Annotated in this window: 57 protein-coding genes (1 of these 57 running past the window's edge); 43 read left to right on the top strand and 14 right to left on the bottom strand. The window is 26.4% G+C overall.

Annotated features, from left to right (window positions below):
* Positions 1–763 carry the 3' end of a C4-dicarboxylic acid transporter DauA gene (dauA, locus tag B0175_RS03180; protein ID WP_108527254.1) on the top strand. The gene continues 863 nt to the left of window position 1, outside the view, so only the last 763 of its 1,626 coding nucleotides appear in the window; its start codon lies beyond the left edge, outside the window; it ends in the stop codon at positions 761–763.
* Here dauA and B0175_RS03175 read toward each other — a convergent pair.
* From B0175_RS03175 to nfo, 3 genes are all read right to left on the bottom strand, one after another.
* Positions 760–1,959 (bottom strand): multidrug effflux MFS transporter, encoded by a 1,200-nt coding sequence (locus B0175_RS03175; RefSeq protein ID WP_108527253.1) that lies wholly within the window; start codon positions 1,957–1,959, stop codon positions 760–762. The two genes, dauA and B0175_RS03175, sit on opposite strands and share 4 nt — an antisense overlap.
* A 74-nt stretch (positions 1,960–2,033) precedes the next feature.
* Positions 2,034–2,573: a TetR/AcrR family transcriptional regulator gene (locus B0175_RS03170; protein WP_108527252.1), complete on the bottom strand. Its 540-nt coding sequence runs from the start codon at positions 2,571–2,573 to the stop codon at positions 2,034–2,036.
* Between the two features lie 25 nt (positions 2,574–2,598).
* Entirely contained in the window at positions 2,599–3,441 is an 843-nt protein-coding gene (nfo, locus tag B0175_RS03165; RefSeq protein WP_108527251.1) for a deoxyribonuclease IV, read from the bottom strand.
* Positions 3,442–3,647: 206 nt separating this feature from the next.
* Here nfo and B0175_RS03160 point away from each other — a divergent pair, with 206 nt between their 5' ends.
* A complete protein-coding gene (locus B0175_RS03160; RefSeq protein ID WP_108527250.1) occupies positions 3,648–4,850 on the top strand; it encodes an NAD(P)/FAD-dependent oxidoreductase in 1,203 nt (400 codons plus the stop codon).
* Between the two features lie 8 nt (positions 4,851–4,858).
* Here B0175_RS03160 and B0175_RS03155 read toward each other — a convergent pair whose 3' ends face one another.
* Complete coding sequence (locus B0175_RS03155) at positions 4,859–5,134, bottom strand: hypothetical protein (RefSeq protein ID WP_108527249.1); 276 nt, start codon at positions 5,132–5,134, stop codon at positions 4,859–4,861.
* 184 nt (positions 5,135–5,318) lie between these two features.
* On the opposite strand from B0175_RS03155, the gene B0175_RS03150 reads away from it, so the two are divergent.
* The 7 genes from B0175_RS03150 to mreC all read left to right on the top strand — a co-directional run bounded on the left by B0175_RS03150 (position 5,319) and on the right by mreC (position 11,853).
* Positions 5,319–6,392 (top strand): epoxyqueuosine reductase QueH, encoded by a 1,074-nt coding sequence (locus B0175_RS03150; protein WP_108527248.1) that lies wholly within the window; start codon positions 5,319–5,321, stop codon positions 6,390–6,392.
* Positions 6,389–7,432, top strand: coding sequence for a lipid-A-disaccharide synthase (lpxB, locus tag B0175_RS03145; RefSeq protein ID WP_108527247.1), 1,044 nt, complete (start codon positions 6,389–6,391; stop codon positions 7,430–7,432). The genes B0175_RS03150 and lpxB overlap by 4 nt, the downstream gene beginning before the upstream one ends.
* A 96-nt stretch (positions 7,433–7,528) precedes the next feature.
* Entirely contained in the window at positions 7,529–7,972 is a 444-nt protein-coding gene (gene fabZ / locus B0175_RS03140) for a 3-hydroxyacyl-ACP dehydratase FabZ (RefSeq protein WP_004511103.1), read from the top strand.
* A gap of 9 nt (positions 7,973–7,981) precedes the next feature.
* A complete protein-coding gene (lpxA, locus tag B0175_RS03135) occupies positions 7,982–8,764 on the top strand; it encodes an acyl-ACP--UDP-N-acetylglucosamine O-acyltransferase (RefSeq protein WP_108527246.1) in 783 nt (260 codons plus the stop codon).
* A gap of 10 nt (positions 8,765–8,774) precedes the next feature.
* Positions 8,775–9,995, top strand: coding sequence for an ATP-dependent Clp protease ATP-binding subunit ClpX (gene clpX, locus B0175_RS03130; protein ID WP_108527245.1), 1,221 nt, complete (start codon positions 8,775–8,777; stop codon positions 9,993–9,995).
* A 3-nt stretch (positions 9,996–9,998) separates the two neighbouring features.
* A complete protein-coding gene (locus tag B0175_RS03125) occupies positions 9,999–11,042 on the top strand; it encodes a rod shape-determining protein (RefSeq protein WP_108527244.1) in 1,044 nt (347 codons plus the stop codon).
* 4 nt (positions 11,043–11,046) lie between these two features.
* Positions 11,047–11,853 carry a rod shape-determining protein MreC gene (gene mreC, locus B0175_RS03120; protein ID WP_108527243.1) on the top strand — a complete coding sequence of 269 codons (807 nt, stop codon included), beginning with the start codon at positions 11,047–11,049 and terminating at the stop codon, positions 11,851–11,853.
* Here the strand turns inward: mreC and ribE are convergent.
* A complete protein-coding gene (ribE, locus tag B0175_RS03115; protein WP_108527242.1) occupies positions 11,847–12,458 on the bottom strand; it encodes a riboflavin synthase in 612 nt (203 codons plus the stop codon). The genes mreC and ribE overlap by 7 nt on opposite strands.
* 144 nt (positions 12,459–12,602) lie before the next feature.
* Between ribE and mnmG the strand changes: the two genes are divergently transcribed.
* Positions 12,603–14,480, top strand: a complete 1,878-nt coding sequence (mnmG, locus tag B0175_RS03110; RefSeq protein WP_108527241.1) for a tRNA uridine-5-carboxymethylaminomethyl(34) synthesis enzyme MnmG — start codon at positions 12,603–12,605, stop codon at positions 14,478–14,480.
* Positions 14,481–14,544: 64 nt separating this feature from the next.
* Entirely contained in the window at positions 14,545–16,251 is a 1,707-nt protein-coding gene (locus tag B0175_RS03105; RefSeq protein WP_108527240.1) for a hypothetical protein, read from the top strand.
* A gap of 91 nt (positions 16,252–16,342) precedes the next feature.
* Here the strand turns inward: B0175_RS03105 and B0175_RS03100 are convergent, their stop codons facing one another.
* Positions 16,343–16,696, bottom strand: a complete 354-nt coding sequence (locus tag B0175_RS03100) for a transposase (RefSeq protein ID WP_108527239.1) — start codon at positions 16,694–16,696, stop codon at positions 16,343–16,345.
* Between the two features lie 198 nt (positions 16,697–16,894).
* On the opposite strand from B0175_RS03100, the gene B0175_RS03095 reads away from it, so the two are divergent.
* Entirely contained in the window at positions 16,895–17,623 is a 729-nt protein-coding gene (locus B0175_RS03095; protein WP_108527238.1) for a DUF5131 family protein, read from the top strand.
* Positions 17,616–18,863 (top strand): three-Cys-motif partner protein TcmP, encoded by a 1,248-nt coding sequence (locus tag B0175_RS03090; protein ID WP_108527237.1) that lies wholly within the window; start codon positions 17,616–17,618, stop codon positions 18,861–18,863. Before B0175_RS03095 ends, B0175_RS03090 begins: the two co-directional genes overlap by 8 nt.
* Here the strand turns inward: B0175_RS03090 and tcmP are convergent.
* Genes tcmP through B0175_RS03065 form a run of 5 tightly spaced genes read right to left on the bottom strand, consistent with a single transcriptional unit; the run spans position 18,855 to position 24,623 of the window.
* Positions 18,855–19,985, bottom strand: coding sequence for a three-Cys-motif partner protein TcmP (gene tcmP, locus B0175_RS03085; RefSeq protein WP_108527236.1), 1,131 nt, complete (start codon positions 19,983–19,985; stop codon positions 18,855–18,857). The genes B0175_RS03090 and tcmP overlap by 9 nt on opposite strands.
* A 40-nt stretch (positions 19,986–20,025) precedes the next feature.
* A complete protein-coding gene (locus B0175_RS03080; protein ID WP_108527235.1) occupies positions 20,026–21,201 on the bottom strand; it encodes a TniQ family protein in 1,176 nt (391 codons plus the stop codon).
* 1 nt (position 21,202) lies between these two features.
* Positions 21,203–22,072 carry a TniB family NTP-binding protein gene (locus B0175_RS03075; RefSeq protein ID WP_108527234.1) on the bottom strand — a complete coding sequence of 290 codons (870 nt, stop codon included), beginning with the start codon at positions 22,070–22,072 and terminating at the stop codon, positions 21,203–21,205.
* Between the two features lie 3 nt (positions 22,073–22,075).
* Entirely contained in the window at positions 22,076–23,962 is a 1,887-nt protein-coding gene (locus B0175_RS03070; protein WP_108527233.1) for a Mu transposase C-terminal domain-containing protein, read from the bottom strand.
* Positions 23,955–24,623, bottom strand: coding sequence for a TnsA endonuclease N-terminal domain-containing protein (locus tag B0175_RS03065; RefSeq protein ID WP_108527232.1), 669 nt, complete (start codon positions 24,621–24,623; stop codon positions 23,955–23,957). The genes B0175_RS03070 and B0175_RS03065 overlap by 8 nt, the downstream gene beginning before the upstream one ends.
* A 239-nt stretch (positions 24,624–24,862) precedes the next feature.
* Between B0175_RS03065 and B0175_RS03060 the strand changes: the two genes are divergently transcribed.
* From B0175_RS03060 to B0175_RS03045, 4 genes are all read left to right on the top strand, one after another.
* Entirely contained in the window at positions 24,863–26,422 is a 1,560-nt protein-coding gene (locus tag B0175_RS03060; RefSeq protein ID WP_108527231.1) for a hypothetical protein, read from the top strand.
* Entirely contained in the window at positions 26,419–27,228 is an 810-nt protein-coding gene (locus B0175_RS03055) for a radical SAM protein (protein ID WP_108527230.1), read from the top strand. Before B0175_RS03060 ends, B0175_RS03055 begins: the two co-directional genes overlap by 4 nt.
* The gene (locus B0175_RS03050; RefSeq protein WP_108527229.1) at positions 27,225–27,827 is read left to right on the top strand and encodes a DUF1643 domain-containing protein; all 603 of its coding nucleotides are present in this window, start codon (positions 27,225–27,227) and stop codon (positions 27,825–27,827) included. The genes B0175_RS03055 and B0175_RS03050 overlap by 4 nt, the downstream gene beginning before the upstream one ends.
* A gap of 182 nt (positions 27,828–28,009) precedes the next feature.
* Entirely contained in the window at positions 28,010–28,597 is a 588-nt protein-coding gene (locus tag B0175_RS03045) for an NUDIX hydrolase (protein ID WP_108527228.1), read from the top strand.
* A 4-nt stretch (positions 28,598–28,601) separates the two neighbouring features.
* Here the strand turns inward: B0175_RS03045 and trmA are convergent, their stop codons facing one another.
* Positions 28,602–29,729 carry a tRNA (uridine(54)-C5)-methyltransferase TrmA gene (gene trmA, locus B0175_RS03040; protein ID WP_108527227.1) on the bottom strand — a complete coding sequence of 376 codons (1,128 nt, stop codon included), beginning with the start codon at positions 29,727–29,729 and terminating at the stop codon, positions 28,602–28,604.
* Positions 29,730–29,794: 65 nt separating this feature from the next.
* On the opposite strand from trmA, the gene B0175_RS03035 reads away from it, so the two are divergent.
* The 14 genes from B0175_RS03035 (at position 29,795) to mltA (ending at position 45,159) form a co-directional block, all read left to right on the top strand.
* Complete coding sequence (locus tag B0175_RS03035; protein ID WP_108527226.1) at positions 29,795–31,387, top strand: helicase-related protein; 1,593 nt, start codon at positions 29,795–29,797, stop codon at positions 31,385–31,387.
* A 41-nt stretch (positions 31,388–31,428) separates the two neighbouring features.
* On the top strand, positions 31,429–33,366 hold the full coding sequence (locus tag B0175_RS03030) for an ankyrin repeat domain-containing protein (RefSeq protein ID WP_108527225.1): 1,938 nt from the start codon (positions 31,429–31,431) through the stop codon (positions 33,364–33,366).
* A gap of 2 nt (positions 33,367–33,368) precedes the next feature.
* Entirely contained in the window at positions 33,369–34,667 is a 1,299-nt protein-coding gene (gene glmU, locus B0175_RS03025; protein WP_108527224.1) for a bifunctional UDP-N-acetylglucosamine diphosphorylase/glucosamine-1-phosphate N-acetyltransferase GlmU, read from the top strand.
* A 2-nt stretch (positions 34,668–34,669) separates the two neighbouring features.
* On the top strand, positions 34,670–35,893 hold the full coding sequence (gene coaBC, locus B0175_RS03020; RefSeq protein WP_108527223.1) for a bifunctional phosphopantothenoylcysteine decarboxylase/phosphopantothenate--cysteine ligase CoaBC: 1,224 nt from the start codon (positions 34,670–34,672) through the stop codon (positions 35,891–35,893).
* Positions 35,880–36,584: a di-trans,poly-cis-decaprenylcistransferase gene (locus B0175_RS03015; RefSeq protein WP_108527222.1), complete on the top strand. Its 705-nt coding sequence runs from the start codon at positions 35,880–35,882 to the stop codon at positions 36,582–36,584. Before coaBC ends, B0175_RS03015 begins: the two co-directional genes overlap by 14 nt.
* Complete coding sequence (locus tag B0175_RS03010; protein ID WP_228156055.1) at positions 36,574–37,140, top strand: prepilin peptidase; 567 nt, start codon at positions 36,574–36,576, stop codon at positions 37,138–37,140. Before B0175_RS03015 ends, B0175_RS03010 begins: the two co-directional genes overlap by 11 nt.
* Positions 37,137–38,153, top strand: a complete 1,017-nt coding sequence (locus B0175_RS03005) for an LptF/LptG family permease (RefSeq protein WP_108527220.1) — start codon at positions 37,137–37,139, stop codon at positions 38,151–38,153. The genes B0175_RS03010 and B0175_RS03005 overlap by 4 nt, the downstream gene beginning before the upstream one ends.
* Before the next feature lie 6 nt (positions 38,154–38,159).
* A complete protein-coding gene (truA, locus tag B0175_RS03000; protein ID WP_108527219.1) occupies positions 38,160–38,882 on the top strand; it encodes a tRNA pseudouridine(38-40) synthase TruA in 723 nt (240 codons plus the stop codon).
* An 18-nt stretch (positions 38,883–38,900) separates the two neighbouring features.
* A complete protein-coding gene (locus tag B0175_RS02995; RefSeq protein ID WP_108527218.1) occupies positions 38,901–39,794 on the top strand; it encodes an alpha/beta hydrolase in 894 nt (297 codons plus the stop codon).
* Positions 39,795–39,816: 22 nt separating this feature from the next.
* Positions 39,817–40,458, top strand: coding sequence for a transglutaminase-like cysteine peptidase (locus B0175_RS02990; protein WP_108527217.1), 642 nt, complete (start codon positions 39,817–39,819; stop codon positions 40,456–40,458).
* An 88-nt stretch (positions 40,459–40,546) separates the two neighbouring features.
* Complete coding sequence (locus tag B0175_RS02985) at positions 40,547–41,365, top strand: heat-shock protein (protein WP_228156054.1); 819 nt, start codon at positions 40,547–40,549, stop codon at positions 41,363–41,365.
* Positions 41,366–41,374: 9 nt separating this feature from the next.
* On the top strand, positions 41,375–41,932 hold the full coding sequence (gene grpE / locus B0175_RS02980; RefSeq protein ID WP_108527215.1) for a nucleotide exchange factor GrpE: 558 nt from the start codon (positions 41,375–41,377) through the stop codon (positions 41,930–41,932).
* A 188-nt stretch (positions 41,933–42,120) separates the two neighbouring features.
* Entirely contained in the window at positions 42,121–44,004 is a 1,884-nt protein-coding gene (gene dnaK, locus B0175_RS02975) for a molecular chaperone DnaK (RefSeq protein WP_108527214.1), read from the top strand.
* 63 nt (positions 44,005–44,067) lie between these two features.
* Positions 44,068–45,159 carry a murein transglycosylase A gene (gene mltA / locus B0175_RS02970; RefSeq protein WP_108527213.1) on the top strand — a complete coding sequence of 364 codons (1,092 nt, stop codon included), beginning with the start codon at positions 44,068–44,070 and terminating at the stop codon, positions 45,157–45,159.
* A gap of 10 nt (positions 45,160–45,169) precedes the next feature.
* Here mltA and B0175_RS02965 read toward each other — a convergent pair whose 3' ends face one another.
* Positions 45,170–45,412: a hypothetical protein gene (locus B0175_RS02965; RefSeq protein ID WP_108527212.1), complete on the bottom strand. Its 243-nt coding sequence runs from the start codon at positions 45,410–45,412 to the stop codon at positions 45,170–45,172.
* 105 nt (positions 45,413–45,517) lie between these two features.
* On the opposite strand from B0175_RS02965, the gene B0175_RS02960 reads away from it, so the two are divergent.
* The 7 genes from B0175_RS02960 to B0175_RS02930 all read left to right on the top strand — a co-directional run bounded on the left by B0175_RS02960 (position 45,518) and on the right by B0175_RS02930 (position 51,876).
* The gene (locus B0175_RS02960) at positions 45,518–46,321 is read left to right on the top strand and encodes a phosphatidylserine decarboxylase (protein ID WP_108527211.1); all 804 of its coding nucleotides are present in this window, start codon (positions 45,518–45,520) and stop codon (positions 46,319–46,321) included.
* Positions 46,308–47,666 carry an EAL domain-containing protein gene (locus B0175_RS02955; RefSeq protein ID WP_210004247.1) on the top strand — a complete coding sequence of 453 codons (1,359 nt, stop codon included), beginning with the start codon at positions 46,308–46,310 and terminating at the stop codon, positions 47,664–47,666. Before B0175_RS02960 ends, B0175_RS02955 begins: the two co-directional genes overlap by 14 nt.
* Positions 47,667–47,727: 61 nt before the next feature.
* A complete protein-coding gene (locus tag B0175_RS02950) occupies positions 47,728–47,952 on the top strand; it encodes a hypothetical protein (RefSeq protein WP_108527209.1) in 225 nt (74 codons plus the stop codon).
* Between the two features lie 49 nt (positions 47,953–48,001).
* Positions 48,002–48,424 (top strand): ATP-dependent zinc protease family protein, encoded by a 423-nt coding sequence (locus tag B0175_RS02945; protein WP_108527208.1) that lies wholly within the window; start codon positions 48,002–48,004, stop codon positions 48,422–48,424.
* A gap of 11 nt (positions 48,425–48,435) precedes the next feature.
* A complete protein-coding gene (rimK, locus tag B0175_RS02940) occupies positions 48,436–49,365 on the top strand; it encodes a 30S ribosomal protein S6--L-glutamate ligase (RefSeq protein ID WP_108527207.1) in 930 nt (309 codons plus the stop codon).
* Positions 49,365–51,086: a protein-disulfide reductase DsbD gene (gene dsbD / locus B0175_RS02935; protein WP_108527206.1), complete on the top strand. Its 1,722-nt coding sequence runs from the start codon at positions 49,365–49,367 to the stop codon at positions 51,084–51,086. The genes rimK and dsbD overlap by 1 nt, the downstream gene beginning before the upstream one ends.
* A gap of 43 nt (positions 51,087–51,129) precedes the next feature.
* Complete coding sequence (locus tag B0175_RS02930) at positions 51,130–51,876, top strand: sulfite exporter TauE/SafE family protein (protein ID WP_004511071.1); 747 nt, start codon at positions 51,130–51,132, stop codon at positions 51,874–51,876.
* Positions 51,877–51,905: 29 nt separating this feature from the next.
* Here B0175_RS02930 and B0175_RS02925 read toward each other — a convergent pair whose 3' ends face one another.
* Entirely contained in the window at positions 51,906–53,312 is a 1,407-nt protein-coding gene (locus B0175_RS02925) for an anion permease (protein WP_108527205.1), read from the bottom strand.
* A 139-nt stretch (positions 53,313–53,451) separates the two neighbouring features.
* On the opposite strand from B0175_RS02925, the gene cobT reads away from it, so the two are divergent.
* From cobT to B0175_RS11305, 5 genes are all read left to right on the top strand, one after another.
* Entirely contained in the window at positions 53,452–54,519 is a 1,068-nt protein-coding gene (cobT, locus tag B0175_RS02920) for a nicotinate mononucleotide-dependent phosphoribosyltransferase CobT (RefSeq protein WP_108527204.1), read from the top strand.
* 1 nt (position 54,520) lies between these two features.
* Positions 54,521–55,186: a GDSL-type esterase/lipase family protein gene (locus B0175_RS02915; RefSeq protein ID WP_108527203.1), complete on the top strand. Its 666-nt coding sequence runs from the start codon at positions 54,521–54,523 to the stop codon at positions 55,184–55,186.
* A gap of 1 nt (position 55,187) precedes the next feature.
* Positions 55,188–55,934, top strand: coding sequence for an adenosylcobinamide-GDP ribazoletransferase (locus B0175_RS02910; RefSeq protein ID WP_108527202.1), 747 nt, complete (start codon positions 55,188–55,190; stop codon positions 55,932–55,934).
* On the top strand, positions 55,934–56,539 hold the full coding sequence (locus tag B0175_RS02905; protein WP_108527201.1) for a transglutaminase domain-containing protein: 606 nt from the start codon (positions 55,934–55,936) through the stop codon (positions 56,537–56,539). The genes B0175_RS02910 and B0175_RS02905 overlap by 1 nt, the downstream gene beginning before the upstream one ends.
* 98 nt (positions 56,540–56,637) lie before the next feature.
* On the top strand, positions 56,638–57,671 hold a 1,034-nt coding region (locus tag B0175_RS11305), incomplete at its 3' end, for an immunoglobulin-like domain-containing protein (protein WP_322873861.1).

Below are 57,671 nucleotides of genomic sequence, written 5' to 3'. Positions count from 1 at the left end.
AGGAATTGCAAACATAGTTGTTCCATTTTTTGGAGGAATTCCTGCAACTGCCGCAATTGCAAGAACAGTTGTAAATATAAAATCAGGTGGAACTTCAAAGTTATCTTCAATTGTTCACTCTTTGTTTATTTTAGTTTCAATTACATTTTTAGCAAAATATCTTTCATATTTGCCTATGGCTTCACTTTCTGCCCTTTTGCTTATGGTTGCTTGGAATATGTCAGAAGTTAAACATTTTATAAATATTTTAAAAGTTGCGCCAAAAGACGATATATATGTATTGTTAACTTGCTTTTTTTTAACAGTTTTAATAGATATGCAAATAGCAGTTGCTGTGGGAATTGGACTTGCTTCTATACTATTTATAAAAAGAACAATTGATTTGTATTCAATTGAATTGGTAAATAGTGATTTATCAGTTCATCCAGATATTCCAGAGACTATTTCTATTTATGATATTAATGGTCCAATGTTTTTTGGTGCTGCCCAAAATGCTTTAAAAACTCTTTTAAATACAAATGAAAAAACAACAGTAGTAATTTTAAATATGAAAAATGTATCTATGATTGATATGACTGCTATAGTTGCACTTAAGTCAATTATTGAGAATTTTGAAAATAAAAATAAGAAGTTGATTTTTAGTGGTTTAAATTCAAGGATTTTAAAAAAACTTGAAAGAACAAAATTAAGTTATGTAACAAGTTTTTCAAATCTTGAAGATGCTATAAAATATTCAAAACAACTTGGAAAAATAAAACCTTAATTGCTTAAAGTTTTTTTATTATTAAAAACTATATAAGTAAATAAGAAAGATAAAATTCCTAAAAAAAGAATAATTCCTAACCAATAAATAATCGATATTTCTACTAAATATCCCGCTACCAAAGTTGCACTTGCTGGAAGTAAAAGTTGTAATGAACCTAAAAGTGCAGCAGTTGCTCCTACTGATTTTTCTTGAGAAGACATAGCCATAGAAAATAGACTTGCTTCACAAAGTCCTAAACCAAAAAATGAGATAAAAAATCCTGCAACTATTCCATCAAAACCAATAAAAGTAATATTTGCACTAAAAAAACTAATAATTGAGCCAATAACTAAAATAAAAGCTCCCGAAATAGATAGTTGTTTCATATTAAATACTTTTAATAGCCTAGTAGAAAGTAGTGCTCCAAACAAAAGTGCACTTCCTGTTGCTCCAAATATCAAACCAAATGTTTTTGAATCAAGTTTATAAATTTCTTGATAAGCAAAACTAGCTCCTGCAATATATGCAAATACAAACATATACATCAAACAAGCTGTAATAGCAGGAGTTAAAAATTTTCTGTCTTTTATAATTTTGAAATAGATAATAAAAATATTTTTAAAATTTATTTTTACTTTCTTTTCCTCTTTTAAAGTCTCTTGTAGTGTAAAAAAAGACATTATTGATAAAAGGATTGCTAATGAAAACAGTGTATAAAATACAGTTTTCCATCCAAACTCTTGTTCTATATATCCTCCAAAAGTTGGAGCTAAAATAGGAGTTATTGCTCCAATAGTAATTAATATTGCAAAGATATTTGCTGCAACTCTTCCTTTTGATACATCTCTTACCATACTTATAATAGAAACATATATTAAAGCAACACTTAAACCTTGAATAATTCTAAAAAGTAAAAATAGTTCAATATTTGTTGAAAATGTAATTAAAATCGAACATAAAGAGTAGAGTAGAACTCCTAATATCAAAGGTATTTTTCTTCCAAAATAATCTATTATTGGACCAAAAAATAGTTGACCAATTCCCATTGAAAATAGATAAAAAGTAAGGGTTAATTGTACTTTAGAATAAGAAGTTCCAAAATATGATGCAATATTTGGCATAGATGCTAAATACATATCAATTGCCATATAACAAAGTACTTCTATTAGAGCAATAGTAAGAATAAATTTAAAATTAATTAATCTTTTTTTCATAAAATTCTTTCAAAATATATTTCAATACAAGTGTATTGAAATTGAACTTTATCAAAAAATAAATTAAGATAGCTTTATAGTAGGAAAGTTTTTAAATCTTCAAAAATCTCTTTTTGTTCTTTGTCTGATAGGTTTATATATTTTAAAGATAAGAGAGAAAATAAACCTTCTGACAATAGAAATGCTAATCTTAATTTTTTACCTTCCTGTGTATTTGTATCAATAGATTTTAAAGAGTCACTATACCATTCTTGAAATTCTTTTAAAATAACTTCATTTTGCAAAAGTATATTTATCATTTTTGACATTTTATTAAATTCTTCTGTACTATTGTAATTTGAGATATATTGAATATGTGCTTTTAATTTAGCATAATTAGAACTGTCATTTTTTGATAAAAGCTCTATTTGTTGATTATAATCATCTTCATTTTTATGTGCAACTGCTTTTATCATTCCATCTTTATTTCCAAAAATATATTGAACACCACCTATTGAAATATTTGCTTTTGTAGCAACCTTTCTAATACTTAAACCAGAGATTCCTTCATCTAGAATTATTTCTTCAATAACTTTTATTAAATGATTTTTATCAATCTTATTTTTTGTACTCAATTTATAACTCCTAAATAATTGTATATTATTTAATAAAATTATATAAAGTTTTTATCTCTTCTGCCCAAATAGATTCATCAATTGTTTCTAAAACTAGAGGAATATCATCCATTCTTTTATCATTCATTATAAATTCAAAAGCATCCCAACCAATTTTTCCACAGCCTAAACTATCATGTCTATCAACACGACTACCAAGTTCTGGTTTTGAGTCATTTATATGCATTCCACTTAAGTATTTAAATCCTACGATTTTTTCAAATTCATTCCAAGTTTTATCATAAGCTTCACGTGTTCTAATATCATAACCAGCAGTGAACATATGACAGGTATCAATACATACTCCAACTCTGGCTTTATCTTCAATTTTATCTATAATATAAGCTAAATGTTCAAATTTATATCCAAGATTACTTCCTTGACCTGCTGTATTTTCAATCACAAGTTTTACAGCACTTGTTTTATCTATTACTCTATTCATTGACTCGGCAATATTATCTAAACACTCTTCTTCACTTATTTTTCGTAAGTGACTTCCTGGATGAAAATTTAGTCTATCTAAAGCTAAAATTTCACATCTTTGTACTTCATCTAAAAAACTTTCAATAGATTTTTCTCTTGCATCACTATCTGGATGCCCTAAGTTTATCAAATATGAGTCATGAGGTAAAATATGTTTTGGTTCTATTTTTGATTTTTCTAATTCTTTAAACCACAAATCTATTGTTTTATTATCAAGTGCTTTTGCACTCCATTGTCTTTGGTTTTTTGTAAAAAGAGCAAAAGCTTTTGCTCCTATTTGAGTAGCATTTATTGGAGCATTAAAAACTCCACCACTTGCACTTACATGAGCTCCTACATATTTCATTATATTTCCTATTATTTGTGAGTTTATTTTTATAAATTTTTATTATCTTATTTAAAAGTAACATTTATAAACATTTGTAGATTTTTTCTTACATATTTTTGAAATTTTTATATTATCCTAAAATGGCTAAGTATAGAATTACTATTTAAAACAATACATAAAATTTTATTGTAAAAAATATATATATTTACAAAAGGTCAACTTTGATGGAAAAAGTAGTAATTATTGGTGGTGGATATGCGGGAATTTACGCATTAAGAGAATTAATAAAAAATAAAAATATTAAAATAACTTTGATTGATAAACATACTTATCATAACTTACAACCAGAAGTTTATGATTTAATAGCAAATAAATCTACGTTTGCTGATGTAACTATCGATTTAACAACTTTATGTAGAGGATTTAATCATAATTATTTAGAGTTTAAAAATCTAAAAGTGAGAAAAATAGACCAACGTGCAAAAAAGATTTACACAGAAGAACAAGAAATAGTTGAATTTGATTATTTGATTATGGCAGCAGGAACAAGAACTTTTTTCCCTCCAACTATTCCAGGACTTAATAACGCAGATGATATAAAAAAGCTTCATAGAGCAATCACTTTTAAACAAAGTTTTGAAAGACAACTTTTTGAAAAAATAAAAAATGAAGCAAAAGAGTGTGCAGATACACATATTGTAGTTGTAGGAGCTGGACTTTCAGGAGTTGAAATAGCAGCTGAAATGGCATATTATTCAAATAAATTTTTCAAAAGAGGAAATTTCAGTTGTGATAATCTAAAAATTTCTTTAATTAGTAGTTCAGTTTCTATTCTTCCTGGTTTAAAACAAGATCTAATAAATATTTCTCAACAAAGATTGAAGGATTTAGGAATAAATATTATTACAAATACAAAACTTCAAAAAGTTGAAGATGGGTATTGCTATTTTTCAAATGGAACAAAAGTAAGCCACTCTTTTGTAATTTTTACAGGAGGAGTTGAAGCCTCAACAATAACTTCAGAATTAGAAGATGTTTCGAAAAATGCAAAAGGTCAAATTGTAGTAAATGAATTTATGCAAACTGATAAATATGAAAATATTTTTGCTATTGGTGATATGGCTGAGGTTAAAAATTTAAAAGGTGAGATTATGCCTCCAAATGTAACAATTGCAAGAATTAGCGGTACAAATGCTGGAAGAAATGTTTTAAATATGATTGCAAATAAATCTTTAGAAAAATGTGATCCAAAACTTGATGGAATTTTAATTGCTCTTGGTGGACAATATGCTGCTGGTGATATTTATGGGATATTAACAGTTAAAGGAAGATTGGCTTATGAGATTAAAAAATATGTATTTAGTTCTTATAGAGCACCACTTATAAAATTGATTAAAAAAGGTTATGCAAAACTTAGAAGACTCTAGGTTTTACATCAATCCCTTAATATTTTTATTAAAATATCATTTGCTTTATCTCTAAAAACAACCTCTTTTTCATTTCTTTCAAATAACTCTTTTAAGAAATTATCAGGATAAGTAGCTGATAAATTTTCTTTATTAAATGTTTTTAAATCTTGACATTTAAAAGTACTTCTACAAACTTTATCATCATATATTTTCATATCTAAAATAGCAGTTCCTGCACTAAAAACTTGAACTTGTGTGTAATCATTGTATTTAAAAATAAACCCTTTATCATAAAACTTCATTTGTGGAGTTTTAAATAAAATAGTAGCACTTGAAGTGAGTTGTGGCTCATTTGTACTAAAACAACCTGTAAATAAAAATATAGAAATAATTGTAATATATAAACTTTTGATAGCTAATCCTTTGTTTTAAAACTTTTGACTATAATTATAACTAAAATAAAAATATATTTAAAAGGAAAAATTTTTGTTAGTACATATTTGTTGTGCAGTTGATAGTCACTATTTTTTAGAAAAAATACAAGAAGAATTTCCCAATGAAGAATTAGTTGGTTACTTTTATGACCCTAATATTCATCCTTATAGTGAATATAGACTTAGATATTTAGATGTAGAATACTCATGTAAAAAGTTAGGAATTCCATTACTTGAAGGTCCATATAACCTTGAAGAGTGGTTAAAAAAAGTAAAAGGAATGGAACATCTTCCTGAAAAAGGTGATAGATGTACTGTTTGTTATGATGATAGACTTGATGTTAGCGTTCAAAAAGCAATAGAACTTGGACATGATAAATTTACAACTTCGCTTTTAATTTCTCCAAAAAAATCTCAAGAAAAATTAGAAAAAATTGGTGAGAAATTGACACAAGAAACGGGTGTAAATTTTATATTTAGAGATTATAGAAGTGGAAATGGTGGAGTCGTTCAAGGAGAACGTGTAAAGGAAAACTCTTTATATAGACAAAATTATTGTGGTTGTTTGTTTGGTTTAAGTGCTCAAAGAGAGATTCAAAAAAAGATTATGGATGAGATGTTCAATCCAATTTCAAATCAAATAATGCCAGAATCAATAGAAGAAAGACTTGAACTTTATCAAAGAAGAAATGATTTAGAAGATGCAGGAGAAAAGTATAAACTTATAAAACAAAGATTTTTAAACTATAGACTTTTAAGTGCTAAAGTAAGTGTTGCAAAAAAAGTTGTTCCTTCATATATTATGTGTTATTCAACTTTAAGTAAAAAAGCTACAAATGGAAGAGTAGAATATGAAAAAGATGGAATAAATTATCTAAATCGTGATGAAGTAAAAATAATCAATATTCAAACTTTTAATTCACTTTCAAATAGCAATTTTAAAAATGTTTTAGAACTTTTATACAAACCTTTAAGTTTTGAAAAAGAGTTAGAAATTAGAAATAAAATAGTTAAAAATTCATACGATTTGAGTACTGTAATAGTTCTTGATGAAATAATTGATGAAAAATATGAAATAGAAATAGATTCACAAACTTACGAAGATATAAAGGAAGAAATCATATGAAACTATTAGTTTGTGCTATGGAAGCTTCATCAAATATTCATTTAAAAGAGCTAAAAAAATATTTAGATGATGATATTGAACTTGTTGGAGTTTTTGATAAAGAACTTGGAAATCCACTTTATGATTTGACAACTTTGGCAATTATGGGATTTGTTGATGCTTTAAAGAAATTAAGATTTTTTTTCCGTCTTCGTGATGAGTTAGTTGAACTTGCTCGTGATTGTGATAAAGTCTTATTGATGGATAGTTCAGGGTTTAATCTACCCTTAGCTAAAAAATTAAGAGAAACTTATCCAAATAAAGAGATTATCTACTACATCTTACCTCAAGCTTGGGCTTGGAAAAAAGGAAGAGTAAAAAAACTTGAAGCTTATTGTTCAAAACTTTGCTCAATCATCCCTTTTGAGAGTGAAATTTATAATGATAAAAATAAAATCACTTATGTAGGACATCCGCTTTTAGATGAAATAAAAGAGTTCAAAACAACATTTATAGAAACAAATAAAATAGCCTTTATGCCAGGAAGTAGAAAAACAGAAATTACAAATTTACTTCCTATTTTCAAAGAACTAATCAAAAAAATCCCAAATAAAGAGTATATTTTGATAATTCCATCAAAATTTGATGATGAATATATCAAAAGGATTTATGGAGATATTAGTGAATTTTCAATTTCAAGAAATGCACATAAAAGTTTATTAGAAGCGGAATATGCTTTTATTTGTAGTGGAACAGCAACTTTAGAAGCTGCACTTATTGGAACACCATTTACTCTTTCATATATTGCAAAAAGATTTGATTTTTTTATAGGTAAATTATTTGTAAAACTAAATTTTGTTGGACTTGCAAATATATTTTTTGAAAAAATGGGTAAAGAGCCACTACATAGTGAATTTTTGCAAGAAAACGTTACTGTAGAGAATCTATTTAATGATTATAATACTCTCAATAAAGAACAATTTTTCAACAATTCTAAACTTTTAAGAGAGTATTTAAAAAATGGAAGCTCACAAAATATGGCGCAGATTATAAAAAACTAATACTTTTTTAGATATAATAACTACCATTTTAATAAAATATAGTTAAATAATAATATAGTTCTTTTTAGTAAGAACAATTGAAAAAGGAATTATTGTATGTTAGATATTATGCAAATTCAAGAGATTCTACCTCATAGATACCCGTTACTACTTGTGGATAGAATTACAGATATGGAAGTAAAAAAATCTATTAAAGGTTTTAAAAATATTTCTATTTCAGAACCAGCTTTTCAAGGACATTTTCCTGGACATCCAATTTATCCTGGTGTTTTAATTTTAGAAGGAATGGCTCAATGTGGTGGTGTTTTAGCTCTAAAAAGTTCTGATTTAACAGACGAAGAGATGAAAAATAAAGTAATCTATTTTATGAGCATAGATAATGCAAAATTTAGAAATCCAGTTCGTCCAGGAGATAGATTAGATTATGAATTAACAGCGGTTAAAATGAAAAGTACATTGATGGTACTTGAAGGAAAAGCTTATGTTGATGGGAAACTTACAGCAGAAGCCGAATTTAAAGCTATGATAGTAGATAAATAGGCTAAATAAATGAACAATATTCACAAAACAGCAATAATTGAAGAAGGTGCAATTTTAGGTGATAATATCACTATTGGTGCATTTACGATTATTGGTAAAAATGTAAAAATTGGTGACGGAACAGTAATTGATTCTCATACACTAATTGATGGAAAAACAACTATTGGTAAAAATAATCACATTTTTTCTCATGCAAGTATCGGAACAATTCCTCAAGATTTAAAATTTGATGGCGAAGATGTTGAATTAATCATTGGAGATAATAATAAAATTAGAGAATATACTTTATTTAATCCAGGAACAATCGGTGGGGGAAGTGTAACAAAAATTGGAAGTAATAACTTATTTATGGGTTATGTTCATGTTGCACACGATTGTATAATTGGAGATAATTGTATTTTTGCAAATGGTGCAACTTTAGCTGGTCATGTTGAGTGCGATGATTTTGTAGTTGTTGGTGGATTAACTCCTATTCATCAATTTTGTAAAATTGGAACGCAAGTAATGATTGGAGGAGCAAGTGCTGTTGCTCAAGATATACCACCATTTTGTTTAGCAGAAGGAAATAAAGCAGTTCTTAGAGGCTTAAATTTGACAGGGCTTAGAAGAAGATTTGATAATAGAGAAGATATTGATGCTATAAAACATGCCTATAGAGAACTTTTTGAAGTAGGAAAACCTTTACAAGATGTAGCACGTGAACTACTTGATAATGATAAAAATAAATATGTAAAAGAATTAGCTAGTTTTGTATTAAATACAAAAAGAGGAATTCCTTTTAATAGAAAGTAGATAATAAAAAATGAGTAAATTAATATGTGATTTTTGTGGAGCAACAGATACAAAAGATAATCCAGTAATTACTGGTGATAATGCTTGTATATGTAAATCTTGCGTAAATGCAGCTCACGATATAATGAATGGTAATATTATTACTGAGAATGATAAAAAAGACGAAGAGTTAAAAGAGATAAAAATAAAAACTCCACAAGAACTAAAAAATATTTTAGATGAATATGTAATTGGTCAAGAAAGAGCAAAAAAAGTTTTATCTGTTGCTGTTTATAATCATTATAAAAGAATTTTTAGACAAAATGAAATTAATGATGATATTGAATTAAATAAATCAAATGTTTTATTAATAGGACCAACAGGTTCTGGAAAAACTCTTTTAGCACAAACTATTTCAAAATATTTAGATGTTCCTTTAGCAATTGCAGATGCTACAAGTTTAACAGAAGCTGGTTATGTTGGTGATGATGTTGAAAATGTAGTAACAAGACTTGTTCAAGCTGCAAATGGTGATATAAAAAAAGCTGAACGAGGAATAATTTTTATCGATGAAGTTGATAAAATTGCTAGAATGAGTGAAAATAGAAGTATTACTAGAGATGTTTCAGGAGAAGGTGTTCAGCAAGCACTTCTTAAAATAGTTGAAGGTTCAGTTGTAAATGTACCACCAAAAGGTGGAAGAAAACATCCAGGACAAGATGCTCTTCAAGTTGATACAACAAATATTTTATTTATTTGTGGTGGAGCATTTGATGGACTTGAAGATATTATTAAGAAAAAACAAGGTTCAAATGTTCTTGGATTTAATCAAGATAAAAAATCAAAAAATACTGAAGATAAACTAATTTCAAAAGTAGAAACAGATGATTTAGTAAAATATGGTCTAATTCCAGAATTAATTGGAAGATTACATATGATTGCTACTTTAAATGAAATAACTGAAGATGACATGGTTCATATTTTAACTGAACCAAAAAATGCTTTAATTAAACAATATATAAAGCTTTTTGAATTAGATAATGTTGTTTTAGAATTCGAAAAAGATGCTTTAAAAGAGTTAGCAAGACTTGCAATTGTTAGAAAAACAGGTGCAAGAGGATTGAGATCAATTTTAGAAGATATTATGCTTGATATTATGTTTAATCTTCCAAAATATAAAAATAAAAAAGTAATAATCACAAAAGAGGTTGTTGAAAAAACTCAAGAACCAAAAATAGTAAACAAAGGATAGAAAATGATTTTAGATAAAATAATAGGTCTTTTTTCAAATGATATGGCAATAGATTTAGGAACGGCAAATACGATAGTTTCAATAAAAGGAAAAGGTATCATTATAAATGAACCATCGGTAGTTGCAGTACAAACTGATAGACAAGGTAAAGATAGAATTTTAGCAGTTGGTCAAGAAGCAAAACAAATGATTGGTAAAACTCCTTTAAATATCCAAGCAGTTCGTCCTATGCAAGATGGGGTTATTGCAGATTTTGAAATGACTGAAAGAATGATTAGATATTTTATTGAAAAAGCACACTCTAGAAAATCTTTTGTTAGACCAAGAGTAATTATTTGTATTCCTTATGGAATTACTCAAGTTGAGAAAAAAGCTGTTGAAGAATCAGCTATGAGTGCAGGAGCAAGAGAAGTATTTTTAGTTGAAGAACCAATGGCAGCAGCAATTGGTGCAGGAATTCCTGTTTCTGATCCTGCTGGTTATGTAGTTGTTGACATCGGTGGAGGAACAACTGAGATTGGAGTTACTTCTTTAGGTGGACTTGTTTTATGTAAATCAATAAAAGTTGCTGGAGATAAAATAGATAGATCAATAGTTGAATATGTAAGACAAAATTATAATCTATTTATTGGAGAAAGAGCAGCTGAAACTATAAAAATTGAAATTGGAACAGCGGTTAAACTTGATACTGAATTAAAAATGAAAGTAAAAGGAAGAGATCACTCTGGATTCTTATCAACTATTGAACTTGGAAGTGAAGGTGTTAGAATCGCTATAAAAGAGCCTTTAAAAGAGATAGCTTCAGCTATTAGAAGTGTTTTAGAAAATATGCCACCAGATTTAGCAGGAGATATTGTTGACAATGGAATTATTATAACTGGTGGTGGAGCATTAATTAGAGGAATTGATACATATTTAGCAGAAATTGTAAAAATTCCAGTAAAAATTGCAGATGAGCCTTTATTATCAGTAGCTTATGGAACAAGTCAAGTTCTTGATGAACCAGAGTTATTGAAAGTAATTAATGATATGAAAAATTCTCAATAATTAAATGAAACATCTTCTATTCGTTATTCTTTTTGTAGCTTTAAGTTTATCTTACCTTTTTAGGGTAGATGAGCTTTTGGTTAAACATTTTACATTTTTTTCAAATTTAAAAAGCATGTATGTTGAAAAATATATCGAAGCTTCTGAATTTTTTAAAAAGCATTTTGAGCATGAAAAAAAGATTAAAGAATTAGAGACAGAAAATTTAGAACTAAAAGAATACAAAATCCTTTACAACACTGTAGAAACACAATTAAATACTTTAAAAGATTTTTTAATTCATGTGGAAATTCCAGAAATTAAACCACAAATAGAACTAGTGAAAGTTCTTTCTTATGTAGATTATAATGATTTTACAAGAGTTTGGTTGGATAAAACACCTCAAAATGAAAAAATTTTAGGATTAATTTCTGAAAATTTTGCAGCAGGAATAGCTGTAAATAAAAATGGAAAATCTGTTGGATTATTAAATGGAAATAAAGATTGTACTTATGCAGTTTTTATAGGAGAAAGTAAAAGTCCAGGAATTGTTACTAGTGCTGGAGAAAATACTGATGAATTAGAAGTTAAATTTATCCCAATTTGGTCAGATATCAATAAAGGTGATGAAGTTGTAACTTCTGGAATGGATAATATCTTTTTTGAAGGTTTAAAAGTTGGAAAAGTATTGGAAGTATCTGAGCAAGCTAGTATGAAAATAGCAACAATAAAACCATATGTAAATGCACTAAAAAAGAAATACTTTTATATATACAATGATAATTATCAAGAAGAGCAATTAATGATGGAAAATCATCAAAAAATTCAATAGCTAGCCATTATTCTATCAACATCTCCCCAAGAAAGATTATCTTTTTTATTTTTAAACATATTATAAATATATCTAGCGAACATGTCAGTTTCAAGATTTACTTTTGTTCCTATTTTATAGTTTTTAAAAAGTGTATTTTGTATTGTATGTGGAATAATTGTAAGTCTAAATTCATCTTTTAAAACTTCATTTACTGTAAGTGAAACTCCATCAATAGTAATACTACCTTTTGGAATAATGTATTTTGAATATTCATTTGGTAAACTAACAAAAAAATCTGTTGAATTTCCATTTTGTTTGATTGATTTAATTGTTCCTAAGCAATCAACGTGACCTTGTACGATATGTCCTTCAAATCTATCACCCATCATCATAGCTGGTTCCATATGAACTTCATTCTTATAATTTTCCATTGCTAAAATCTTTTGAGATTCAGGTGAAAGTTCAACAGTAAAAGTATCATTTGTAATTTTTACAACTGTTAAACAAGCTCCATTTATTGCAATAGAATCTCCAATTTTTGGATGATATTTTGCTTTTAAAGTTAAAAAATTGTTTTTAAAACTAACAACTTTTGCCATTTCTCTTATAAGTCCAGTAAACACTTAAAAAACCTTTTTTCAAATTTTGGATATAATATCCAAAAATTGTTAAGAAGCTAATTTTAACTTACTTAAATAAAATCTTATAAAGAAACAGTTGATTTATAAAAAATTCAAACAAATTTTCTCTTATTCAAAAGGAATAAAATGAATTACGATGTAATTGTTGTTGGTGGTGGTCATGCAGGTATTGAAGCATCATTAGCAAGTGCAAGAATGGGTAAAAAAACTCTATTAATTACGATGTTAGTAGAGCAAATAGGAGCAGCAAGTTGCAACCCTGCAATTGGAGGTTTAGCAAAAGGGCATTTAGTTAGAGAACTTGATGCTATCGGTGGAGAAATGGGACTTTGTACTGATAATGCAGGTATTCAATTTAGAATATTAAATGCTTCTAAGGGTGCTGCTGTTCAAGGTAGTCGTGCTCAAATTGATATGGATAGATATAGAGAGTATATGAGAAAAGTTTGTCATAATACTCCTAATTTAGAAGTTTATCAAGATGAAGTAACAGCACTTTTAGTAAAAAATGGTAATGAAGTTTGTGGAGTAAAAACAAAATTAACTGAAGAATTTATTGCAAAAAAAGTTATTTTAACAACAGGTACATTTATGAGAGGGCTTGTTCATATTGGTGAAAATAAATATGAAGCTGGTCGTGCTTGGGAATTACCATCAACTACTTTATCAACTCAACTAAAAGAGTTAGGTTTAAGAGTTGGAAGATTAAAAACAGGAACACCTTCTCGTCTTGATGCTAACTCTATTGATTTTTCAGTAATGGATATGCACGGAGGTGATGTAAATCCTGCTCCATTTTCATTTAGAACAGATAAATCAACATTCTCACCAACTCAATACCCTTGTTATATAACTTACACAAATGAAAAAACTCACGAAATAATCTCTTCAAACTTTTATAGAGCGCCACTTTTTACTGGTCAAATTGAAGGATTGGGACCAAGATATTGTCCAAGTATTGAAGATAAAGTAAATAGATTTGCTGAACGAGATAGACATCAATTATTCTTAGAACCACAAACTGCAATGTGTACAGAATACTATATAAATGGTATGTCAAGCTCTCTTCCAATTGATGTTCAAAAACAAATGATTCATTCTGTAAAAGGTTTGGAAAATGCAAGAATAATCAGATATGGATATGCTATTGAATATGACTATGTTGATCCAACTGAATTAAAACATACACTTGAAACAAAAAAAGTAAAAAATCTATATCATGCTGGACAAATCAATGCTACAACAGGTTATGAAGAAGCAGCATCTCAAGGATTAATAGCAGGAATTAATGCTGCACTTGCAATTGATGAAAAAGAACCATTTATTCTTAGACGTGATGAAGCTTATCTAGGAGTTTTAATTGATGATTTAGTAACAAAAGGTACAAATGAACCATATAGAATGTTTACTAGTAGGGCTGAATATAGACTTCTTTTAAGAGAAGAAAATGCTGATTTAAGATTATCTCAATATGGATATAATCTTGGATTAATAGATGATGAAACTATAAAAAAAGTTGAAAACAAAAGAAAAACATTGGAAGAAGCTATTGAATTTATGGCAAATGAATGGATGACTTCTAAAAAAGAAACATTGGAACTTCTTGAAAGTATTGGTGAAGAAAAAATCAATGATAGAGTTTTACTTGTAGATTTGATTGGAAGAAATAGTATTGATATTTTCAAATTTGAAAAACTTGTTCCAAGCTTTGCACATCTTGATAATTATTTGAAAGAACAGATAATTATTGAAGCAAAATATTATAGATATATACAAAAACAGCAAAAACAAATAGAAAAAATGAAAAAAATGTTAAAAGCAACTATTCCAGAAGATTTTAGTTATAAAGGACTTCCTGGTCTTTCAAATGAAGTTGTAGAAAAGCTTGAAAAACATAGACCGCCTACAATTTTCAATGCTAGTCTCATATCTGGTATTACACCTGCAGCTTTGGATATCATACATTTGAACTTAAATATATTTGTCAAAAGCAATAAAGATTGATAATGGTTCAATATAAATTGATAATATGTAAAATAAAAAATGATAATGAGAGATTAATCTAGCTATGTCAACTAAGAAAAATATCATTCCAGAGTTTATGAAAGATAATCCTGATGATATTTTTCAGTTCTTATTTCCCCTTAAAATAGTACTTGATGAAGATAAATTTAGTAATAGCCACTATGAAATCGTTATAGAAAATATATCTAAAAAACAACTATTTAAATATAATGTATCACCTGAATTATTGTTTTCGCATTATCAATTTTTAGAGTATTATCAAAATGGTAAAAAAGTAGATAAATACAAGAATGAATCTGTTGAAGAAAAAAGTTTTAAAATTGATACAAAATTTATTAATAGAAATAATGAAAAGAAACTAAAAGATATTTTAGATGATAAAAGTATTGGAACTTTATTAGGTTGGAGTTATAAATATTTATCAGATGCAAAGAATATTAATTGTTATGTAGTAGAACAAGACGATATTAAGATAATTATTCCTCAATTTGCAATTGGAATATACTATTATTTTAGATTTTCAGAATTAAGAGAAGCCGTTTTTGATTCTACATTAGAAGAATTATATGTCTTGTGTGATAATAATAAAACTGATGCAAAAATAGTTTTACCAAAATATAAAACTGATGAAGATGCAGCTTTTATACATAGATATGCTTGTCAAGAGATTGCAAAAAGAGAGTTTGATAATGTATCTAACTATATACATAATTATCTAAAATATATGCAAGAAAATAATTTAGATGATGATATATATAAAATGCATTTGAAGTTTAATTTCCCAACAAAAGAAGAGTTCCAAATTGATACAAGAAGTTCTCTTGTTACAAATAAAAAAACAAATGAAAAGTATTACTTTATTCATGAAATCATAAATGATTATTCAGATATAGGTTTTGAAAAACTAACAAAAATTATAGAAAAGAATAAAGTCATTTTAAATTTAGGAGATTTAGATAATCTTCCAAAAGTTGAAAAAGATATTCCTAATGAAACATCTGAAGTATTAAAAATAACGCATGCAAGCAAAAAGAATACAAAAACTAGTCATCAAAAGAATAGAAAAAAAAGTTGTGGTAGTTTAAAAGATATTCCAATAGATGAAGAATCTTCAACTAGAAATATTATAGAAGATTTACTAAAAATTTATAAAGAGCAACAAACGGATGATATAACTGATCAAAGTTTAACTGAGTCATCTTCTAAAGGGAATAAAACTATTAGAAAAGTTGTTATTTCAAGTGAGTTTGTAAAAGAATCTTCATCTAAGCCTTTAACCGAAATAGATAATTTTGTAGTTTTCAATCAATATATAAATTTTTTGCAAGAACGTCCTGACATAAAAGATTTTCATTTAAATGAGAAAAAAGAATTACCTCAATATATACTTGAAAATGATGATGGTGAAGAAAAAGTAAATCCGAAATGTAAAATTAAAAAAAGACCTAGACAATACTTAACAACAACATTTAAATATGAAAATTCTTATGTGGGATTATTAGAATTAGAAAATAATCCATCTTCTGGAAATTCTACATGGGTGATAATTTCTAATAAACCAATTGAAACTGAGCATTTTGAATTTTTTATGAATCTATATTTTAAAAAAGATATAGGAATAGATAATATATTAAAAAAACATTCTAAAACTAATCCTAAATTTACTAAAAAGAACCATGAGAGAAATGAAAATTTAAATGAAATCCAGCTTGCTAATTGGTATACTGGGTTATTAGAAAAAATTGTTTAATTGCTTTTTTAAAATAATATTAAATTTATATCTTTTATAATGGATTTAGTTTCCCTAACAACTACTTTTTTATAATATTATTTAATTCTAGTTAGATCACGCTATTTGTATATAAGTAGTATTTCTGTTCCCAGAAATTGTTATATAAATTAAATTTTCTTCTTATAAGTCTACTTGAAACTGTTTTGAAATTATTAATAAGCCTTGATAATAGAATATTAGGTGTTGATTCAAAAGATATTATTAAAGTAGAATTATCTTTAATATGTATATTTCTTACAACACAACTATTATAATTTTCAAAAATATTATAAATGATTTTTGTGAGTTCAATTTCTATATCTTTTGAAATAGTTTCTTCATTCATTAGAGTTGAAATAAGTAATGTAAAAACTAAATTGTAATTTGAGTGTTTAAATATCTTATAATCTATATCTTTAGGCATTTTATTCTTTTTTACTAATTTGACAACTAATTGATTTTTTGATAGAATTATAATAGATAATTTTGTAAAAGTCAAATAAATAACTATAATAGAATTTACACTTTTGTAATTAATTGATTGACAGTAATTTAGGAAAAAAAGATAAATTTGTATGGTTAATTTAGAAAAGATATAATCATCACTAGATAAGGGACTACTATGAGTAAATCAAAAATTGAATGGACTGGTTCTACTTGGAATCCAATAACTGGGTGTACTAAGTACAGTGATGGTTGTACAAATTGTTATGCTGAAAAAATGGCTAACAGATTAAAAAATATGGGTTTAAAAAAATATGAAAATGCATTTAATTTAACATTGCATTATAAAAATATTGAAGACCCACTATTTATGAAAAAACCTCAAACAATATTTGTATGTTCTATGAGTGATATATTTCATAAAGATGTACCTGATGAATTTATTCTAAAGTTATTTGAAGTTATGAATAAAGCTCATTGGCACACTTTTCAAGTTTTAACTAAACGAGCAGAAAGAATTAAAGAACTTAATGATTTAATTACTTGGACTAAAAATATATGGTTAGGTACAACAGTTGAAAGTCAAAAAGTTACACATAGAATAAATTATTTGAGAGAATCAGGTGCTTATATCAAGTTTCTTTCTATAGAACCACTATTAACTCCAATAAATAATTTAAATTTAAAAAATATTGACTGGGTAATTGTTGGTGGTGAAAGTGGAGCAAAGGCTAGGCCTATGTTAAAAGAGTGGGTAGTAGATATAAAAAATCAATGTAATACTCAAGATGTTCCTTTCTTTTTTAAACAATGGGGTGGTAAAAATAAGAAGAAAGCAGGAAGACTTTTAGATAATAATACATATGATGAAATGCCTAAAAAAATAACAGAGGGTATATTTGGCTAAAGTTAATAAATATAATTGGTGTATAGGAGAAGAGTTACCAACTATTGAAGACCATAGTAAGGTAAAGCTAGATATTATTGAAAATTATTTAGAAATATATTTAAGATATTTGACTAAAGGTTTTAAAGTAAGTTCATTAAAACTTGATATTATTGATGGCTTTTGCGGTGGTGGAATTTATAGTGATGGAACAACTGGAAGCCCAATAAGAATAAAAGAAACTATTGAAAAAACAAAAAAAATCATTAATTTTGAAAAAGAAGCAAGTAATTGCAAAACGGTAATTTTTGATATTAAGTATACCTTTATTGAGAAGAATAAAAATACATTTTTATTCTTAAAAAAAACATTAAATGATTATAGTTATTTATCTGAAGACACAAATTGTTTAAATGGCAAATTTATTTCTTATTTAGATGCAATTATAGAAAATATAAAAAATCGAAGCCGAGCTAATAGATGTATTTTTATTCTTGACCAATATGGTTATGCTGATGCACCTATCCCTGTTATAAAAAAGATTTTTGAACAATTACCAAAAGCAGAAGTTATATTAACTTTTTCTGTTGACAGTTTAATTGATTATCTTTCAAGTGAAAAACCTCAAGTTCTTTATAATATGGGATTATCAAAAGAAGATTGTGAACAAATTTATGATGTAAAAGAAGATAATGATTTTTCAAGAACAAAGATTCAACCTTTATTATATAAAACAATAGTAAATACAGTAAATGCACCATTTTATACGCCATTTTTTATAAAAAGTGATGTTTCTTCTCGTGCTTATTGGCTATTTCATTTTTCTACTCATGCTATTGCAAGAGATGAAATGATGAAAATTCATTGGAAAAATCAAAATACTTTTATTCATCATGCAGGTGCAGGATTAAACATGTTTCTAGGATATAATTCTAACTGTAAAGATAATTTATTTAATCATTCTAATTATACTTTTGATGACTTATCTAAACAAAAAAGTATTCAGCTATTGAGTTGTGAATTACCAAAGATAATACAAGAAAGAGAATGTTTAGATTTCAATGCTTTAAACAATTTAATAGCAAATGAAACTCCAGTTACAAGAGATATAATAAGAGAATCATTGGCAAATTCTATAGAATCAGGTGAAATAAAAATTATTTCAAAAGATAATAGTCAAATTAGAAGAAAATATACTACTATTCAAGATAAAGATATTATAAAATGGACAAAGCAAAGGCAAATAAGCTTTTTATTCTAGTATAATCTCTCTCATGTATTTATTTCTTGAATAAGCTTTCTTATGAATAGTTTTATTTTTTTTAATTAGAAATTCATCTGGAATATTTACTATTTTAATTCGCTTACTTTTAAGTAAATCATTAATAGAACGGTGTATATTATCAGATGTAGGTATATTGTTTTTTTCTGCATATTTCCAAGAGTTGGTATTTGTATATAATTCTTGTATTATATTATTTAAAGAAATCGTTTTTTTATGTTTTATTATTTTGATAATATCATCACCAATATTATCAAATAAGCTTGTTATAAAATTCTCTTTATACTCTTCTAAAGATTCAAAATAAGAATTTAGAAAGGCATCTGATACCCCAATACTATTAGTTCCTAATAATAGTTGAAAGTTGTCTTTTTCAACTATTTTCCCTTCTCTAGTTGTTGGAATAGAGATATTTATAATGTAATCTTTTGATATTGCTGAGAACCTAGTTCTAATACATTCATTAATTAAATCATTTGATAGTAATAAATTTTTCAATTCTTTTTTTTCAATTCCTAAAAATTTTGCTGTATTTTCATGTTCGGGATATCTTCCAATAATTCTTTTTAATGATTGAAAATTTATAAAAATCATAAAATCTTGTAATTTTGCATATTTTTGTAATAATTCAATTAAATTGTTTAAATTAACTTCATTTGAAAATGGATCAACAAAAATAAATCCCCATTTTGAAAATTTTAAAAGATTCTCTATATCATCGTTTTTTTCGTGCCAATTTCCATTATGTAAGTGTGTTGACACTTTAGGATTTAATTTTTTACTTGATTTTAAATAAGATATATTTTTTTCTAATTCAGAATAACTAGTTTTATCAATTTCTGAAAAAAAACATTTCAATTGATGAAAAGAATTTATTACTTCAGATTCTAATATTGTATTTAAAGCAAGCATAGGTGATCCAAAACTATCATCATTAAATTTTCCTTGTCCTGCATATAAATCAAGATAAGTAAAGCTATTATTTTTGGAAAACTTTGCAGAAATACCTAATATGGACCTAAATGTATCATGAAAAATTTTATGTTTAATTTCAGTATGTTGTTTTTTATTTGTTAAAAAATGTTCTTGACTTTCTATCATTCTATGAATTCCTTAGATTATTAATATAATTAAATAATAATTATAGTATTTTATTTAGTTTTTTATAAATTTTATTAAATTCTTTATGAATACTAGGGTGGCAACCAACAATTTCTGCAACATTTATAATATTTACTCGTTCACCAATACTTTCTAAATATTTTATAGATCCAATAACTTCATTTTCATTTATTTCTCTACCTATTTTATTTTCTATTGGAATAAGTTTATCAATCATTTTTTTATACCAAAAAGGTATATCTTTAAACCCATGGATAAAATCTCTATGTGTTAATTTATTTTCAACAATAAATTTTTGAAAATTATCTGGAAATTTTTCAAAAAGATAAAAAACTAAAGAAGTTAATAAAAACTCTTTTTGAATAGATAAGGCTTTTTTTGAATTGTATTTTTCAAGTTTTTTACAAATAGTTTTATACTCTTCAATTAATGGAAAATCTTTTAAATTTAAGTCATTTTTTCTATCAACTAAACTTCTTAATGCGGTAAAACTTTCAAATACAAAAAGTGAATTTATTTTTTCACCATCAATAATAAAATAGCCATCATTAAGACCATTCTCAAACCAAGTAATTGCATTTAATCCATATTCAAAGTTTGAATTTATTTTTATAACAAGATTTTCTCTAAAATCTTTCTCACACTTATGACAAATACAAATTTCTTTAAAATGTTTTATTTTTGAAAAATTAATTTTTTCATAACATCTCCAACATCTATCAGTTAAAAAAACTTTATGTTTAGGGCAAGCATTATAAAATTCATATCTCCATTTTTTTCTAAAATATGGAATTTTATCTTCAACTAAACATTTTGGACAATACATCAAACCATTATGTGTTCTTTTATCAGTCAATTTTCTAATTTGTAGAGGTGGATATAAACAATTATTGCAAGAAAATAGGTATCCTTCTTCACTTCGCAAGGACATTTTAAAAATATCTTCTTTAGTCAAGTTACTTTTATTTGATAAAGATTCAAATAATTTTTCATCATATAAAAAATCTATATCTATCCTTGAAATTTGATTTCCTTCTTTTTTTACAAAAAGAGTTAAAAAAATTGGAAGCTGTCTCTTATGTTCAATAGCAACTCTTGTAAGCCAAGAGCTTAAAAGTTCATCTTTAAAAGGTTGTGGCACTATTAAAAAGAAATAGTCTTGAACCCAAGCATTATTTCTTTTTTTCTTTGCCATATTACAACTTTGGTAAATATTCTATATCATCAACAGTGATATATTCTCTTTTAGATTTAATTGCTTTTATAGAAGCCTTTTTTAATAAATTTACAGTTTTCCCAATTAAGCCTTCAGAATTATAAAATAACTTATTAATGAGTTCATGATTTTCAGCCATATTTGAAGCTTTTTTTAGAGGTAAACATCTCTCATAAGTTGCCACAAATGATCTAAATTTTTTATCATTATTCCATCTAGGAAGCTCAAGTGCAGGAAATCTTGTACTTGTTTCATTTCCTATTGATAAAGCTGAATATGCTTCTCTTGTACCTGCTAAAACAATTGTTAGAGATAAACTATTACTTAACTGTTTTAAATCATCTATAAAAGTTCTTTGTTTATTTAAATTTCCTCTTAATGAACTATGTATTTCATCAATTAAAATCATTCTTGTGCCTAGTTTATTTAAATAGTGTTTTGCAAGATTTGCTTTTACGGCAACTTTTTCAATCCTATTTTGAGGTACACATAACTCATCTAAAATAAGACTATATAATCTACTTTCATCAGGAACTGTTGGTGCTTGGAAATAAATTATTGGTATTTCATAAATTGCTTCACCATCTTTTGTGACATAATCAAGTTTTGTTTTATGTAAATCATACATTCTTTTTAGAATTGCTGTTTTACCATTATTGGAATCACCATAAACTAGTAATCCTTCATGTCTCATTTGAGGTGGGTCTAAAAATTTATCTTCTAAAATTTCTATTAGTTTTACAGCTGAGCCATATCCTATCCAATGGTCTTTTTTACAATATATAATTCTTTCTTCATCACTTTTACTTAAATATTCAAAAGCTTCTTTCGTTAAATTTCTATCATTCATAAATTAGCCTATTGGATAAATTTCATAATCATTATCATCTTCTTCATTTTTTGGAGTTTTTGAAACATAAAAAGGTTGATTTTCTTTATAATCAATTCTTTCTTTATCATTTTGCAAAGTTTTTTCTTGATGTTTTTTAGAGCTATCTTTTCTTCTTATAGATTTTTTTTCTTTTTTTGCTTGAGCAACATAAGAATGTAATCTCTCATGAGCTTCAAAAATATCATGAGGTTCTAATTCTCTTCCCTTTATTTTTGATCTTGCATCTGCTATTGCACTTCTTAATTCTGAGAGATTCATTTTTGGTCTTCGTATATCTGCATAGGGAACAGTTATATAATCTTTTATATCTTCATCATAAACATAAAGTTTACTGATATCTCTTGGGTCTCGTCTACAAACTACACTATTTTCTAAATCTGGTTTTAGCTTTTTGTATTGAGTTGGAATTATCCATTTTCTAAGAGTTTCACTAAAATAAGTGATATAGTCAATTGTTATTCCATTTTTCTGAACTGTTCTATTTATAGCAGGTAATAAAGCCATTCTAAGTTTTAAAGTATCAGCTGGAACAACAGGTAAAAATGGAATTGATTTATCTTCTCCTACTCCATATAATCCTTGATAAAACTTTTCTTCTGGACTCATTCCTAAAGATGAATGTTCTGTTTTATGATAAATATTCACTACAAAGTTTAAATACCATTTTTCTAATTCATCTATAGTCATAATTGCATTTCCTTCTGAATCATAAGTACTTTTTTCAAGAATACTTGAAAAAGTAGTACCTGGTAAGAGATGAACTTTTTTCATACAAGTACCAATTAATCTTTCAATAGCTCCTCCAAAGGCAGGTCTTGCAACTGGGCGATAAATATCTTCGATTCTATATTCTTTACAAAAGTTTTGTAAACTAGCCGACCTTAGATCTTTTCCATTGTCCATATGGACTTTTTTAGGTAGTCCATAAATCACCCATTCACCTTCAATTCCATTCTTTTTCATAAAATTATCTTTTGGTAAGATGGCATTTAACAAACATTGTCCAACACTAAAATAACTTGGAGCTTCAAGAGAAATATAAAATCCAAAAATCATCCTGCTAAAAACATCAATTGCAACTGTTATAAATGGTCTTCCTATTGGTTTTCTAGTTTCCTCATCTACCAAAATAACATCAACTTTTGTATGATCAATTTGAATAATATCTAAAGGCATTTTTACTTCAGGAAAATGTCCTGGCATTCCTCTTGTCTCATCAACTTTTAATCCCTTCCTATTTTTTGCAATGATTTTTGGATGTAAGTTGTTAATTCTGCTTCTTACTGTATTTTTTGTGGGAGCTTTTAGTTCCATATTCTTACACTTATAAAGTATCTCTTCATAAATCATTTGTAAAGGATATTTTTGTTTATTTAAATAGTATTCTTCAATTACACTATTTATTACAGTATCGACTGATTCATTTAATCTACTTTTACCTTTTGCACCACAAAACTCTCTTTTTGAAGATAAAGAACTTATATTTCCATACTGTTCATAAGTATTTAACCAACGATAAATAGTAGCAATTCCTTTTTTATGTTTTTTTGCAACTTTTAAAACATCTTTTGTAGTTTTGTCTTTTTTATCTAACAAGGTTTTGATGATTTCATATCTTTCAGTTGCTTTATCAAAATCTTTTTGTTCTAAATCAACTAAAGTTTTAATATCTTCTTTTATATTTTTTGGTTCAGTTATTAAATCTTTTACTTTTACTATTTTTTCATAAAAGGGAGTGACATCTCTTTTTATCAACACTTCATCAAAAGAAGGATAACTTTTAACCACATACTCTAAATCTTTATAAAATATTTTTGAGTTTATTTCAAATTTTATTACATTACTCATAAGCTAACTCAACAAATGAATTCATAGTAACCTTGGCTGATTGTAAATCACTTTTTAGCTTTTCTTTGCATACTAAATCCCAAATACAATTTGATATAGTTGGATAATCTTTAAGATTTTGTGAGATTAAATTTGCTATTTCAAAAGCAGTTACTCTTTTATTTTGCTTAACTAAATTTATAATTTGATTTTCATATTTGTTCTCAATGGGATATAACTTATATCTATAAAGAAAATCTAAGTTATCCAAATATATTTCACTGTGATTTTGTTCAGTATAAACTTCAAAATCTAAATTTAATTTATTTGAAGAGACTTTTGCAGATTCAAATCTTTTTTCAAAATATTTTTTCTTTTTTTCAATTTCATTTGTGTATTTAACTTCAACAATACTATCTTTTTTTGATGAGTTTTTAACTCTTTTAATATAACAATCTGCACTATAAATTTGATTTTTACCATTAAAAAAAATTTCTATTTGAGGTTGTTCTTGATAGGAGATTACTTTATTGTCAAATTCTAAAGCTAAGAAATGAGCTTTTTCAAGTTTTGATTCAAAACCAATTGAAGTATTGTTTTTAATACTTGGGAAATATCCAGTAATTGAACGATAGTTCTTCTTGATTTTACGCTGAGAAAACTTTATAGGCAAATCTTCCATAGTTATTTTCCAAATAATTTTATTACTTTAATTGTATAGCAATTTTACTTATATTTATTCTGAAATATTTCTGCGTATTATTAATTTATTAGTATATTAAATATAAAAAAATTTGTTATTTGTAAATAATTATAGAAAATTAAATTCTTTATTGTATAATATGAGGTTTATGCATACAATAAAATATATAGCTAATAATATTAAATCATCTTCATATTATACTAATGATTAGGGAAAAAATGGCAACTACAATTACAGATAAAAGTTTACTTAAAAATATAACTGATTATGACATAGAAGATTGGACTGAAAAATCATGTAATATTTTAAAAAAAAGATCAACCAAAGAAGAAGGACTTATAGACTTCAAAAAAAAACTTATCGTTAACAATCCTTTAGATGAGGAATCAGTTAAGGAATTAAAAGAAATTGAAAAACTAATAAAAGAAAATGATCCTGATGTTTTATATAAGAATATAGATAAAGTCCTTGATATATGGACTTTACTAATAAGAAAATCTCTCGTTTTATTGAGGATATGTGATCTTAGAGAACCTTATTTAGAATTTGAAAATAAGAATCCTAGCCCTTATGGATTATCAGAGTTGCGAGATTTTATGAAAAGCTATCAAGAATACGAAAAACTACTTTATGCAACACCTAACTATAGAGATCACATAGTTCATGTTTTTAAAACATGGTTGATTGGTATGAATATTTTTATTGATCAAAAAGAATATTTTGACAATTTATGTCTTGATGGTGTAAAACATAGTGATGAAAAGTTTGTTTTAACTCCTCTTGAGAAAATTAGTATTTGGACACTTATTTCTTTATGTCATGATTTAGGATATCCTCTTGAAAAAGCACAAAAAATATTAGATAAAACAACCGGCATGCTAAAATACTTTGTCGCCAACCCACAAATATTATCTGATATAAAATTTACGGATACGCAAGATAAAATGAATCAAATAATCATTGAAATGGCTAGTTCTAAAATTGTTCCCGAAAAAGTCAAAAAAGATGATGATAAAAAAGATGAATTGTATACGGCAATAATACAACCAAAATACTATATGAAATTTCTCAAATCTTTCGAAAAGAATTCACATGGATTGATTAGTTCAATAATACTTTATAAAATTCTACTTTATTTTATGGAGTCAGAATTTAGTACAAATGTAAATTATAAATTTACTTATATGGATGCAATACAATATTTAATTCGTCGAGAAATACTAAGAGCAATAAGCTCTCATACAACAAAAGATATTTATTATTTAAATGCTAATACTTTTTCTTTTTTATTAACATTTTGTGATGATTTACAAGAATGGGGAAGACGAGACTGGAATAGTATGTATACACATACACTTAATGATAAAAAAATTACTATTGAAAAATTTGAAAAAAACAACGATGTTTATAATATTGAAATTGAAGAAATATTTGAAAAACAATTTCAAGAAAAAGAATTCGCAAAAATAATTCAACAAATTTATGAATATCAATTTATTTCTTATAGAACAATTTTTAGAGATGGTCTTGATACTCAAAACAGAACATTTAATTTCAAAAAAAGATTTAAACTATCAACAGAAAAAGGTAAAACTATATCTGTTCAATTTACAATAGTAAAAGATGAACAAGCACTATTTACTGTTGGTCTAGATGACCTTTCTGAATCAATCAAAAAAGAAATTTTTGATAATTTAAACACAGAAAAATTTTTCTTAGAAAAAACACCTAAAGATTCAAAAAAAATTAGAGAAGTTAAAGAGATAACTATAAAATGAATATTAAATCAGTATGTATTGAACTATCAAATCAATGTCCACTAAAATGTTTACATTGTAGTACTAATGCTTTACCGAATAAACATCTTTTTTATAATAAAGGAGAAACAGAAAGATTGGTTCAAACGTTTATTTCTCAAAAACTTGAAATTGTTTATTTGAGTGGTGGAGAACCATTGTTAAGTCCTTATTTACCAGATATGATCAAAAATCTTAAAAATGCTAATATTAAAACTGCTATATACTCATCTGGAGTTATTTTTGGTAGTAAAGGGTTAATATCTGTAGATAGTAGTTATTGCAATAGTCTCAAGTTTAATGGATTAGATACAATCGCCTTTAGCATATATAGTATGAATGAAAATGTTCATGAAAATATAACTAAAACAAAAAAATCATTATATTTATTGAAAAATTCTGTTTCAAATTTTATAGATGCAGGAATTAATGTAGAGATAAATTTCGTGCCATTTTCAAGTAACTATAAAGATCTTGAGAATATTATTATTTATTGCATAGAAAACAATATAAAAACTATTAATATACAAAAAGCAATTATGCAAGGTCGATTAATAGAAAATAGTCACATAATTATGACTCCGTTAGAAGAAAATGAGTTTATTCAAACACTTTGTATATTGACGAACAAATATAAACAATTAATTGATATTATTGTTAGTAAACTTTTTGATATAAAAGTAGATGGTATATTAAAAAGTAAGTACTCTGCTGGTATGGATGAATATTATATTTCTATTCCATATAAAGAAATTTCTGGTAGAAAATTTAGGTATTTAGCACAATGATAAAAGTTACTGCAACTTTTACACAACTTGAAGATTATTCTTTTCGATACAATACAAAAATGTTCTTTGGTGATACCTATTCAACTTGCTTAGGAACAGTTTTTATGCTTAATCCAGGAAGTGCTTTACCTATAGATAAGGATGTTTTTATTTCCGAAAATATTACTGTTAATAATATTGAAGTACATTTAGATCAAACAATGCATAGTGTAAAAAATATGATTTATTTTCATTATGGGCAAAATGTAAACGGTTTTTTCAATATAATTAATTTATTTAATTTAAGAAATGAAAACCTAAAGGAAGCGATAATTACCTTGAATAAAATTAAAAATAATTCTGAAGTTAAAAAATTTCTGTTTTATGATATTCAGAAATTAAATAAGATAGTATTAGAATCTCCTTTTATTTGGCTTGCATGGGGTACAAAACTAACAACTGAATTGGAAGATATTATAGAAGAAAATTATGAAATGCTTTCAAAAAAAGCTGTATTTATACCTCTTAAAAATGATTTTCCTTATATTAAACATCCCTTATATATGACAAAAAAACAAAGAGAATATTTAAAAGATACCATTGAAAATTTACTAGTTTAATTGTATATAGCATTTACAATTATTTCATTTTACATATTATCAATTTTTATTTTACATTAATGGAGTAAATTTTAATAAAAACTATTATAAAATGCTTTAAAAAAGGAACTTATATTATGAAAAATCTATTATCAAATTATTCTGAATCTCACAATATTTGTAAAAAACAATAAAGATTGATAATGAATTATGTTGTTGGCATTATAACTGATGGAAGTAAAATTTTATTATTAAGAAAAAACAATCCTGATTGGCAAAAAGGCTTATATAATGGAGTTGGTGGGAAAGTTGATTTAGATGAAACACCATTGGAAGCTATAAAAAGAGGATGTCAAAAAGAAGTTGGATTGGAAATTTCAAATTGGAGTGAGATAGAAACAATTCCTTTGCAAAGTGGGGTAGATTTAACATATTTTTTTACAGTTATAGAAGAAGAAGAGTTGAAAAAAGCTCAAGGTTTAGAAGATGAAAGAGTAGAATTTTTTGATATAAATAATCTTCCTAAAAATATTTTAAAAGATTTAAAAGAGCAAATAGATAATATATTTTTAAAAATTGAATCAAAAAGTCATAAAAAAATAAAAAGAATTGTTGCATATACATCAATAGTAATGTTAGTTTTTCTTCTATCTTTGATGATAATAGGAAAAGTTGCTAAAGGAAATTTTTTGTATTTTCTTATAAAAGAAAAAGCTGAAGAAGATATAGATAAAAAAGCTAAATTCAAAAAAGGCTTTTATGAAAAAATGGGAATTACTGAAGAAAATTAAAAAATTAATTTTTTAATTTTCTTAAGATTACACCACTTTCTATATGATTTGTAAATGCAAATTGGTCAAATAAAGCAAAATTTTCAATCTCATGAGTTTTAGTTAGTTCATCCAAATCTCTATGTAAAGTTTCAGGATTACATGAAATATATATTATATTTTCAAAATCTTTTGCTAAGTTTCTAGTCGTATCATCAAGTCCAGATCTTGGTGGATCCATAAAAATAGTATCAAACTCATAATCATCAAGATTTATATCTTTTAGTCTATTAAAAGCTCGCACTTTATTTAAAGCTTGTACAAAATCTTCTGCACTCATTCTAATAAAACTAATACTTTCTATTTTATTTAAGTCACAATTTCTTAAAGCTGATTTTATAGATGTTTTAGAAATCTCTGTTGCTAAAACTTTTCTAAATTTTGTTGAAAGTGGAATAGTGAAATTTCCTCCACCACAGTATAACTCACATAAATCTTTTGAAGAATTTTTTGTATTTTCTAAAACCCATTCAATCATTTGAACATTTACATTTGTATTTGGTTGAGTAAATCCATTTTCTTCATAAGCAAAAAAGAAATTCTGATTTGAGATATTTAAAGTTTCATTTATATAGTCATTTGTTAAAACAAGTCTTTGTTTTTTACTTCTTCCAATGATTTTAATATCTAATCTTTTCTCAATCTCTTTTGCTTTTTGTATCCAAGATTCTTCTAACTTTTTATGATAAATCAAAGTTACAAGCATATCTTTTGTGCTACTTCCTAGAAATTCAACAGCAAATAGTTTAAAAGATAGTTCTAAATCATTTTGAAGTTCATCTATTAGTTTTGGCATAAGTTCTTTTATATGAAAACTTACCATCTCACATGAATTTATTTTTAAAATATTTTTTTTAAAGTCATTCATTGCATATGATAAAATCTCTTTATTATTTTCACCTTTTTCCCACCAAATTCTAAATTCAGCTCGATTTCTAAAGTTTGATTCATTACTTTTTATGATGTCAAAATCTATATTTGTAAAATTTGAGAATCTTTCTTTTTCTCTTTGTATTTTATAGTTTAATTGTTCTTCATAAGTTTTATCAAAAAGAGTACAAGATGCGCAAATTCCAAAATAGTTACAGTTCATTAAATTAGATTCCCCTAAATTTTTTGTTTAATCTAGTATTATATTCTATTGTATATAATACGCCTATGAAAGAAAATTGGCAAGAACAACTACAAACCTTATTAAAGTGCGATTTAAAAACACTTTATCCTTTAGCAAGAAGCATAAATAGAAAATTAGAATTTTATGTAGGTCCTACAAATAGTGGAAAAACATACAACGCAATGCAAAAATTGAAAGAAGCAAATAGTGGATTATATTTAGCACCTTTGCGACTTTTGGCTCTTGAAGGATATGAAGATTTAAAAGAATCAAAAATAAATGCTTCTTTAATAACAGGAGAAGAACAAATTTTAGATATTGAAGCTTCTCATGTTTGTTCAACTATTGAAATGTTAGATTTTGATTTAGATGTTGATGTTGCTGTTATTGATGAAGTTCAAATGCTTGAAGATGATGATAGAGGTTGGGCTTGGGTAAATGCAATTATAGGATGTCCTGCAAAAAAAATCATTATGACAGGAAGTGTAAATGCTCTTGATGCAGTTAAAAAAATAGCTGCTTATTTAGATGAAGATTTAGAAGTTATAAAACATACTAGAAAAAATGAGTTGAAAATTCTTGACAAATGGACTTCTTTGGAAAAATTAGAAGATGGAACAGCTTTGATAGCTTTTTCAAGAAGTGATGTTTTAAAACTCAAACAAAGACTTCAAAAAAAATATGTTGTTTCAGTTATCTATGGAAATTTATCTCCTGAAGTTAGACGTGATGAAGCAAAAAGATTTAGAGAGAAAAAGAGTCAAATCTTAATAGCAACAGACGCAATTGCTATGGGTTTAAATCTTCCAATTAAAACAATTTTATTTACAATAGATACAAAATTTGATGGAGTTAGTAGAAGAAAAATAACAGTTAATGAAATAGTTCAAATAGCAGGACGTGCAGGACGATTTGGACATTTTGAAGCTGGATATTTAGGTGCAACAAGAAGAGATATTTTAGCTTATATAAAAGAGGAGTTTGAATCTCCAATAAAAACAATAAAACCGCCTTTTAAAGTAAAAATAAATAACAATCAATTAGAAGCACTTTCAAGTCATATAAAAACAAATTCATTGACAAAGATTTTGAAATTTTTTGCAGACAATATGTCTTTTAATGGACCTTTTGTAGCTGCAAATATCTCTTCTATGATAGAAGCAGCAAGAATAGTTGATAATAAAAATGGTTTGAGTTTAGAAGAAAAATATCTTTTAGCTCAAGCTCCAATTACTACAAAATCAACTATTATTTTACAAGCATATGATTCATATATTGCAAGTGTGATAAAAAAAAGAGTAAATCATTATAAACCTTCAATTACCTTACCTAAAAAGGCAATTACTCAAAAAGATTTACTTTTAGTTGAAGATGAGGTAAAAAAAATCTCTTTATATCTTTGGCTTTCTTATAAACTTCCAGAACTTTTCCCTGACCATGATAAAGCATATATTTTGAGAAACTCTTTTAACAGTTTTATTGAAAAATCTTTAAAAGGAAATTTAATCGAAGAGAGTGGTTTTGAAAAAGATTTTCACAAAAGAAGATTCCCTAAAAATGATAAAGAGAAAGATAAAAAAAGGACTTATAATCCGAGAAGACAAAAACAATTTAATAAAAAATTAGCTAAAATTTAAAATTTATTAGATTTTATAATTAATTATAAGGATACTTTATAGTGTTTAAATTTTTCAAAGTTGATGAAGAAGATTTTTACAATGAGCTTTTTTCTGACAAAATAGACCTTAAAAAAATCCAAAGATATATCGATAAAGGCATAGATATAAATAAAAAGGATGAAAAAGGTCGAAATATTCTTTTTTCATTAATAACTAAAAAAAGATTTGAATCTATAAAAATATTATTAAAAAATGGTATTGAAGCAAATATTGAAGATAAAGATGGAAAAACAGTTTTAAGTGAAGCAGTAGAAAAAGCTGATTCTATGACAGTTAGATTTTTACTTGAAAATGGTTTTGATATAAATAGAAAAAATAGTCAAGGAAGAACTATTTTACAAGAATCTGTGCTTTTAGGTGGATATAAAATATTCCAGTTACTAACAAAGTATGAACCAGATTTTAATACAAAAGATAATGCAGGTAAAACAGTTTTATTTGATGCAATTGAAAGTGAAAATATTGATATTATCAATGATGTTTTAGAAAATATTGAAGACTTTAATATTCTAGATGAAAATGGGCAAACAATACTTTTTAAAGCAGTTTTAAAAGAAGATATAAATATTGCATTAAATCTTTTATCAAAAAATATTGATGTAAATATAGTAGATAAAAATGGACAAAATGTACTTTTTTATGCAATATTAAAAGGTGCAAAAAACATATCAATTATTGAAAAATTAATTGAAAAACGTATTGATATAAACATAGTAGATAAAAATTATAAAAATATAATTGATGAACTTTTAAATATCGTAGATATACAAAAAAATGAATTGAAATTTGAAGATAAAAGATATGAATTAATCAATCCAAAAAATGATTATTTAGCACTTGCTCTTTTATTTATAAAAAATGGACTAAAAGTTGATACTGTTGATTCCGAGGGAAAAACAACTCTACAAAAAGAGATAGAAAATAAAAATCTTGCAAATGTAGAATTTTTAATAGATTGTGGAGCTGATTTAAATATAGTTGATGAATACAATAGAAATTTATTTCATATTGAAGCGTTAAAAGGTTATTCAAACTATAAAATGATGGATTTATTGGTTGCAAAAGGTGCAAATATTGATGCAAGAGATTTAGATGAAAAAACTGTTGTTGACAATGTTGTAGAATTGATTGCTATTACAAGAGGATTTAAAAAATCAAATCCAGCATTAGCCCCATATGTAAATGAAAAAGAGAGATATGATATTTTACTAAAAAAAGTTTTATCATATAAGCCAAATTTAGAAGCAAAAAGATTAGATGGGAAAAATGTTTTATTTGATTTGGTTATGTATAATGATTATGAAACTTTGGAAACTATTGTAAATCACGGTATAAATTTGAATCTTACAGATAAAGAAAATAAAACTGCTTTAATGTGTATGGTTGAAGAAGGTTTACAAATTACTGAAAAATTAGACAAAGCTTACTTTATCAAAAGATTGGTAAATTTTTTAAGATATAGAGTAGATGTTGATGTTCAAGATAACAATGGAAGAACAGTAATTCATAATGCTGTAATTGCAGATGATTTATTGGTAGTTGAAAAACTTTTGACAAAAAAAGCAAATCTATCTTTAAAAGATAGTTATGGAAGAACAGCACTTCACCACACACAATGGAAAGGAAACTATCAAATTGCAAGATGGTTGATCGCTTCAGGTGCTGATATGAACCAACCAGATAATAGTGGTTTTAATATATTAAATTATGCAACAATTTTAGGACATATAAAATTGGTTGTGACGTTGGTAAATTCTGGAGTTTTGATGTATAACAAAAATCCAAAAAATAAAAAAGTTGCAGAATTTTTCAAAAGCAAAGAGAAAAATTTAGATAAGTTATTAACAAGTGAAATAAGTGATTATAAAATGAAAAATGCTCTAATAGAAGTAATTCAAAATTTAAAAAAAGAGCTAAGTGAAGCAGTAAAAGGTTAAAAATGGGTAAAAAGTCAATTATTATTTTAGCAGCAGGAGCAGGTACTAGAATGAAATCTGATACTCCAAAAGTATTACATAAGATTTCTGGTAAACCTATGCTTTATTACTCTATAAAAGAGGCTTTAAAATTAAGTGATGATATAACAGTTGTTTTATATCATCAGTTCGAAAAAGTAAAAGCAGAAATTGAAAAATATTTTTCAAATATTAATTTTGTAATTCAAGACCATAAAAACTATCCAGGAACTGGTGGGGCTGTTATGGGAATCACTCCAAAATATGAAAAAGTTTTGGTTTTAAATGGCGATATGCCTTTAATTCAAGCAAGTGAGTTGGAAAAATTTGAAATAAATGCGACAATCGTTATGTCAGTTTTAGAGCTAGAAAGTGCTGATGGTTATGGAAGAGTAATAATTGAAAATGGAAATGTTAAAAAAATAGTTGAACAAAAAGATGCTTCAGAAGATGAACTGAAAATCACAACTGCAAATGCTGGAATTTATCAGTTTGAAACAAAATTTTTACTTGAAAACTTACCAAAATTAGATAATAACAATGCTCAAAAAGAGTACTACATCACTGATTTAGTTGAAATGGCAATTAGTCAAGGAAAAGTTTTAAAACCTTTAGTTGTAAATGAAGAGAATTTTAAAGGTGTTAATTCAAAAGTAGAACTTGCTGATGCTGAAGTAATTCACCAAAATAGAATAAAAAAAGAGTTTATGAAAGCTGGCGTTATTATGAGGTTACCTGATACTATCTATATAGAAGAGGGGGTAGAAATTGAGGGTGAAAGTATCATTGAAAATGGTGTAAGTTTACTTGGAAATGCAAAAATTATAAATTCTCATATTAAAACAAACTCTGTTGTTGAAGATTCAATGATTAAAGATAGTGATGTTGGACCAATGGGACGAGTAAGACCAGGAAGTGAGTTAACAAATACTCATATTGGAAACTTTGTAGAAACAAAAAAAGCTATTTTAACTGGTGTAAAAGCAGGGCATTTATCATATCTTGGAGATTGTTCAATAGATGAAGGAACAAATATAGGTTGTGGAACAATTACTTGTAACTATGATGGAGTTAATAAACATCAAACAATTATAGGAAAAAATGTTTTTGTAGGAAGTGATACACAATTTGTTGCACCTGTAAATATTGAAGATGATGTATTAATAGGAGCTGGTTCAACTGTAACTGGTGATGTCAAAAAAGGTGAATTGTATCTTACGCGAGCAAAAGCAAAAATTATTGATGGTTTCTTTTACAAACATTTTTCAAGTAAAAAGAAATAAAAATGCTTTTAAAAAATAAAAAAATATTAGTTGGAGTTACTGGCTCAATTGCTATTTATAAAGCTTTGGATTTGATTAGACTTTATGTAAAAGCTGGTGCAATTGTGCGAGTTATTATGACTGAGGGTGCAAAAAAGTTTATAAATCCAATTACATTTGAAGCTATTTCACAAAACAGAGTTTTAGATGAAAGTAGTGAAAACTGGGATAAAAGTCAAGATTATAATCATATAGATATCGGAAAATGGTCTGATATTTTTGTGATTGCTCCAACTAGTGCTAATACTATAAATAAATTAGCTTGCGGTTTGGCTGATAATTTATTACTTCAAACGGCTTTAGCTTATACAAAAACTAAATTAATTGCGCCAGCAGCTAATACAAATATGATAAATAATCCTATTACAAAACAGAGTCTTGATAAATTAAAACATCTTGAATATAAAGTAGTCTCTTCTCAAATAAAAGAACTGGTTTGTAAAGATACTGGTGATGGAGCAATGGCAGAACCAACTGATATTTTTGATGCTACTTGTAAAGAACTTTTAAAAGATGAGTATTGGATAAATAGAAAAGTTGTTTTAAGTGGCGGTGGGACAATAGAAAAGATAGATGATGTAAGATATATTTCGAACTTTTCATCTGGAAAAATGGCATCAAACTTAGCAAAATCTCTATATTATAAAGGTGCAGATGTTTGTTTAGTAAGTTCTCGTGGTTACGAAAATTTACCAAAAGATATTCATTTAATAAAAGTGCAAAGTTCATTTGAAATGTACGAATCTTTAGTAAGTTCATTAGAAATTGCAAAAAAAGAGAGTAAAAAACAGAGTTTTTTATTTATGGTGGCTGCTATTAGTGATTATTTACCATCATATCCTCAAGAAGGAAAGTTAAAAAAAGATTTAATAGGAATCCATTGGAATTTAGAGTTAAAACAAAATATTGATATTTTAAATTCTTTAGATAAAAGTGAAATAATTTCTATTGGATTTAAAGCAGAAATGGATGAATTAAGTGCAGTTGAGAATGCAACAAAAATGCTAGAAAAAAAGAATCTTGATGCAGTTTGTTTAAATATTTTAAACGAAGAAAATAGTTTTGGAAGTGAAAATAATAGTATTGAACTTATTTTAAAAAATAAGCATAAAAGTTCTACATTTAAAGGTTCAAAATTAGACATATCTTTAGAAATTTTAGAAAAATTACAAGATGAGTTTAAATAATATGAACGATGATAAAAGCTTTCCTTCTCATATTGCCATCATTATGGATGGAAATGGAAGATGGGCGAAACAAAGAGGATTAAAAAGAACTGCTGGACATGAAGAAGGTGCAAAAGTTGTAAGAGAAATTACAAAATTTTGTGCAAAAATTGGAATAAAATATCTTACTTTATATGCTTTTTCAACTGAAAATTGGGCAAGACCAAAACTTGAAGTTGAATATTTGATGAGACTTTTAGAAAAACATCTAAAAAATGAGTTAGAGGTTTTTTTAGAAAATAATATTAGGTTTAAGGCAATCGGAGATCTTAGTAAATTCTCAAAATCTCTACAAAACACTATAAAAAACACTGAAAATATGACTTCAAGTTGTACAGGACTTACTCAAGTTTTAGCTTTAAATTATGGCTCAAAAGATGAAATAATTCGTGCAATAAAAAAATTAAATGAACAAAACCTTGAAATAACAGAAGAAAATTTAGAATCTTGCCTTGATACAGCAGGTATGAGTCCAGTTGATTTGCTAATACGAACTAGTGGAGAAGTTAGACTTTCTAATTATCTATTATGGCAAAATGCTTATGCAGAGATGTTTTTTACAAAAACTTATTGGCCAGATTTTAATATAGAAGAGTTAGAAAAAATTTTAGATGATTACAAAAATAGAGAGAGAAGATTTGGTGGAATTTAGATTTTTACAAATAGTAATTTGTACTATTTTAAGTTTATTTCTATTTTCTAAATTAGGTTTTACATTATCTTTTTTATCTTTTTGTGTTTTTTCATATTTATTAGTTTTTTTATCTTTTATTGATTTAAAGTATAAAGCAGTTCCTGATTATCTACTTTTAGCTGTACTTGTTTTATCATTTTTTATTACAGATTTTTCTTTAGAAGATAGTTTTTTAAATGCCTTTATTTCAAGTGGAGCTATATTTTTATTGAATTTTATTGTAACTTTTTACATTCAGAATGTAAAATCAAAAATTTTAAAAGATGAAACTTTAAAAAATCAAGTGGCTTTAGGAGAAGGAGATATTCCTATAATTGCAAGTATGGCTGTTGTTTTAGGATTAAATTCGTTAGTTTATGCTATATTATTGTCTGCAATTATTGCTATCTTACATACAATTAGCATAAATATTGTAAAAAAAGATATTCAAATCCCCTTTATTCCATCATTAGTTTTAGGATTTTTCATTGAATATTTTTTTGGTTTAGAACACTATATAAAGGCTTTTTATTGAAATTACGAAATTATTTATATTCTCAATTAGCAACCACTTTTTTTCCTATATTTTTTGGATTATTTTTTATTACTTCTGTAATTTTTTTGGTTAAGATTTCAGCTTTAACAGCAATTATAACTGTAAACTTTTTTGAATTATTTAGAATCTTTAGTTATACAATTCCTGATATTATTTTTTACACAATGCCAATATCTTTTTTTATATCTATGGTTATAACTTTATCAAAACTTTCAAGTGAATATGAACTTACAGTTATTACTTCATTTGGATTAGATCCTATTAAAATTTTAAAAATTTTTTTACCTTTGGCTTCTCTTTTGACACTTTTACTTTTAATAGTTTCTGTTGGACTTACTCCAAAAGCAGATTTTGAAAGAAAACAATTTGTGAATATTAAAAAAAATGAGGCGAACTTCAATATAAAATCTGGTGAATTTGGTCAAAAATTTGGTGATTGGTTAATTTTTATAAATGACAAAAAAGATAATCTATATGAAAATGTAAAACTTTTAAAAGTTGAAAATGATAAAGATCAATTTGTAATTAGTAAAAATGCTATTTTAGAGAATGACAAAGGTATTTTAAGTATTAGATTGGATGAAGGAAAAGCATTTTTGATTGATAAAGAAAACTTTAATCAAATTGATTATGAAGCAATGTATATAAATGATTCTATCTCAACGGGTAAAACAACAATTTTTACAACGACTTATGATTATTGGAAAAATAATATAAAAAACAAAGTTGATTTAGATGAATTAACATTTTTTATTTTAACTTCTTTTTTCCCTTTGATATCTTTATTTTTAGTAATTACTTTTGGATATTTTAACCCTAGATATGAAAAAAATAGGGCAATTATGTATTCATTGATTTCAATAGTATTGTATTATGTTCTAATCAAATCAATAGGAGATAAAATTCTTTTACATACACTTTATATTGTTCCTGTTCTTTGGCTTGCTGGAACATACTTTTTATATTCAAAAACTATAAAAAAAGAGTACTAAAACTCTATGAATTTAAAGTTTGTTGTTGCTTATGATGGAAGTTTATTTCAAGGAAGTCAAAAACAACCAAATGGAAAAACAGTTGAAAATGAACTTTTAAAAGCTTTTGAAAACATAAATATTAAAACTCAAATAGTTTTAAGTGGAAGAACGGATAAAGAAGTTCACTCATCTGGACAAGTTTTTAATTGTCAAATCCCTTCATATTGGGAAGATTTTTTTAAATTAAAAGAGATTTTAAATAAAAATCTTCCAACTTCTATAAAAATAAAAAAAATATCAAAAGTAGATGAAAGTTTTCATTCAAGATTTAGTGCAAAAAAAAGAGTTTATAGATATTTAATTACTACAAAAGAGACAACACCTTTTAATGATAAATTTATAACTTATGTAAAAAGTGTAGATGAAAAACTTTTAAAAGAGGCTATAAGAGAGTTTATTGGAGTTCATGATTTTAAATATTTTCATAAAACAGGTAGTGATAAAGAGAATACAAATAGAGAAATTTTTGATACAAAATTTTATAAATATAAAGATATTTATGTTTTTAAGTTTACTGCAAATTCATATTTACGAAGTCAAATTAGGCTTATGGTTGGATTTTTACTTGCAATAAATGATAAAAAATTGACTATTGAAGATTTAAAAAAACAACTAAATTGTGAAAAAAGTATTTTTAAAACTCCTATAAAACCAAATGGTTTATATCTTGCAAAAATTAAATACTAAATTGGAGATAAATAAAAAATGAGAATTTTAGTACAAATGTTCATTTATATGATTTTTTTAAAAATTTCTTTATGTGCGCAATCTGAAATTTCCATTCAAAAAGGTATTTCACTTGTCGGTGGTGAAAAAAATCAACAATTCTTTTTCTCTTCTGAATCTAATCAACAACAATATTTAATTCAAGTATATCAACCTAAAACACCACCTCCTGAAACTGGTTATTCTGTAATTTATTTATTAGATGGGAATGCAACTTTTCCATATGCTTCTATTATGGCACAAGCAATGGATGAAGCATTTTCACGAACAAATAAAGTTCCTCCTTTAATTGTCGCTATTGGTTATGCAACAGAATCACTTTTTGATATAAAAGCAAGAAGTTTTGATTATACACCACCTTATAAAGGTGAACTTCATCAGATAAATAATCGAGGTAGTTCCTCATATACACAAGGTGGAGCAGAACAATTTTATCAATTTATTGAAAAAGAATTAAAACCAATTATTACAGATAAATACAAAATTGATTTAAAACAACAAACTTTATTTGGTCACTCTTATGGAGGATTATTTACTTTATATACTTTTTTAAATCATCCTGAATCTTTCCAGTTTTATATGGCAGCAAGTCCATCAATTTGGTGGAATGATTTTTATATACTAAAACAAATAAAATTATTACAACCTAAATTTTATTCTCCTACGACATTATGGTTAAGTGTAGGTGAAATAGAAAATAAAGATAGACGATTTAATACATCTTTGGTTCAACAAAATTCTGATATCGAACAATTTGTATTTGATTTAAATTTTCAAGATAATTTGCAAATAAAAACTTTTAATATTCAAAACTCTACACATATTGAAGCGTTATTTCCTGCTTTAAATTTAGCATTTAAAATGCAAAATTAATAAATTTGTGATATTATGAGTTATGAAACAGTTAGCCTTAATAATTATATTTTTATCAGTAAATGCTTTTTCTTATGAGTTTAAATTAAACCAAAAAGATAAAAACTTAATAGAAAAATCAACTCAAAAATCTTTTATATTAAAGAGATTAGCAAAATATGAAGAAGTAAAAAATAAAGCTAAAAATCTTGATATAAATAAAAAATTAACTCAAATAAATCTTTTTATAAATGGAAGTCTTGCTGAATTTGATAATGCTTCAATGGGAATTGATGATTATTGGATGACACCCAAAGAGTTTTTTATAAAAGGTCATGGTGATTGTGAAGATTATGTAATAGCAAAATATTTTACTCTTTTAGAATTAGGGGTAAAAAAAGAGAATTTGTATCCTGCTATTGTTAGTGTAAAAGGAAGTCCAGGTTTTCACTTAGTATTACTCTATGTAGAAGATAAAAATAAATCACCACTTGTATTAGATAATCTTAGTTTTAAAATTTTACCATTTTCAAAAAGAACAGATTTGACACCAAAAGTTGCTTTTAATGAAATTGATTCTTATACTTTAACAAGAGAAAAGTTTCTTCAAAAAGCAGATATTGATTGGGGAAAAGAAAATAAATGGGAAAAACTATTAAATAGAGTTTATAAGTTAGATGAATAGAAAAATAGCTTTTTTAAACTATTTATAAAAAACACTTGACAAATATAGACTCAATAAGTTATAATTCTTTAGCAGTTTAAGATATAGAGTGCTAAATTTACAAAATGGTCGTTTTATGATAGATAAAAAAGAGTTTTTATTACAGTCTATTATTAAAGCTTACATAGAGCATTTAGAGCCAATAGGTTCAACACAGCTTAAATCTATGTATGATATTACTTTTTCTCCAGCAACTATTAGAGGTTACTTTAAAAAACTTGGAGATGAAGGATATCTTGCACAAGAACATATAAGCAGTGGACGAACGCCTACAAATGAAGCTTTAAAACAGTATTGGAAATCAAAACTTAACTTTAAAATTGATGGTGTAAATTTACGAGCATTAGAATATTATGCCTCTAAAATTGGACTGAGTGTTTTTATAAAAAAAGAGAAAACTGATAGGCTAAAAAATATTATAAATGTTGAAAATAGATATATGATATTAGAGTTTTCTTCATTTGCGATTAGTGCTAGATATAGTGAAGCGCTTTATAGATTTTTAGTTGATTTGATGGATTTACATATAAAAGATATTTTAAAAATATCAAAAGATGTAGGTGCTTTTGAAGTTTATAACTCAATAAATCAAAGTTTACAAGCTTCAGATTTTCAAATCTTTAATTATAAAGAGTTTTTATCTATAGCATTAAATTATGGTTTTGATGAATATACAATAAATAGATTTCTAAAAGGTCAAATTTTAGATGATTTAAAAGAAGGTTTATATTTTGATAAACTATTACCAGCAGATTATATTGGAATATGTAATTATTGTAAAATAGATAATGAAGATGTAAAGATGTTGGTTATTGGTGAATTACCAAAAGATTATGAAGATTTTTATGAAAAAATTACAAATTTTTAGGAGTTAAATGTGAGTGAAGAAAAAAAAGATGAAATTTTAGAACAAGAAACTGTTGAAACAAAAGAAGAAATAAAAACAGAAGAAGCTGAGCAAAAAACTGAAAGTTTAGAAGAAAAAGTTGCTAAACTTGAAAGTGAATTAAAAGAGAGTGAAGAAAAATTCTTAAGAGCTTATGCTGATTTTGAAAATATGAAAAAAAGATTAGAAAAAGAGAAATATCAAGCAATAGATTATGCAAGTGAAAAGTTTGCAAAAGATTTATTAACACCTCTTGATACTTTAGAAATGGCATTAAATTCAGCTAAAGCTGATGTTGATGCAAATGAGCTTTTAGAAAAACTAAAAGAAGGAATTGAGCTTACACTTAAAAACTTTGTAACAACTTTTGAAAAACATAATATTACAAAAGTTGAAACTGATGGTGAGTTTGATCCAAATGTTCATAATGCTGTAATGCAAGTTGATAGTGCAGAACATAATTCTGGACAAATTGTTCAAGAGTTACAAAAAGGTTATGTATTAAAAGATAGGTTATTAAGACCTTCAATGGTAAGTATAGCAAACTAAAAAATGACCGTAATGTCACTAAACTATAAATTTAAATAGAAAATTAAAATAAGAAACAAAACTTGAGGAATCAACACAAGTTCTCTTGTGCTTTAGATTGGTTCTTAGGTTGGATTTATTCAACCGCTAAAGAACATATAAAGATGAAAGGTTCCTTAATTTTATAAAATAAAATAAAGGACTAAAAAATGAGTAAAGTAATTGGAATAGATTTAGGAACAACAAACTCTTGTGTTGCTGTTTATGAAAATGGTGAAGCAAAAATTATCCCAAATAAAGAGGGGAAAAATACAACTCCATCTATCGTTGCATATACAGATAAAGGTGAAGTTTTAGTTGGTGATCCAGCTAAAAGACAAGCAATAACAAACCCAGAAAAAACTATTTATTCTATTAAAAGAATTATGGGACTTATGATGAATGAGCCAAATGCAAAAGAAGCTCAATCAAAAGTAGGTTATAAAATTGTTGATAGAAACGGTGCAGCAGCAGTTGAAATCGCTGGAAAAGTTTACACTCCTCAAGAAATTTCTGCAAAAATTTTAGGAAAATTAAAAGCTGATGCGGAAGAGTATTTAGGTGATAAAGTTACAGATGCAGTTATTACTGTTCCTGCATATTTTAATGATGCACAAAGAAAAGCTACTCAAGAAGCTGGAACAATTGCAGGTCTTAATGTATTAAGAATTATCAATGAACCAACGGCAGCTTCACTTGCTTATGGTTTAGATAAAAAAGGTGAAGAAAAAGTTTTAGTTTACGATTTAGGTGGAGGAACTTTTGACGTTACTGTTTTAGAAATTGGTGATGGAACATTTGAAGTACTTTCAACTGATGGAAATGCATTCTTAGGTGGAGATGATTTTGATAACGCAATTATTGATTGGTTAGCAAAAGAGTTCAAAGATGAAAATGGTTTTGATATTAAAAATGACAAAATGGCATTACAAAGATTAAAAGATGCTGCTGAAAATGCTAAAAAAGAGCTTTCATCTGCTGAATCAACAGAGATTAATTTACCATTTATTTCTATGGGAAATGCAGGACCAATTCACTTAGTTAAATCTTTAACTAGAGCAAAATTTGAATCTATGACTGAAAAACTAATTGATGAAACTTTAGACCATATTAAAATAGCTCTTAAAGAAGCAGGATTAAGTAAAGGTGACATCGATGAAATTATCATGGTTGGAGGAAGTACAAGACTTCCAAAAGCAAATCAAATAGTTAAAGAATTCTTTGGAAAAGATTTAAATAAAGGTGTAAATCCTGATGAAGTTGTAGCTGCTGGTGCTGCAGTTCAAGCTGGAGTTTTAAGAGGTGATGTTAAAGATGTTCTTTTACTAGATGTTACACCACTTTCACTTGGAATTGAAACTTTAGGTGGAGTTATGACAAAACTTATTGATAAAGGTACAACAATTCCTGTTAAAAAATCACAAGTTTTCTCAACAGCTGACGATAATCAACCTGCTGTTTCTATTCATGTGTGCCAAGGTGAAAGAGAGTTTGCAAAAGATAATAAATCTTTAGGTATGTTTGAACTTTCTGATATTCCAGCAGCTCCAAGAGGAGTTCCTCAAATTGAAGTAACATTTGATATTGATGCAAATGGTGTTTTAAATGTAAGTGCAAAAGATAAAGGAACTGGAAAAGAAAACAAAATTACAATTTCAGGTTCATCAGGACTAAGTGATGCAGAAATTGAAAAAATGGTTGCAGAAGCAGAAGCAAACAAAGAAGCTGATGCTAAGAAAAAAGCAGTTATTGAAGTAAGAAATCAAGCAGATGCACTATTACATAGTACAAGAAAAACTTTAGAAGAGAATGAAAATGCAATTTCTGAAGATGAGAAAAAAGCTATTATTGATGCAGCAGCTGATTTAGAAGAGACTTTAAAAGATGAAAATGCAACAAAAGAACAAATTGAAGAAAAATTAAAAACTTTAACTGATAAATCTCATAAATTAGCAGAAGCTATGTATAAAAAAGAGCAAGGACAAGGCGAAGCTCAACCAAACCAAAAAGCAAAAAAAGATGACGATGATGTTATCGATGCTGAAGTAGAGTAAGGAACTCTGCTTCATGCAAACTATATTTATTTTACTTATTTTTGTTTTTCTTAGTTATATTTTATGAAAAGCTTAATACTTATTCTATTTTTAACTTTTTTGGTTACAGGATGTTCTACTAAAAAAGAGGTTTTTGAAGAAGAAAAAAAAGAAGTTAAAAATAGAATGGAACCAGTTTCTTTTGCCCAGATAAAAGGTTTTTTTGAAGATGATTTAAATTATGCTTTAGAAGTTTTTAAAAAAGATTGTCAAAAATCAAAAAAATATGAACAATTTAAAAATGTATGCCAAAAAGCTCAATATGAGACTGATGGAAGAAAATTTTTTATAGTAAATTTTCAACCATACAAACTTTATGATAGTAATTCACATGATGAAGGAACAATTACAGGATATTATGAACCACTTTTATATGGTAGTTTAAAAAAAAGTGCTAGATATAAATATCCAGTTTATAAAATACCAAAAAATTTAATAACATCGGATAGTGCAAATTTAGAAGGTTATAAATCTAGAGGAAAAATGGTTGGTAAAAAAATAGTTCCTTATGATACAAGAAAAGAGATAGAATCAAATCCAAATAACCCAAATCTTGAAGTTATAGCTTATGTAGATGATAAATTTGATCTGTTTTTCCTTCATATCCAAGGTTCTGGAAAAATCCAGCTTGATAATGGGAAATTAATAAATGTTGCTTATGCTGAGCAAAATGGAAGAGCATATACAAGTATTGGTGGATATTTGATAAATCAAGGACTTATGACAAAAGATGAAATGTCTGTTCAATCAATGAAACAATTTTTTATAAAAAATCCTTCAAAAATGGACTATATTTTTAATCTAAATGAGAGTTATATATTTTTTAAAGTTGCTAATCAAGGTGCAACAGGAGCTTTAAATACAGTATTAACTGCACAAAGAAATATTGCAGTTGATAGAAGTTATATTCCTTTAGGAACACCTGTATTTTTAAATACACAAAATCCAGTTTCAAAAGAGCCAATAAATCAGATGATGGTTGCAGCTGATGTTGGTGGAGCGATTAAAGGTGAAATTAGAGCTGACTTTTTTTGGGGATTTGGAAAAGATGCTTTCGAATATGCTGGACGAATGAAAGAAAAAGGCAAAATGTATATTCTTCTACCTAAAAATTAGAAAATGGTTGTTACATACAACAACCATTTCCACAGCAGTAAGTTTTTTGTTCTTCTTGATAAAATTTGATTACAAAATTATTAAACATTTCTTGGATTTCAAAATGATGTTTTTTACAAAATTTACTATTCATAATATTTTTTATTTCAATAGCTTTTAGTAAAGCGTCATCTTTTGAATTAAATTCTAAATTATTTTTTAAATCACTTTTCTGAAAACAGCTGCATCTATCTTGTACAACAATTTTATACATAAATATCCTTAAATAAAAAACAAAGAGTATCAAAAAATTTATTAAAGCAATTTAAGAAGTAAAAAAAGATAAAATATTAGTTAATAAATTTTAAAAAGGCAGATAATGCACATCTCAAATCTAATGTCTCAATATTTTGGAAAATTTGCAAAAAAAGAGTTCCCTTCTCCTATCCAAAAAATTATAAATTTAAGTTACGTAAAGCTAATGAAGTTGAATATGATTGAGTTTAAACATCCTAGATATTATAAATCTTTAAATGAATTATTTACAAGAGAGTTAATAATTAAAAGAGAAATAGATAAAAATAAAGATTCTATTATTTCTCCAACAGATAGTTTAATAACAGAATGTGGAACTTTAAAAGAAGATATTGCTTTACAAATTAAAGGAATGGAATATAGCGTTGAAGAGTTACTGACTTATTACTGTAGTGAAAATTTTGAAAAAGTTAAAAATGGTTCTTTTATGAATTTCTATCTATCACCAAAAGATTATCATAGATACCATGCCCCTTGTGATTTTAAACTAAAAAAACTTATTCATGTTCCAGGTAAACTTTATCCTGTAAATTTAAAATATCTAAACAAAGAATTTGAACTTTTTGTACAAAATGAAAGAGTTATATTAGAGTGTGAAAATAGCGGAAAACTTTTTTATATGGTATTTGTAGGTGCACTAAATGTAGGACAGATGGTATTTGAATTTGAAAATAGAGTAGAAACAAATAAAGATGCTAAAGAGATAAAAGTTTATAATTATGACAATATCGAAATAACAAAAGGTGAATGTTTAGGATATTTTAAAATGGGTTCAACTGTTGTTATGATTTGGGAAAAAGATAGTGTTCAAATTGATGATTTATTAAATCAAAATGTAAAATTTGGGCAAAGAATTGGAAAATTATAATATATTTATTTTTTTCATAGCTTTATTTGGAATTTTATCTTTTATCATATATTTAGTAATAAAAACTAGAAAAGGGTATGAAAGAGAAATAGTCCTTAAAGTAAAAGAGATAGAAGATAAATTGTGCGTTGATAAATTAACTGGTTTAAAAAACAGAGTTGCTTTAGATAGTGATGTAAAGCATGGAGAATTTATCTCAATTGTTTTACTTGATTTAGACTCTTTTGGTGATATCAATGAACTTTATGGATTTGTTTCTGCTGAACTAGTTTTAGTTGAAATTGCAAAAATTTTAAAAGGTTTTGAAAAAAAATATAATGTAAGTGCTTATAGATTAAGTGGAGATATTTTTTGTTTATTAGATAAAGATAATATGCCATTTTTTGAATTTGAAGCATTTATTAGTGATTTGATTTTAACATTTAAAAATAAATTAGTTCATATTGAAAAATTAGATATTGATGTTTTAATTAGTATGACACTAGGAATTTCTATTGTTCAAGAAGAACCAGTTAGAACAGCTGCAATTGCACTAAAAAAAGCAAAAAAAACGAATCAAAGATTTCTTGTTTATAATAATGAAATTGATACAAAAGAAGTTGTTAAAAAATCTATTTATTGGCGAGAAAAAATACAAAAAGCTATTGTAGAAAACAATGTAATACCATTTTATCAACCAATTTTTGATAGAAATCAAGAGATTGTAAAATATGAAACTTTGATGAGAATCAGAGATATAGATGAAAATGATAAAGTGATATATTTTACACCGAATCTTTTTTTATCAGTATCTTTCAAAACTAAACAGTATTTACAGTTATCTCATATAATCATTTCAAAAACATTTGATAATTTGTCAAAAACTAAGAAACAAGTATCTTTAAATATAAGTTTTAAAGATATTTTAAATCATGAATTTATAGAGTTTTTAGATAATAAAATGGATAAGTTAGAGAAAAAAGATAAAGAGAGAATAATCTTTGAAATTTTAGAAAGTGATTATATTTCTGATTATGAACATTTGGAAGAGTTTATTTCAAAGTATAAAAAGCATGGTGTAAAAATTGCAATTGATGATTTTGGAACAGGTTATTCAAACTTTATAAGAATTATGAGAATAAGACCTGATTATTTAAAAATTGATAGTTCTTTAATAAAGCATATAGATATAGATAAAAATTCTTATGAAATTGTAAAATCAATTATTGCTTTTTCTAAGGCATTAAATATTCAAACTATTGCTGAATATGTACACTCAAAAGAGATCTTAGATTTACTTTTGGAAATGGGCGTTGATGAGTTTCAAGGTTTTTATTTAGCTGAACCTTCTTTAAATATCGAATAGTTTTAATTAAACAAAAGCTTATTTTTGTACAATTTAAAAATATTTATTAAAGGAGAGAAATATGTCAGTTATTACAGAAATTGGAACATTAGCATTAGCGGGTACAAAAAAAGGAAAAATAACAATCTCTAATGTAACAGAGCCTTATGGAAAAGATACAGAAGATATCGTAAGCATTGGTGTTTCATTAAATGGGATAGATGTTCAATGGAAAGCACATATTCCTTATGAAAATTTAGAAGAAGTTATTGCTATTTTACAAAAAGCTAGCGATAGTAAGAAATAGCCTAAAAAAATCTTTTGTGATATAATAACCTTTATTAAAGAGGTAAATTATGTCACAAATGAAAGTTATTGGAAGAAGAGAAGTTATAGATATTTTAGATTTAGAACTTTATGGACTAGATGCTAAAATAGACACTGGTGCAGATTCAAATTCACTACATTGTGATGATATTTTTATTGATGATGAAAAGTTTGTCCACTTTTCTTTGTTAGATGAAGTTCATCCAGCTTACCATGGTAAAAAAATAAAAATGCCTCTTTATAAATTAAAAAAAGTTAAAAGTTCAAATGGAGTGATCCAATTAAGAGCGTCAATTCAAGTTATGGTTTCATTTTTTGGAAAAAATTATAAAACAGTTATATCTTTAACAGATCGTTCAGATATGAAATATCCGATGTTAATTGGAAGAAAGTTTTTAACAAATCGTTTTTTAGTTGATGTTTCAAAAGAGTATTTATCAAAGGTTAATTAAAAGGTAATAATATGCGAATCTATATCTTATCAAGAAATGAAAATTTGTATTCAACAAAAAGATTATTAGAAGAGGCAACTGCAAAAGGTTGGGAAGTAAAAGTAATAGACTATTTAAAATGTACAATTGAGATTATGAAAGGTGAATTACTTGTGAATTATGAAGGAAAATTATTACCAATTCCTGATGCAATAATCCCTAGAATTGGTGCAAGTAAAACTTTTTATGGTGCAGCAATGGTAAGACACTTTGAAATGCAAGATGTATTTAGTACAACAGGAAATCTAGCACTTACAAGAAGTAGAGATAAACTTAGAAGTTTACAAGTTTTATCAAAAAATGATGTGGATTTACCAAGAACAGTTTTCGCTTCAAATAAATCAAATGCTAAAGATGTTATTGCTTTAAGTGGAGGAGCACCTTTAGTTTTAAAAATTTTAGAAGGAACTCAAGGTGTTGGAGTTGTTTTAGTTGATAGTAAAAAAGCTGCTAAATCAGTTCTTGATGCTTTTTATGGAATGGATGTGAATTTACTTGTTCAAGAGTATATTGAAGAAGCAAATGGTACAGATATACGAGCTTTTATTGTAGATAATGAAGTTGTTGGTGCAATGAAAAGACAAGGTGCAGAAGGAGACTTTAGGTCAAACTTACATCAAGGTGGAAGTGCAGTAGCTTATAAGCTTAATAGAAAAGAAAAAGCAACTGCAATAGCTGCTGCAAGGGCAATGGGACTAGGGGTTTGTGGTGTTGATATGATTCCTTCAAAAAGAGGTCCTTTAGTTATGGAAGTAAATTCAAGTCCAGGACTTGAAGGAATAGAAAAATCAACAAATATAAATATAGCTCAAAAAATAATGGATTACATAGAAAAAAATATAAAACCAAAATCTTCAAATACTAAAAAAATAAAAAGAAAAAAAGATAGTATAGGTGCTTAATGAAAAAGATTTTATTGCTTTTGATACTTTTCATGTACTCTTTTTCTTTAGAACTTGGGAATAAAGTTTTAGAGCCAGAAGAGGCATTTCAAGTAAAATTTATAGAAAATAAAGATAGTTTAAATATCAAATTTGAATTAGGAAAAGATATATATTTATATCACGATAAATTACAAATAAATATTATAAAACCTGAAAAAATAAATATTACAGAAGAGTTAAATATTCCAAAGCCTGTCAACTATGAAGAATTTGTAGTTCATTTTGATGATTTGAATTTAACTATTCCTTATAATTTTTTAAAATCAAAAGTTGAATCACAAGAGTTTGAAATTGAGCTAAAATTTCAAGGATGTTCAAAAGCTGGACTTTGTTATGCTCCAATGAGTCAAAAACATATTTTAATATTGGGTATAAATAATGAAAATAAAAATAAAAATTTAGAAAACTTAAATGAAACAGATGTTATTGCAAATAGTTTAAAAGACAAAAATATACTTTTAGTTTTACTTACATTTTTTGGCTTTGGATTACTTTTATCTTTAACTCCTTGCGTTTTTCCAATGATTCCTATTTTATCTTCAATTATTGTAGGTGCTTCAAAAACTGAAAAAATGACCACTAGCAAAGGATTTTTATTATCTTTAGTTTATGTTTTATCAATGAGTATTGCTTATACAATAGCTGGAGTAATTGCAGGAATTTTGGGAGCAAATTTACAAGTAGCATTTCAAAATCCTTATGTTTTAATAGTTTTTTCTTTTATTTTCGTACTACTTGCTTTTTCAATGTTTGGATATTTTGAAATAAAACTTCCTCAAGCATTCCAATCAAAATTAAATAAAAAAAGTGATACTCAAGGACTTCTAGGAATTGCAATTATGGGATTCTTATCAGCTCTTATCGTTGGTCCTTGTGTTGCACCTCCACTTGCAGGAGCATTAGTTTATATTGGACAAACAGGTGATGCAATTCTTGGTGGATTAGCTTTATTTGTTATGAGTTTAGGAATGGGAGTTCCATTACTTCTAATTGGTTTAGGTGCAGGAAAATTTATGCCAAAACCTGGTGGCTGGATGGAAAGTATTACAAAAATTTTTGGAATAGTAATGTTAGGTGTTGCAATTTGGCTTTTAGATAGAGTTTTAGATGCAACTGTGATTATCTATTTATGGGCATTATTACTTTTAGGAAGTGCTATTTATCTAAAAATTTATCAACATATTTTGGCTCAGTTGATTACTGTTGTGATTTTTATTTTAGGTGTTATTTTATTCGTAGGGGCAATTAGTGGTGCAACAAATCCTTTAAATCCTTTAGAAGAATTCACTTCATCAAAAATGACACAAGTCTCTGATGAAAAGTTGATTTTTAAAAAAATAAAAAATATTCAAGAACTTGAACTTGCAATTAAAAACTCAAATAAACCAGTTATGTTAGATTTTTGGGCATCATGGTGTGTTTCTTGTAAAGAGTTAGAAGAGATTACTTTTCAAGATGAACAAGTTATAAATAAACTTCAAGAATTTACTTTATTAAAAGCTGATGTAACTGAAAACAATGATGAAGACAAAGCTTTACAAAAAAAGTTTAGTGTTGTTGGACCTCCTGCTTTAATATTTTGGGATAAAGATAAAAATGAAATTCAAGCTTCAAGAATTATTGGGTACAAAAATCCAAAGGATTTTTTGGAAATAGTAAATAAAAATTTTCAAAATTAAATGATATTCATATATAATAAATCCTTCTTTTTTAGGATTTATTATGGACTTAAATATTGATTTTTTAATCATCTTTTCAATAATTTTATTTTTTTCTTCTTTGGTTCAAGGAAGTATTGGTTTTGGTTTTCCTTTAATCTCAACTCCTCTTTTAGCAATGATTACAGATATGAAAACAGCTATTTTGTATGTTGCTATTCCTACACTTTTGATTAATTTGATAGCTATTTTTAGTGAAGGAAACTTTTTAAGTGCTATAAAAAGATTTTATCCTTTAGCGATTTTTGCGATGATAGGAAGTGCTATTGGTACACAAATATTAATCTATAGTAGTTCTGAAATCTTTAAATTATTATTGGCAATCTCAATTATTTTTTATTTATTAATTCAGAAATTCAAATTTGAAATGGTTTGGGTAAAAAATAAACCTAAAACTTCACTTGTTATATTTGGATTAAGTGCAGGAATTATAGGTGGTTTAACAAATGTTATGGCTTTGGTTTTAATAATATATTCTTTAGAATCAAAACATTCAAGAAAAGAGATAATTCAGTCTTCAAATATATGTTTTTTGTTTGGAAAACTTATTCAAATTATGCTTTTTGCAATTCATGGTTCATTTACACAAGAGTTGTTAACAATTTCTTTTAGTAGTTTAATACTTGTTGTAGTTGCAATGGTTATTGGACTTAAAATAAAGAACAAAATTCCACAAGAAAATTATAATAAAGTTATAAAAGGATTTTTATTTTTGATGGCGATAGCTTTAATTTATCAAACGATTTTTTAAAAGGAAGTTATAACTTCCTTTTAAAGTTTTTAGATGAATATAAATGCACCTAAAATAATAACTGCAAGATAAAGTGTTCCAAAAATAGCACCTAATCCCCACCATCTAGCTTGAGAAATATATCCAGCTCCATACCAAATTGGCGATGGTCCTGTTCCATAAGGAGTTATAATTCCCATTACTCCAAGGCTTCCTGCTAAAATAATAGTAAATGGTAAAATTTGCTCAGGAGCTAAAAGAGTTGCTGCAATAGTCATAAATACTGGAACAAGTGCAGTAACATGAGCAGTAACACTAGCAAAGAAATAATGTAACAAGAAAAATAAAACAATTAATGACAAAATCAATGCTGTTGGATGAAGACCAGCTAACATTGTTTGAGTATTTGCTCCAATCCAAGTTAAAACACCTACTTTTTGTAAACCAGCTGCCATTGCAACTAAAGTTGAGAACCAAATAAGTACGTTAAATGCTGCTTTATTTGAAATTAAATCATCCCAAGTAATAACATTTGTTAAAACCATTATAGCAACAATTGAAATAGCAGCTGTTGTTGAATCAACACCAAACTCTTTTCCAAAAATCCATAAAACTAAGGCAACAGTCGCTAAAAAAGCCATTAAGTACTCTTTAAAAGTTACAGGTCCTAATTTTTTTAATTCTTCACTAGCCCAAGCTGGAGCTTCTGGAGATTTCTTTTGTGTTGGTGGATAAATAACATACGCTAACCAAGGAGTTAATAAAAACAGAGGAACCATCAATGGTATCATTACTTTTGCCCATTCTCCCCAACTAATAGCATGACCTGTACTTTTTGCAATTAAATCAACTGCAAGTAAATTTGGTGCAAGTGCAGTTAAGAACATAGAACTTGTTACACAAGTAGTCGCAATAGCAACCCAAGAGATATAAGCTCCAAGTTTTCTTGGATCTTTGTCTGGCCAAGAATCAAAAATATGAGGAATATTAATAGCAACAGGATATACTGAACCTCCACTTCTTGCTGTATTTGATGGCATAAATGGTGCTAAAACTAAATCAGAGAATGCAACAGCATAACCAAGACCTAATGAACTTTTTCCCATGTATTTAACCATTATAAGAGAAACTCTTTTTCCAAGACCTGTTTTTTTATAACCAAGTGCAAACATAAATGCAGCAAAGATTAACCAAATAACACTATTTGAGAATCCTGATAATGCCCAAGTAATACTCTCTTTAGGATTACCTATTAATCCTAAAAGTGCAACAAATGAAATTCCTGTAAAACCTACAAGAGCAGCTGGAACTGGCTCAATGATAAGCCCTACTACAACAGCAAAAAATATTGCTAGAAAATGCCATGCATTTTGAGATAATCCTTCTGGTGCTGGAATGAACCATAAGATTACTAAAACTGCAATGGGTATAAGTAATTTTAAAGTCTGTTTTGACATGTTATGCTCCTTTTTAAAGTCATGAGAATATTATAATATAATTTAGTTACAAAATAAATATAAGAAAAATTTAAAAAATATATCAATTTATATAATATCTGTTATACTTCGCAAAAATTATTTTTATAAAAGGCTTCAAATGAACTTTAAAACAATTTTAGGAAAAGCTGATTTTATAGAGTTTCTAAGAGGTAAAAAAGCCACTTTTTTGCTTGGTTGTAGTGTAACAAAAACTTGTGAAATTCCAAATATTTCACAAGCTGGAATTCCTCAAAAATTATTTCTTACTCCAACTTTAGATGCAGAGTTTTTATGTATAAAACAAGTAAAGTCTTTACCTGATATTGCAAAAACTCCAAAAGGAGTTCCAACTCCTGCAATAATAACTAGAGCAATTCATGAAGTTAAACCTTTTTCAAATATAGAAATTTTAAATTTGGGATTAGAAGTAGTTCCTCAAATAGAGTATTTTAAAATACATAATTTTGATATAAACTCAAGTGATAGTATAGATAAAAATGCAAATATACCTGCTATGGAGATTTTCCAAAAAGGAATAGAGTTTGCGCAAAGCTATGAAACAAAAGATGATTATATTATTTTAGCTGAAACAATTCCAGCAGGAACTACAACAGCTAATGCGACAGCAAAAGCTTTGGGATATGATTGTGATGGATATTTTTCAAGTTCATTTAAAAATAATCCAAATGATATAAAAGAAAAAACAATCAATAATGCTTTATCAAATATAGATTCAAATGATGATTTATTTGATAAATTATCAAAAGTTAGTGATAATATGATAATTTTTTATGCAGGATTTATTTTAGGTAGTCAAAATAAAAATCAAAAGATTGTATTAGCTGGTGGAACACAGATGGCTTGTGTTTTACTTGTTGTGAATTCTATTTTAAGAAGTATGGATGGAGTTCTTGATTCTTCAAATATAGCACTCTTTACTACAAAATGGATAGAAGAAGATAAAAATTCAAATATCAAAGCACTTTTAGAACAACTTGATTTTCCTATAAATGCTTATTCAAGTGATTTTGATTTTAGTTTATCTTCACATCCAGCTTTAAAACTATATGATGAAGGAGAAGCTAAAGAGGGGGTTGGCTGTGGTGGCGCATTATGTTATGCTTCAATAAATGGTTTATCAAAACAGATAGTTACAAAAAAAATAGAAGAGTTTTTAGGAGAGTAAAATGAAAAATAAAATATTAACAGCTTTATGTGGTTTACTATTTTTAAATAATTATAATCTAGAAGCAAAAGAGATACAAAAAGTTGAAGAGTGGAAAATACAAAATGATCCATATTATAAACATAAAAAAAGTCAATTTGAGGTTTTGATGAATAATAGTAAATACACAACTATGATGTTAGGTGATTCAATAACTGATGAGGGAAGATGGGATGAACTTTTAAATAATAATACAGTTCAAAATAGAGGAATAAGTGGAGATACAACAAGTGGAGTTTTAGATAGATTATCAACAGTTAGTCCTAGTATAAAACAAGTTTTTATTATGATTGGTGTAAATGACATAATGAGAGGAAAAAGTGAAAATGAAGTTTTTGAAAATTATAAAAAGATAATCAAATTTTTTGAAGAAAAAAATATAAAAGTTCATATTCAATCAACTCTTTATATTGGTGAAACAAGAAAACAAAATTTTAATCCTAAAATAGAAAAATTAAATGAAAAATTAAAAGATTTTGCTCAAAACAATAATATTGATTTTATAGATTTAAATCCAATTTTTGCACCAAATAAAGTATTAAAATCAGAGTTTACGACTGATGATTTACATCTAAATGGAAAAGCTTATACTCTTTGGGTAAAAGAGATAAAAAAATATATAGATTAATATGAAACAATTATTAAACGCTTTTTTCTTTGCCCTTTCATATTTTTCAATTATTCCAGTTTTTGTAAAAAATATGGAAATAAATAATATTACATATAAATATACCTTAGCATTACTACCTTTAATTGGAGCTATTTTGGCTTCAATAGTTATATGTTTTAATCTTTTTTTTAATCAATTTTTTTCACCAATATATGCAGCTTTTGTCTCTTCAGTTATCTATTTATTTTTATATGGATTTATTCATACAGAAGCAATAATTGATGTTGTTGATGCTTGGTTTGCTTCTTATAGTGGAAAAGATGCTTATAAGATTATGAAAGAGTCAACTATTGGAGCAATCGGAGCTTTGTATGCCTTTTCTTTTGTACTTTTAAAAGTTGGAATTATCACTTATGTTTTATATCAAAAAGAGTATGTTTTATTTTTAATAGTTTGTACTTTTTCAAGATTAAATCTTTTATATTTGCTTGAATATTTTAAATTTAGTAAAGATAGCTTTTTATCTTTGGCTTTTCAAAGTGGGGGAATATTTAGACTAAAAATCTATGCTTTAATTTATATTATTGTTGCTTTTTTCATAGGTAAAAATATTTTTATTATTTTAGTTTTATCACTTTTGAGTTTTTATTTTATTTTAAAGATTTTAAATAATAAGTTTGGTTTTGTGAATGGTGATTGTTTAGGATTTACTTTAGAACATACTGAACTAATAGTTTTGAATATTGGTTTGGCTTTAATTTTGTAATGTTAATAAATAATAAATTCTTAAAATATCTATCTTTTTTTATTTCAATAGTTTTTGTTATAAATTTGATTTATATGATATATTCTTCTTTTTTTATTGTAAAAAATCAGTTTACAGATATAGGTGATACAACTTATGTAAATCAAGTAAGAGAAGATGACTATACCATAAAATTAGCTTCATATCTTACTAAAAATTGTAATAAAGATAGACTTTGTGAAGTTCAAAATTTATTGGATTTTGTTACAACAATTCCATATAAAATAAATGAAAGTATTGCAAAAAGCCCAAAACAAGTCGTTGAACAAAATTTTGGTGATTGTGATGATAAGTCCAATTTGCTGATTTCTCTTTTGAAAGTTCTTGGCTATGAAGTTTATTTTGTGCTTGTTCCTGAACATATTTTTGTTATTATTAATCTTGATAGCATAAATCTTTCTAAAAAAGCTTTATATATAAATGATAAAAAATTTTATATTTTAGAAACAACAGCAACTCTTTCAAAAATAGGATTCCCTTTAAAATATAAACTTGATGAAATTGAAGCTATAATTGACCCATTCAAAAATAAAAAACTCCTTATAAATAATTTAAGATATAATTAAAAATAATTATTAATTTTATTAAAAATCACCCCTAAGGGTGATAGACAATGATAATTTAAAGTTATATAATCAATATATAAAATAATAAGGAGATATCTATGGCACAAGTAGGAGTAGTTAAGTCTTTAGATGGAGGAGTATTTTATGCAAAAGACTCTTCAGGGAATATCAGAGAACTAAGTATTGGTGATAGTATATCGGAAAATGAAGTTGTTTTTGGTGATAATTCAAATCAAATTTCTGCAAAAGTAGAAATGGAATTATCTGGAAATGACATAATCGTTTTAAACCAGACTCAACAACAGCTAATAGATTCTTCTTTAAATGAAGTTACTTTTGGAAATGAAGAAGTGATTTTTACAAAAGGTGATGTAAATACAACATTTGAAAATGCAGATTTGAGTGCATGGAATAATACATCAGATGATATAAGTGATGATATGGAAACAGCTGCAGGCGATCCAACACAACAAGAGACGCAAGCTGGGCAAGAAGAACCAACTGAAGAAGGAAGAGTTTCAGCTAGATTTAGTGCAAGAGATGGTTCTTCTACTGATGTTCATAGTGATTTAAGAGAAGCAACAGATTTTGGAACTCAAACCACAGAAAGTGATAATGCTGTTGAAATACCTACTGAATTATTAAATCCTCAAACTACTACAACAGAGCCGACAACTCCAACAATACCTGTAGATACAAGAGTACCAGCTTCATCGATTACTTTAAATAATTTAACAGTAGATGAAGGTAAAGAGATTACAATAACTGCAACAGTAGATAATGCACCACAAACAGATTTAATAATAAGACTAAATAATGGTGAAGAAATAACTATTAAGGCAGGTGAAACAACTGGTAGTACAACTTTTACAAACCCAAATGCAGAAGATGTATATCTAGATAATAGTACAGAAACTTATACTATTGTGGGAACTGATGGTGGTAATTATGTTAGTTTAGATACTAGTGATAGCTCGGTTGTTACTATTACAGATACAATAGATGAAGTAAAAGTATGGGTAAGTGCAGACGGTAATGTAAAAGAGAATGAGACAGGAAACTTTAAAGTAAATGTAAGTCAAGCATTAGACCATGATATAAAAGTAACATTAAGTGATGGTTCAATAGTTAC

This window comes from Arcobacter lacus, assembly GCF_003063295.1.
Lineage (GTDB): Bacteria > Campylobacterota > Campylobacteria > Campylobacterales > Arcobacteraceae > Aliarcobacter > Aliarcobacter lacus.
The sequence above is the reverse complement of the archived record's forward strand: the minus strand, read 5'-3'. Positions and strand labels throughout refer to the sequence as shown.

Coding starts and splice junctions, on each gene's coding strand:
- B0175_RS03175 (WP_108527253.1), bottom strand. CDS start 1,959: ATGAAAAAAAGATTAATTAATTTTAAATTTATTCTTACTATTGCTCTA.
- nfo (WP_108527251.1), bottom strand. CDS start 3,441: ATGAAATATGTAGGAGCTCATGTAAGTGCAAGTGGTGGAGTTTTTAAT.
- B0175_RS03160 (WP_108527250.1), top strand. CDS start 3,648: ATGGAAAAAGTAGTAATTATTGGTGGTGGATATGCGGGAATTTACGCA.
- B0175_RS03155 (WP_108527249.1), bottom strand. CDS start 5,134: ATGAAGTTTTATGATAAAGGGTTTATTTTTAAATACAATGATTACACA.
- lpxB (WP_108527247.1), top strand. CDS start 6,389: ATGAAACTATTAGTTTGTGCTATGGAAGCTTCATCAAATATTCATTTA.
- fabZ (WP_004511103.1), top strand. CDS start 7,529: ATGTTAGATATTATGCAAATTCAAGAGATTCTACCTCATAGATACCCG.
- lpxA (WP_108527246.1), top strand. CDS start 7,982: ATGAACAATATTCACAAAACAGCAATAATTGAAGAAGGTGCAATTTTA.
- clpX (WP_108527245.1), top strand. CDS start 8,775: ATGAGTAAATTAATATGTGATTTTTGTGGAGCAACAGATACAAAAGAT.
- B0175_RS03125 (WP_108527244.1), top strand. CDS start 9,999: ATGATTTTAGATAAAATAATAGGTCTTTTTTCAAATGATATGGCAATA.
- mreC (WP_108527243.1), top strand. CDS start 11,047: ATGAAACATCTTCTATTCGTTATTCTTTTTGTAGCTTTAAGTTTATCT.
- mnmG (WP_108527241.1), top strand. CDS start 12,603: ATGAATTACGATGTAATTGTTGTTGGTGGTGGTCATGCAGGTATTGAA.
- B0175_RS03105 (WP_108527240.1), top strand. CDS start 14,545: ATGTCAACTAAGAAAAATATCATTCCAGAGTTTATGAAAGATAATCCT.
- B0175_RS03100 (WP_108527239.1), bottom strand. CDS start 16,696: ATGCCTAAAGATATAGATTATAAGATATTTAAACACTCAAATTACAAT.
- B0175_RS03095 (WP_108527238.1), top strand. CDS start 16,895: ATGAGTAAATCAAAAATTGAATGGACTGGTTCTACTTGGAATCCAATA.
- tcmP (WP_108527236.1), bottom strand. CDS start 19,985: ATGATAGAAAGTCAAGAACATTTTTTAACAAATAAAAAACAACATACT.
- B0175_RS03080 (WP_108527235.1), bottom strand. CDS start 21,201: ATGGCAAAGAAAAAAAGAAATAATGCTTGGGTTCAAGACTATTTCTTT.
- B0175_RS03075 (WP_108527234.1), bottom strand. CDS start 22,072: ATGAATGATAGAAATTTAACGAAAGAAGCTTTTGAATATTTAAGTAAA.
- B0175_RS03070 (WP_108527233.1), bottom strand. CDS start 23,962: ATGAGTAATGTAATAAAATTTGAAATAAACTCAAAAATATTTTATAAA.
- B0175_RS03065 (WP_108527232.1), bottom strand. CDS start 24,623: ATGGAAGATTTGCCTATAAAGTTTTCTCAGCGTAAAATCAAGAAGAAC.
- B0175_RS03060 (WP_108527231.1), top strand. CDS start 24,863: ATGGCAACTACAATTACAGATAAAAGTTTACTTAAAAATATAACTGAT.
- B0175_RS03055 (WP_108527230.1), top strand. CDS start 26,419: ATGAATATTAAATCAGTATGTATTGAACTATCAAATCAATGTCCACTA.
- B0175_RS03050 (WP_108527229.1), top strand. CDS start 27,225: ATGATAAAAGTTACTGCAACTTTTACACAACTTGAAGATTATTCTTTT.
- B0175_RS03045 (WP_108527228.1), top strand. CDS start 28,010: ATGAATTATGTTGTTGGCATTATAACTGATGGAAGTAAAATTTTATTA.
- trmA (WP_108527227.1), bottom strand. CDS start 29,729: ATGAACTGTAACTATTTTGGAATTTGCGCATCTTGTACTCTTTTTGAT.
- B0175_RS03035 (WP_108527226.1), top strand. CDS start 29,795: ATGAAAGAAAATTGGCAAGAACAACTACAAACCTTATTAAAGTGCGAT.
- glmU (WP_108527224.1), top strand. CDS start 33,369: ATGGGTAAAAAGTCAATTATTATTTTAGCAGCAGGAGCAGGTACTAGA.
- coaBC (WP_108527223.1), top strand. CDS start 34,670: ATGCTTTTAAAAAATAAAAAAATATTAGTTGGAGTTACTGGCTCAATT.
- B0175_RS03015 (WP_108527222.1), top strand. CDS start 35,880: ATGAGTTTAAATAATATGAACGATGATAAAAGCTTTCCTTCTCATATT.
- truA (WP_108527219.1), top strand. CDS start 38,160: ATGAATTTAAAGTTTGTTGTTGCTTATGATGGAAGTTTATTTCAAGGA.
- B0175_RS02995 (WP_108527218.1), top strand. CDS start 38,901: ATGAGAATTTTAGTACAAATGTTCATTTATATGATTTTTTTAAAAATT.
- B0175_RS02990 (WP_108527217.1), top strand. CDS start 39,817: ATGAAACAGTTAGCCTTAATAATTATATTTTTATCAGTAAATGCTTTT.
- dnaK (WP_108527214.1), top strand. CDS start 42,121: ATGAGTAAAGTAATTGGAATAGATTTAGGAACAACAAACTCTTGTGTT.
- mltA (WP_108527213.1), top strand. CDS start 44,068: ATGAAAAGCTTAATACTTATTCTATTTTTAACTTTTTTGGTTACAGGA.
- B0175_RS02965 (WP_108527212.1), bottom strand. CDS start 45,412: ATGTATAAAATTGTTGTACAAGATAGATGCAGCTGTTTTCAGAAAAGT.
- B0175_RS02960 (WP_108527211.1), top strand. CDS start 45,518: ATGCACATCTCAAATCTAATGTCTCAATATTTTGGAAAATTTGCAAAA.
- B0175_RS02950 (WP_108527209.1), top strand. CDS start 47,728: ATGTCAGTTATTACAGAAATTGGAACATTAGCATTAGCGGGTACAAAA.
- B0175_RS02945 (WP_108527208.1), top strand. CDS start 48,002: ATGTCACAAATGAAAGTTATTGGAAGAAGAGAAGTTATAGATATTTTA.
- rimK (WP_108527207.1), top strand. CDS start 48,436: ATGCGAATCTATATCTTATCAAGAAATGAAAATTTGTATTCAACAAAA.
- dsbD (WP_108527206.1), top strand. CDS start 49,365: ATGAAAAAGATTTTATTGCTTTTGATACTTTTCATGTACTCTTTTTCT.
- B0175_RS02930 (WP_004511071.1), top strand. CDS start 51,130: ATGGACTTAAATATTGATTTTTTAATCATCTTTTCAATAATTTTATTT.
- B0175_RS02925 (WP_108527205.1), bottom strand. CDS start 53,312: ATGTCAAAACAGACTTTAAAATTACTTATACCCATTGCAGTTTTAGTA.
- cobT (WP_108527204.1), top strand. CDS start 53,452: ATGAACTTTAAAACAATTTTAGGAAAAGCTGATTTTATAGAGTTTCTA.
- B0175_RS02915 (WP_108527203.1), top strand. CDS start 54,521: ATGAAAAATAAAATATTAACAGCTTTATGTGGTTTACTATTTTTAAAT.
- B0175_RS02910 (WP_108527202.1), top strand. CDS start 55,188: ATGAAACAATTATTAAACGCTTTTTTCTTTGCCCTTTCATATTTTTCA.
- B0175_RS02905 (WP_108527201.1), top strand. CDS start 55,934: ATGTTAATAAATAATAAATTCTTAAAATATCTATCTTTTTTTATTTCA.